Source organism: Bacillus sp. BML-BC051 (assembly GCF_019656175.1).
Taxonomy (GTDB): Bacteria; Bacillota; Bacilli; order Bacillales; family Bacillaceae_G; genus Bacillus_A; species Bacillus_A mobilis.
The window spans coordinates 1-54,988 of sequence record NZ_BPLI01000024.1 but is presented as its reverse complement, the minus strand read 5'-3'; the positions used below and the strand labels follow the sequence as shown (position 1 = coordinate 54,988).

The 54,988-nt window shown below is 32.6% G+C and carries 54 protein-coding genes, 3 pseudogenes and 2 riboswitches; of the genes and pseudogenes, 45 read left to right on the top strand and 12 right to left on the bottom strand.

Annotation, left to right across the window (positions count from 1 at the left end; all coding sequences use genetic code 11):
• Window positions 1–391: 391 nt before the first annotated feature.
• Entirely contained in the window at window positions 392–1,018 is a 627-nt protein-coding gene (locus tag K5S59_RS12625) for a DUF6518 family protein (RefSeq protein WP_087985868.1), read from the bottom strand.
• 366 nt (window positions 1,019–1,384) lie between these two features.
• Here K5S59_RS12625 and K5S59_RS12620 point away from each other — a divergent pair, with 366 nt between their 5' ends.
• Window positions 1,385–2,284 (top strand): LysR family transcriptional regulator, encoded by a 900-nt coding sequence (locus K5S59_RS12620; protein WP_000354649.1) that lies wholly within the window; start codon window positions 1,385–1,387, stop codon window positions 2,282–2,284.
• A gap of 72 nt (window positions 2,285–2,356) precedes the next feature.
• Here the strand turns inward: K5S59_RS12620 and K5S59_RS12615 are convergent, their stop codons facing one another.
• The gene (locus K5S59_RS12615) at window positions 2,357–3,346 is read right to left on the bottom strand and encodes an aldo/keto reductase family protein (protein WP_000395982.1); all 990 of its coding nucleotides are present in this window, start codon (window positions 3,344–3,346) and stop codon (window positions 2,357–2,359) included.
• Window positions 3,347–3,861: 515 nt separating this feature from the next.
• Here K5S59_RS12615 and abc-f point away from each other — a divergent pair.
• From abc-f to K5S59_RS12585, 6 genes are all read left to right on the top strand, one after another.
• On the top strand, window positions 3,862–5,490 hold the full coding sequence (gene abc-f / locus K5S59_RS12610; RefSeq protein ID WP_033656461.1) for a ribosomal protection-like ABC-F family protein: 1,629 nt from the start codon (window positions 3,862–3,864) through the stop codon (window positions 5,488–5,490).
• Between the two features lie 20 nt (window positions 5,491–5,510).
• Window positions 5,511–6,083 carry a GNAT family N-acetyltransferase gene (locus tag K5S59_RS12605; RefSeq protein WP_120450226.1) on the top strand — a complete coding sequence of 191 codons (573 nt, stop codon included), beginning with the start codon at window positions 5,511–5,513 and terminating at the stop codon, window positions 6,081–6,083.
• 424 nt (window positions 6,084–6,507) lie between these two features.
• The gene (locus K5S59_RS12600; RefSeq protein ID WP_120450228.1) at window positions 6,508–7,050 is read left to right on the top strand and encodes a DUF3267 domain-containing protein; all 543 of its coding nucleotides are present in this window, start codon (window positions 6,508–6,510) and stop codon (window positions 7,048–7,050) included.
• Window positions 7,051–7,318: 268 nt separating this feature from the next.
• On the top strand, window positions 7,319–8,089 hold the full coding sequence (locus tag K5S59_RS12595; RefSeq protein WP_000404259.1) for an ABC transporter ATP-binding protein: 771 nt from the start codon (window positions 7,319–7,321) through the stop codon (window positions 8,087–8,089).
• Complete coding sequence (locus K5S59_RS12590; protein WP_098873254.1) at window positions 8,064–9,995, top strand: ABC transporter permease; 1,932 nt, start codon at window positions 8,064–8,066, stop codon at window positions 9,993–9,995. The genes K5S59_RS12595 and K5S59_RS12590 overlap by 26 nt, the downstream gene beginning before the upstream one ends.
• Window positions 9,996–10,058: 63 nt before the next feature.
• Window positions 10,059–10,730: a lipoprotein BA_5634 family protein gene (locus K5S59_RS12585; protein WP_120450231.1), complete on the top strand. Its 672-nt coding sequence runs from the start codon at window positions 10,059–10,061 to the stop codon at window positions 10,728–10,730.
• A gap of 65 nt (window positions 10,731–10,795) precedes the next feature.
• Here K5S59_RS12585 and K5S59_RS12580 read toward each other — a convergent pair whose 3' ends face one another.
• A complete protein-coding gene (locus K5S59_RS12580; protein ID WP_098873256.1) occupies window positions 10,796–11,137 on the bottom strand; it encodes a DUF3914 domain-containing protein in 342 nt (113 codons plus the stop codon).
• Between the two features lie 269 nt (window positions 11,138–11,406).
• Between K5S59_RS12580 and K5S59_RS12575 the strand changes: the two genes are divergently transcribed.
• The 7 genes from K5S59_RS12575 to K5S59_RS12545 all read left to right on the top strand — a co-directional run bounded on the left by K5S59_RS12575 (window position 11,407) and on the right by K5S59_RS12545 (window position 18,894).
• A complete protein-coding gene (locus K5S59_RS12575) occupies window positions 11,407–12,648 on the top strand; it encodes an esterase/lipase family protein (RefSeq protein ID WP_120450233.1) in 1,242 nt (413 codons plus the stop codon).
• An 87-nt stretch (window positions 12,649–12,735) separates the two neighbouring features.
• Window positions 12,736–13,779: a homoserine dehydrogenase gene (locus tag K5S59_RS12570; RefSeq protein ID WP_098257842.1), complete on the top strand. Its 1,044-nt coding sequence runs from the start codon at window positions 12,736–12,738 to the stop codon at window positions 13,777–13,779.
• 123 nt (window positions 13,780–13,902) lie between these two features.
• Window positions 13,903–15,351, top strand: coding sequence for a MocR-like pyridoxine biosynthesis transcription factor PdxR (pdxR, locus tag K5S59_RS12565; protein WP_098257841.1), 1,449 nt, complete (start codon window positions 13,903–13,905; stop codon window positions 15,349–15,351).
• 4 nt (window positions 15,352–15,355) lie between these two features.
• The gene (ddlB, locus tag K5S59_RS12560) at window positions 15,356–16,270 is read left to right on the top strand and encodes a D-alanine--D-alanine ligase (RefSeq protein WP_033656347.1); all 915 of its coding nucleotides are present in this window, start codon (window positions 15,356–15,358) and stop codon (window positions 16,268–16,270) included.
• 72 nt (window positions 16,271–16,342) lie between these two features.
• Window positions 16,343–16,448, top strand: a riboswitch (TPP riboswitch).
• 124 nt (window positions 16,449–16,572) lie between these two features.
• Window positions 16,573–17,262 (top strand): thiaminase II, encoded by a 690-nt coding sequence (gene tenA, locus K5S59_RS12555; protein WP_000144497.1) that lies wholly within the window; start codon window positions 16,573–16,575, stop codon window positions 17,260–17,262.
• Between the two features lie 451 nt (window positions 17,263–17,713).
• Window positions 17,714–18,052 carry a heterocycloanthracin/sonorensin family bacteriocin gene (locus K5S59_RS12550; protein ID WP_001032072.1) on the top strand — a complete coding sequence of 113 codons (339 nt, stop codon included), beginning with the start codon at window positions 17,714–17,716 and terminating at the stop codon, window positions 18,050–18,052.
• Between the two features lie 362 nt (window positions 18,053–18,414).
• Entirely contained in the window at window positions 18,415–18,894 is a 480-nt protein-coding gene (locus K5S59_RS12545) for a hypothetical protein (protein WP_000571449.1), read from the top strand.
• A gap of 263 nt (window positions 18,895–19,157) precedes the next feature.
• On the opposite strand, the gene K5S59_RS12540 is transcribed toward K5S59_RS12545, so the two are convergent.
• The 3 genes from K5S59_RS12540 to K5S59_RS30155 all read right to left on the bottom strand — a co-directional run bounded on the left by K5S59_RS12540 (window position 19,158) and on the right by K5S59_RS30155 (window position 20,935).
• Complete coding sequence (locus K5S59_RS12540; protein WP_033656246.1) at window positions 19,158–19,604, bottom strand: hypothetical protein; 447 nt, start codon at window positions 19,602–19,604, stop codon at window positions 19,158–19,160.
• 404 nt (window positions 19,605–20,008) lie between these two features.
• Window positions 20,009–20,665 carry a collagen-like protein gene (locus K5S59_RS12535; RefSeq protein ID WP_212981830.1) on the bottom strand — a complete coding sequence of 219 codons (657 nt, stop codon included), beginning with the start codon at window positions 20,663–20,665 and terminating at the stop codon, window positions 20,009–20,011.
• 138 nt (window positions 20,666–20,803) lie between these two features.
• Entirely contained in the window at window positions 20,804–20,935 is a 132-nt protein-coding gene (locus K5S59_RS30155; protein WP_001001490.1) for a hypothetical protein, read from the bottom strand.
• Window positions 20,936–21,438: 503 nt separating this feature from the next.
• On the opposite strand from K5S59_RS30155, the gene K5S59_RS12530 reads away from it, so the two are divergent.
• From K5S59_RS12530 to K5S59_RS12500, 8 genes and pseudogenes are all read left to right on the top strand, one after another.
• Window positions 21,439–21,651: a hypothetical protein gene (locus tag K5S59_RS12530; protein WP_162937121.1), complete on the top strand. Its 213-nt coding sequence runs from the start codon at window positions 21,439–21,441 to the stop codon at window positions 21,649–21,651.
• 35 nt (window positions 21,652–21,686) lie between these two features.
• A complete protein-coding gene (locus K5S59_RS30150) occupies window positions 21,687–21,818 on the top strand; it encodes a hypothetical protein (RefSeq protein WP_255258669.1) in 132 nt (43 codons plus the stop codon).
• A 217-nt stretch (window positions 21,819–22,035) separates the two neighbouring features.
• Entirely contained in the window at window positions 22,036–22,632 is a 597-nt protein-coding gene (locus K5S59_RS12525) for a hypothetical protein (protein WP_000122592.1), read from the top strand.
• A gap of 554 nt (window positions 22,633–23,186) precedes the next feature.
• Window positions 23,187–23,339, top strand: coding sequence for a hypothetical protein (locus K5S59_RS12520; protein ID WP_157639288.1), 153 nt, complete (start codon window positions 23,187–23,189; stop codon window positions 23,337–23,339).
• 220 nt (window positions 23,340–23,559) lie between these two features.
• Entirely contained in the window at window positions 23,560–23,754 is a 195-nt protein-coding gene (locus tag K5S59_RS12515; protein WP_080000129.1) for a hypothetical protein, read from the top strand.
• A gap of 879 nt (window positions 23,755–24,633) precedes the next feature.
• Window positions 24,634–24,858, top strand: coding sequence for a hypothetical protein (locus tag K5S59_RS12510; RefSeq protein WP_000390479.1), 225 nt, complete (start codon window positions 24,634–24,636; stop codon window positions 24,856–24,858).
• 74 nt (window positions 24,859–24,932) lie between these two features.
• Window positions 24,933–25,358: a phage holin family protein gene (locus K5S59_RS12505; RefSeq protein ID WP_098259292.1), complete on the top strand. Its 426-nt coding sequence runs from the start codon at window positions 24,933–24,935 to the stop codon at window positions 25,356–25,358.
• A pseudogene (locus K5S59_RS12500) lies at window positions 25,358–25,615 on the top strand (GH25 family lysozyme); the annotation flags it as partial. The gene K5S59_RS12505 and the pseudogene K5S59_RS12500, both read left to right, overlap by 1 nt.
• A gap of 92 nt (window positions 25,616–25,707) precedes the next feature.
• On the opposite strand, the gene K5S59_RS12495 reads toward K5S59_RS12500, so the two are convergent.
• The 3 genes and pseudogenes from K5S59_RS12495 to K5S59_RS12485 form a co-directional block, all read right to left on the bottom strand.
• Window positions 25,708–26,136, bottom strand: coding sequence for an SMI1/KNR4 family protein (locus K5S59_RS12495; RefSeq protein ID WP_001022906.1), 429 nt, complete (start codon window positions 26,134–26,136; stop codon window positions 25,708–25,710).
• Window positions 26,136–26,801 (bottom strand): annotated as a pseudogene (locus K5S59_RS12490) (pre-toxin TG domain-containing protein); the annotation flags it as partial. The gene K5S59_RS12495 and the pseudogene K5S59_RS12490, both read right to left, overlap by 1 nt.
• A 226-nt stretch (window positions 26,802–27,027) precedes the next feature.
• Entirely contained in the window at window positions 27,028–27,528 is a 501-nt protein-coding gene (locus tag K5S59_RS12485) for a YxiF family protein (protein ID WP_120450234.1), read from the bottom strand.
• A 376-nt stretch (window positions 27,529–27,904) separates the two neighbouring features.
• Here K5S59_RS12485 and K5S59_RS12480 point away from each other — a divergent pair.
• The 5 genes and pseudogenes from K5S59_RS12480 to K5S59_RS12460 all read left to right on the top strand — a co-directional run.
• Window positions 27,905–28,123, top strand: a pseudogene (locus K5S59_RS12480) (thiaminase II/PqqC family protein); the annotation flags it as partial.
• Window positions 28,124–28,454: 331 nt separating this feature from the next.
• The gene (locus K5S59_RS12475) at window positions 28,455–30,842 is read left to right on the top strand and encodes an RNaseH domain-containing protein (RefSeq protein WP_120450236.1); all 2,388 of its coding nucleotides are present in this window, start codon (window positions 28,455–28,457) and stop codon (window positions 30,840–30,842) included.
• Window positions 30,843–31,051: 209 nt separating this feature from the next.
• Entirely contained in the window at window positions 31,052–31,825 is a 774-nt protein-coding gene (locus tag K5S59_RS12470; RefSeq protein ID WP_120450238.1) for a DUF3959 family protein, read from the top strand.
• Window positions 31,826–31,952: 127 nt separating this feature from the next.
• Complete coding sequence (locus tag K5S59_RS12465; protein ID WP_098259289.1) at window positions 31,953–32,369, top strand: DUF3995 domain-containing protein; 417 nt, start codon at window positions 31,953–31,955, stop codon at window positions 32,367–32,369.
• A gap of 139 nt (window positions 32,370–32,508) precedes the next feature.
• Complete coding sequence (locus K5S59_RS12460; RefSeq protein WP_000878362.1) at window positions 32,509–32,712, top strand: hypothetical protein; 204 nt, start codon at window positions 32,509–32,511, stop codon at window positions 32,710–32,712.
• Window positions 32,713–32,960: 248 nt separating this feature from the next.
• On the opposite strand, the gene K5S59_RS12455 is transcribed toward K5S59_RS12460, so the two are convergent.
• On the bottom strand, window positions 32,961–33,173 hold the full coding sequence (locus tag K5S59_RS12455) for a hypothetical protein (protein ID WP_000416570.1): 213 nt from the start codon (window positions 33,171–33,173) through the stop codon (window positions 32,961–32,963).
• A 205-nt stretch (window positions 33,174–33,378) separates the two neighbouring features.
• Here K5S59_RS12455 and K5S59_RS12450 point away from each other — a divergent pair, with 205 nt between their 5' ends.
• The 7 genes from K5S59_RS12450 to K5S59_RS12420 all read left to right on the top strand — a co-directional run bounded on the left by K5S59_RS12450 (window position 33,379) and on the right by K5S59_RS12420 (window position 39,184).
• Window positions 33,379–34,380 carry a DUF1835 domain-containing protein gene (locus tag K5S59_RS12450; RefSeq protein ID WP_000565697.1) on the top strand — a complete coding sequence of 334 codons (1,002 nt, stop codon included), beginning with the start codon at window positions 33,379–33,381 and terminating at the stop codon, window positions 34,378–34,380.
• A gap of 146 nt (window positions 34,381–34,526) precedes the next feature.
• Window positions 34,527–34,838, top strand: coding sequence for a hypothetical protein (locus K5S59_RS12445; protein WP_120450239.1), 312 nt, complete (start codon window positions 34,527–34,529; stop codon window positions 34,836–34,838).
• 148 nt (window positions 34,839–34,986) lie between these two features.
• Window positions 34,987–35,391, top strand: coding sequence for a hypothetical protein (locus K5S59_RS12440; protein WP_120450241.1), 405 nt, complete (start codon window positions 34,987–34,989; stop codon window positions 35,389–35,391).
• Between the two features lie 158 nt (window positions 35,392–35,549).
• Complete coding sequence (gene cypA / locus K5S59_RS12435) at window positions 35,550–36,785, top strand: cytochrome P450 (RefSeq protein WP_098259288.1); 1,236 nt, start codon at window positions 35,550–35,552, stop codon at window positions 36,783–36,785.
• A gap of 267 nt (window positions 36,786–37,052) precedes the next feature.
• Window positions 37,053–38,336: an MFS transporter gene (locus tag K5S59_RS12430; RefSeq protein WP_120450243.1), complete on the top strand. Its 1,284-nt coding sequence runs from the start codon at window positions 37,053–37,055 to the stop codon at window positions 38,334–38,336.
• Window positions 38,326–38,958: a Vat family streptogramin A O-acetyltransferase gene (locus K5S59_RS12425; RefSeq protein WP_001069215.1), complete on the top strand. Its 633-nt coding sequence runs from the start codon at window positions 38,326–38,328 to the stop codon at window positions 38,956–38,958. Before K5S59_RS12430 ends, K5S59_RS12425 begins: the two co-directional genes overlap by 11 nt.
• A 70-nt stretch (window positions 38,959–39,028) precedes the next feature.
• Window positions 39,029–39,184, top strand: coding sequence for a DUF1540 domain-containing protein (locus K5S59_RS12420; RefSeq protein ID WP_000046092.1), 156 nt, complete (start codon window positions 39,029–39,031; stop codon window positions 39,182–39,184).
• A 101-nt stretch (window positions 39,185–39,285) separates the two neighbouring features.
• Here K5S59_RS12420 and K5S59_RS12415 read toward each other — a convergent pair whose 3' ends face one another.
• Window positions 39,286–39,783, bottom strand: coding sequence for a PadR family transcriptional regulator (locus K5S59_RS12415; RefSeq protein WP_120450245.1), 498 nt, complete (start codon window positions 39,781–39,783; stop codon window positions 39,286–39,288).
• 140 nt (window positions 39,784–39,923) lie between these two features.
• Here K5S59_RS12415 and K5S59_RS12410 point away from each other — a divergent pair, with 140 nt between their 5' ends.
• The 7 genes from K5S59_RS12410 (at window position 39,924) to K5S59_RS12380 (ending at window position 50,475) form a co-directional block, all read left to right on the top strand.
• Window positions 39,924–41,138, top strand: a complete 1,215-nt coding sequence (locus K5S59_RS12410) for a cytochrome P450 (RefSeq protein ID WP_120450247.1) — start codon at window positions 39,924–39,926, stop codon at window positions 41,136–41,138.
• Between the two features lie 112 nt (window positions 41,139–41,250).
• Window positions 41,251–41,829 carry a cysteine dioxygenase family protein gene (locus K5S59_RS12405; RefSeq protein ID WP_120450248.1) on the top strand — a complete coding sequence of 193 codons (579 nt, stop codon included), beginning with the start codon at window positions 41,251–41,253 and terminating at the stop codon, window positions 41,827–41,829.
• A 412-nt stretch (window positions 41,830–42,241) separates the two neighbouring features.
• Window positions 42,242–43,297, top strand: coding sequence for an RNA-guided endonuclease TnpB family protein (locus K5S59_RS12400; protein WP_120450250.1), 1,056 nt, complete (start codon window positions 42,242–42,244; stop codon window positions 43,295–43,297).
• Between the two features lie 204 nt (window positions 43,298–43,501).
• Window positions 43,502–44,353 (top strand): Cof-type HAD-IIB family hydrolase, encoded by an 852-nt coding sequence (locus K5S59_RS12395; RefSeq protein ID WP_098258463.1) that lies wholly within the window; start codon window positions 43,502–43,504, stop codon window positions 44,351–44,353.
• A gap of 417 nt (window positions 44,354–44,770) precedes the next feature.
• Window positions 44,771–46,558: an ATP-binding protein gene (locus K5S59_RS12390; protein ID WP_000994062.1), complete on the top strand. Its 1,788-nt coding sequence runs from the start codon at window positions 44,771–44,773 to the stop codon at window positions 46,556–46,558.
• 221 nt (window positions 46,559–46,779) lie between these two features.
• Window positions 46,780–48,906, top strand: a complete 2,127-nt coding sequence (locus K5S59_RS12385) for a peptidoglycan D,D-transpeptidase FtsI family protein (RefSeq protein ID WP_098258462.1) — start codon at window positions 46,780–46,782, stop codon at window positions 48,904–48,906.
• 390 nt (window positions 48,907–49,296) lie between these two features.
• Window positions 49,297–50,475 carry a macrolide family glycosyltransferase gene (locus K5S59_RS12380; protein ID WP_120450252.1) on the top strand — a complete coding sequence of 393 codons (1,179 nt, stop codon included), beginning with the start codon at window positions 49,297–49,299 and terminating at the stop codon, window positions 50,473–50,475.
• Between the two features lie 49 nt (window positions 50,476–50,524).
• On the opposite strand, the gene K5S59_RS12375 is transcribed toward K5S59_RS12380, so the two are convergent.
• Window positions 50,525–51,208: an aspartate/glutamate racemase family protein gene (locus K5S59_RS12375; protein ID WP_120450254.1), complete on the bottom strand. Its 684-nt coding sequence runs from the start codon at window positions 51,206–51,208 to the stop codon at window positions 50,525–50,527.
• A 150-nt stretch (window positions 51,209–51,358) separates the two neighbouring features.
• Window positions 51,359–51,474, top strand: a riboswitch (SAM riboswitch).
• Between the two features lie 140 nt (window positions 51,475–51,614).
• Here K5S59_RS12375 and K5S59_RS12370 point away from each other — a divergent pair.
• The 4 genes from K5S59_RS12370 (at window position 51,615) to K5S59_RS12355 (ending at window position 54,910) form a co-directional block, all read left to right on the top strand.
• Entirely contained in the window at window positions 51,615–52,163 is a 549-nt protein-coding gene (locus K5S59_RS12370; RefSeq protein ID WP_001038216.1) for an ECF-type riboflavin transporter substrate-binding protein, read from the top strand.
• Window positions 52,164–52,173: 10 nt separating this feature from the next.
• On the top strand, window positions 52,174–53,874 hold the full coding sequence (locus tag K5S59_RS12365) for an ABC transporter ATP-binding protein (RefSeq protein ID WP_120450255.1): 1,701 nt from the start codon (window positions 52,174–52,176) through the stop codon (window positions 53,872–53,874).
• A complete protein-coding gene (locus tag K5S59_RS12360) occupies window positions 53,867–54,667 on the top strand; it encodes an energy-coupling factor transporter transmembrane component T family protein (protein WP_120450257.1) in 801 nt (266 codons plus the stop codon). Before K5S59_RS12365 ends, K5S59_RS12360 begins: the two co-directional genes overlap by 8 nt.
• A gap of 135 nt (window positions 54,668–54,802) precedes the next feature.
• Window positions 54,803–54,910: a YjcZ family sporulation protein gene (locus K5S59_RS12355; RefSeq protein WP_000120182.1), complete on the top strand. Its 108-nt coding sequence runs from the start codon at window positions 54,803–54,805 to the stop codon at window positions 54,908–54,910.
• Window positions 54,911–54,988 lie beyond the last annotated feature (78 nt).

Here is a 54,988-nt window from a genome sequence, read left to right as displayed (position 1 = left end):
CACCTCATGAATGCAGCGAAAGCAAAGAAGTTAGGTAGAGGTCGGGCTGCCCATTAAAGTCCGATTGGTTCAACTAATAATCAGTGGGGGATGAAGAAAATCCCCATTTATTAAAGTTTCACTTTATAGCAATTATATGAAATGTTGAAAGGTCATCTTAGTATGTATAATGACACGCCAATAAATACGAATGTTAAATTAGAAGTATTTAATAAAAAGCTGATAAATAGTTTTTGTAAGAAAAAAGCCACCCCTTTGAAAGAGATAGCTTCATGAATTCATCCTATGAATAAGTATATCAACATTAATAAGTATAATGTTCGAATTCGTGATATGTTTTGTGGATTATAATAGAATTAGTCTTTTGTTTTTTATTGATACAGTATTGTAATTAAGTAAACAAACTTAATAATGTATATCCAATTAATCCTAAAATAATGATAGGAACCATCATTAAGAAAGAAGAAATTCGATTAGCATTAGAGCGTTCTAATACAAGAATCAAGATAATTCCGACTATCACTTCGGTATATCCAACAGGTAACATGTGACTATAGTCTTCAAAATTTAAAAGAATGTGAAGTCCATCTGTTACAAAAACTCCACTAATAAGCGCACTTCCGAATTTATGAAGTGGATTTGTAGTATCTTTCCATAAAAAACCTGCAATTCCAAAGATAGTTCCTCCTATAAATGCACATACAATCCATACAGATATAAAATAAATAGAGTGAGCTACATTTTTAATAACTATTGCATAACCATAGTAGCCTAATACCATACCGAGTAGTGCAAGGGTGCCAGAAAATATAGCTGTACGCTTAGAATAACTAAAGCTAGCTACAAAAAAGGATGGAACTAACCAAACACTTCCTAGATTAGCTAATGAATTCCAATGTCCTGGAAGTATACCTTGCCCTAATTTAGTTAGTATACCAACAATTATCCCTACTATAATCGGGATGAGAAAAATCCTTAAAAACATATTTAACTTTGTAATTTTTAATGTCCTGTCCATAAAATCAATCCTTAGATTAATATTTTCTACAAACATATAATAGCTTATTATAGGAGAGTAATCAATAAAAATTTATCGAGAAACAATAATTTGTTGTTGGGTAACGAATGGTATTTTGTTTTATAATTGGGTGAATAAAATATCAAGTACTCGTTACTCAACCAAATAGTAAATCAAATAATATATGCAAGTAATGAAACTGCCCAAAACATGTAATTCAACTTAGTATAAATCTCTCGTATTTTCATGAAATGATTTATGATAAAAAAGAAACGAAAAGGGATTGATATAGTTTCCTCCTGTTTTTATTAATAATTTATTAGAAGGAGGGCTTTTTTGCTAGTTGTGAATGTTAGGGGGATTGTAATGGATATTCGTAAAATGAAATATTTCATAACAGTGGCAGAAGAATTAAACTTTAGTCGTGCGGCGGAACGTCTTATGATGGCACAACCTCCTTTAAGCCAAGAAATTCGTAAATTAGAAGATGAATTAGGGGTCCAACTTTTTCATCGAACAAAAAGAATGGTTGAGCTTACCGATGCTGGGAAAATATTTTTAGAAGGTGCGCGACAAACGCTGCTTCAAGTAGAAAGAACTATTAAAGAAACTCTGCTTGTAGAGGAAGGAAAAATCGGGTATTTAATCATCGGTTTTGTCGATTCTACAGAAACGGTTATAAACATATTAAAAACCTTTCGAGAACGGTTTCCTAAAATTCAGCTTATATTACGCGAGATGACAACGGACCAGCAAATAAAAGCACTCTATGAAAAACAAATTCATATTGGATTTATTCGTTCTAAGCAGAATAATGAAATATTGTCTTCCGAAGTTTGTTCTAAAGAACGTTTAAAATTGGTTTTACATGAAGATCACCCATTAGTTTCGTTACCTAATATTCCTATTAAAGAACTAGTAGATGAACCATTTGTTTTATTTCCTCGTCATTTCGGTACTAACTTTTATGATTTGATTATTAGTTACTTTTGGGAACATGGAGTAAGTTTAAATATTGTTCAAGAAGCAATTCAAATGCAGACGATTGTAAATTTAGTTGCAGCAGGAATGGGGATTTCTGTCGTTCCATCATCGGTAGAAAGTTATAAAAAATCGGGAGTTATGTATAAAGACATTCAGGAACATACACCGGAGATAAACTTATACGCTGGATGGAGGCGGGATGAAAAGTCTGTCGTGCTCGAGAACTTCTTAGCAGTTGTTAGAGAGATTTATAAGACTTCACAACTTAAATTTGAAAAATAAAGGCCCATCTTGATTGGATGGGCAGTAGTGAATTTGGAAAGGTACTATATTTATTGTGAAGTCACTGATGATTTAACCTGTTTTACTTGGATCATATTCAATGAAACCTTTTAGCGCACTATCAATTTGGCCCATAATTTCAGGTGACAATGTAACATTAGAAGCAATTACATTTTCTCTTATTTGCTGCGGATTGGAAGCACCAATAATTGCAGAGGAAACAGCTGGATTTTGTAGTACCCAAGCAACTGCGAGTTGAGGTAGGGTGAGATGATTTTCTTGTGCAATAGGATTAAGTTTTTGTATTGCAGTAAGTACGTTATCATTCATCCAGCGTTGTACGAGTTTGTTAAAAAACGGTTTTCCTGCATCTGAATTAGCACGTGATTGGGCAGGGATCGGTTTACCTGGTTGATATTTTCCAGTGAGAATACCTTGTGCGAGGGGAGACCATACAACTTGACCAAGTCCTTCACGTTGACATGTAGGTATTATATCTGTTTCGATCACTCGCCATAACATCGAATATTGAGGCTGGCTAGCAATAAGAGGAATGTTCAATTCTCGGGCCAGTGCTGCACCGCGTGTAATTTGCTCCGATGTCCATTCACTTACACCTAAATAAAGGACTTTACCTTGTCTTACAAGATCTGAGAAAGCTAACATCGTTTCTTCAAGAGGAGTTGTTGTATCGAATCGATGTGCATAATAGACATCAATGTAGTCTGTATGTAGCCGTTGTAACGATGCATTACAATTTTCTATTATATGTTTTCGTGATAATCCACGATCATTTTTTCCAGGTCCGGTCGGATGGCATACTTTTGTACAAAGTTCTATACTTTCTCGGCGTATTCCTTTCAAAGAGCGACCAAGTATCTCCTCAGCAATAGTGTCCGAATAAACATCTGCAGTATCAAACGTTGTAATTCCAACATCTAATGCGGCTTTCACACATTCATTTGCAGTATCTTCATTTACTTTTCCGCCATGGTTTATCCAGTTCCCGTATGCAATCTTACTTACTGTTAACCCACTGTTTCCGAGTTTGCTAAATTCCATTGTAGAATCCCTCCTTAAAAATGATAACTTTATTATAAGAACTGAAATGTAGTATGTATAATATACAATTGATCATACAGTTATATAAAAATTATATAAGAGGGAGTGCTTAGAAAGTTATTATTAGGGAAATCTTAAAGAGTAGTACAATAAATGTAAAGTATGCTTGTTCAATTTGAAGTTAAGAAATGATAAATAGACCTAGAAGAAAGCAATCTTTATAATAGCACATATATTTGCATTTACTCATACAGTACTATCATGGTACAATATGGTTACTAACGACGGAAAGGAATGATGGGTGGACGATGATTAACTAATCTTATTTTTAAATGTTGAAATTCAATAAATTTCAATTTCTAAAAAATAGGATTAGTCTGCCCAATTTCCATACAACGGTATTGCTATTTATGTTACGCAATAGCTTATTTGGGTATAAATATTTTAACGACTAATCCTGCCAAATTTATTTGGGAGGATTTTTTTATTCTCCCTTAATGAAAGGGATCGGTATTATGAAAGAACTATTAAAATTAAATGATGTTTATGTTGAAATTAAGGAAAATATGTTGTTAGAGAAAATGAATGTGACAGTAAGACAAGGGGATGTTATTGGATTAATTGGTAAAAACGGGGCTGGTAAATCAACGTTACTTCAATTAATAAATGGGAAGATTGAACCATCAAAAGGTACTGTTGAATGGATGCAAATGAATATGACAACAGCATATGTTGAACAAGAAATAGAATCATTTGTTAGTAAGGATATAATTGCAAAAGAAGCGGAACTTCTTGCAAAATGGGGCGTGCCCACGAACGATTTTCTAACTTTAAGTGGTGGTGAAAAGCTAAAAGTTCGATTAGCAAAAGGATTTGCTGAAAACCCTAATGTATTAATATTAGACGAACCGACAAATCATCTAGATGAGATGAGTACGGAATTTCTCATAAAACAAATCAAAAATATGAAAGGTACAGTTATCGTCGTATCGCATGACCGATACTTTTTAGATGTTGTCGCAACTAGAATATGGTCAATTGAGGATAAGAAATTAATTGACCATAGCGGGAATTATACGAGCTATATGAAAGCACGTGAGCATAAAAGAATGACGCAGCAGCGTGAATATGAAAAACAACAAAAGAAGATAGAACAAGTAGAAACTCATATAAAAGAATTAAGTTCATGGTCACAAAAGGCACATGCGCAGTCTACAAAACAAGAAGGAGTGAAAGAATTTTATCGTGTAAAGGCGAAGCGAATGGACGCGCAAGTTAAATCGAAACGAAAACGTCTTGAAAAAGAGCTGGAGAAAACGAAAGTAGAACGTGTGAAAGAAGAGTATTCAGTTGAATTTTCTATTCAAGCGAGTAAAAAAGTAGGAAAACGTTTCTTAGAAGTAAAACAATTGCGGAAAGAATTTAATAATCGGATATTATTTGAAAACGTTAATTTTACAATTCAGCACGGTGAAAAGGTTGCAATTATTGGACCAAACGGTAGCGGGAAAACAACGTTACTAAAGATGATTATGGGAACAGAAACTGCTGAAGGAGAAGTATGGATTTCACCATCAGCAAACATTGGATATTTAACACAAGAAGTATTTGATTTACCGCTTGATAAAACACCAGAAGATTTATTTTATAAAGAGACATTTGAGGAGAGAGGAAAAGTCCAAAATTTAATGAGACATTTAGGGTTCCAAGCTTCTCAATGGAAAGAGCCAATTGCGTATATGAGTATGGGGGAAAGAGTGAAATGTAAGCTCATGGCTTATATTTTAGATGAAAAAGATGTACTTATTTTAGACGAACCGACGAATCACCTTGATCTACCTTCACGTGAACAGCTTGAAAATACATTAGCTGAGTATAACGGAACACTCATTATCGTTTCTCACGATCGATATTTTCTAGAGAAAACAACTAACGCGAAGCTCTTGTTTTTAAACAATACGATACAAAAACAGCTCAAAGAACCTACGAAAACTAGAGATGAAATTGAAGAGCTACGTTTAACGTTAGAAACAGAAAGACAAGAAGTATTAGGGAAATTAAGCTTTTTAACTTCTAAAGATAAAGAATATAAAGAACTAGATGAACGGTTTATGGAACTTACGAAGCAGATTAAGGCACTTTAACGTAAGGAAGGGGGAAAAAGATGGGAGAAGGGAGTTTGACTAAGTTATTTAGAATAGATTGTGGTGATATATACCTACAGGAGTTTACGGTTAAAGATGCAGAGAGTATTTATAAAATATCAAATCAACCGGAAATTGAAAAGTTTTTACCAGACTGGAAATCAACGAAAGAACAACGAGTTAATTGGGTTACAAATGATGAAATACCAGAAAACAAAGCGTTTCTTCATGCGGTGAGAACTACGACTAACATAGATGATCATATATTAAGACTAGGAATATTTAAGAAAACCACAAATGAATTTATTGGATGGTGCTGCACTGGTATGAAAGATGAGCTACCTTTACCGAACAGAGAAATTATGTATGCTGTTTCAAGTGAATATCATAATAATGGTTATGCAACGAAAGCGACAAAAGGTTTGATCGATTATTTGTTTGAAAATACAAATGTTGAAGTTCTAAACGCAATTGCTTTAATTAACAACGTACCCTCAAATAAAGTTATTGAAAAATGTGGATTTATTTATTTGGGTCAACAGACGATAGAAAATCAAATTTATAATCATTATGTATTGAGTAAATCCGAATGAATAAAAAATGCTGCTCTTTAAAGGGAGCGAGAATGCAAAAAAAGCTTAGAGCTAAAACTCTAAGCTTTTTTTGCATTCTAAAGTACTAGTTAACCATAGTAAAGTGTAGATTCTGGATGTGCCTTTCACCAAAAACAAAAGCAGCAAGTTGTAAATGCGAGAACTATTTCATAAAACATTATATCAAAAAGGAATTTGGAAAAATTTGTCGAATGTATATATCTATGAAAACACTAATTTCTTACTCAAATCATCTTACACATGAACTACTTTAGGCTTAAATAGAAGAATGTACGGCAAACGTAAAGGCAAGCGATTAGCAGTTGAGTGTTAGTGTATTTCGAATTTTCAGGATATGAAATAGTTTAAATGAGGGAGGGGAGAGCATATTATCATTTGGTTTCGTCATTTACCACAAATAAGTATGGATTTGTCAGAATGGACTCCTTTTATACAAAATAATTGGCATAGGAAACATTATATGAAGTTTGTATATGCACTTCAAATCATTATTTTTCTAATACCGTATTATTTTGGAGCAAGTTTCACCCATATTAATATTTTTTATCTCATCATCATTGGCATTTTTGTTTTCATCGTTCATGAATGTCTACACATTATTGTTATAAATAAAATGGGGGATATTAGTCTAACTTGTAGCGGAATATTTTTTTGGCTAAATACAAATGCACTCCTATCCAAAACGCGGTTTTGGATTTTTATGAGCTTACCTATAATTGTATTATCGGTCGTTCCGGCCATTATATCATCTTTTGTATCAGGAAATATTAAATCAATCTTATTATTTGTATGTTGGATAAACGCAATCATTTCTGCTTCAGATATATATAATTCATTATTAATTGCGATTAAACCGAAGAACTCAATTTTTTGTAGAGGTTATTATAAAGTGGAAGACAATAAAAAAGGGTATCTCAAAAAAATTTCAACTAAAGGCATTAGTTAAAAATATAACTTTGGGAAGGAAAAGACCGATACAGCAATCGGTCTTTTTTCGTTTTTATAATAAAGATTTGATATACAATTGTATTTCCTCCCACTATACAATTATTATAAGATAGTTATGCGTTTATTTTAGTTTGAAAATAGTTTTATTGTCAGTTTTTTTAGAAATCTTACAAGCGTGTAAGATAAATGAAAGATGAATCAATATGAGATAAAAGACAATTCATTTACACTCTATTGTGAGAAGTGCAAATGAAGGGAGAATAGAAATGGAAATTTTACATGCGAAAAATATTAGTAAAGTATATAAAGGGAAAATACCTTTTAAAGCATTAGTGGATATTGATTTATCAATTCAAGAAGGTGAATTTATAGGGATCATGGGGCCATCAGGTAGCGGGAAAACAACGTTATTAAATATGGTATCTACTATCGACTCGCCAACATCAGGTGAAATAGTAATAAATGGTACAAATCCTTTCCAGTTATCATCTGAAGATTTAGCTTTATTCCGTAGAAAACAATTAGGATTTGTATTCCAATCATTTAATTTGCTTAGTACGCTTACAGTGAAGGAAAATATCGTATTGCCGATGACATTAGATGGTGTTTCTGTGCAAGAAATGAACAAACGAGTAGAAAAAATTGCAGCGAAATTAAATATTACAGATATATTGAATAAAAGAACGTTTGAAATATCAGGGGGACAAGCTCAAAGAACAGCAATCGCTCGTGCAATTGTTCATAAGCCGCAATTATTACTTGCAGATGAACCAACCGGGAATTTAGATTCTAAATCTTCAAATGATGTAATGGAGATGTTAGATACTTTAAATAAGGAAGAAAAGGCAACGATGATGTTAGTTACACATGATCCGTATGCAGCGAGTTTTTGTAGCAGAGTTATTTTTATAAAAGATGGTCAATTATATAATGAAATTTATTGTGGTGAAAGCAGGCAAGCATTTTATCAAAAGATTATGGATGTCCTTTCTTTGTTAGGAGGGAAAAGGCATGACTTTTCGTCAATTCGCATTTAATAATATTTTTCGCAATAAGCGTATATATGCTGCTCATTTTTTAAGCAGTGCATTTTCGATTATGATTTTCTTTACGTATGCTCTTTTATTATTCCATCCTGATTTACAAGGGGAGTTAAAATCGACAAGTGCTACAATAAGTTCATTTGGTACATTAGGATTTGAAGTTTCACAAGGCTTGATTTTTGTTTTTTCATTCTTCTTTATTCTATATTCAGTGGGTTCGTTTTTAAAAACACGTAAGAAAGAATTTGGCATTTTAATGATGCAAGGTATGTCAATGAGACAGCTTAAGAAGTTATTGTTAATTGAAAATATGTTAATTGGACTTGGTTCAATTTGTATAGGGGTTCTTATTGGACTTATATTTTCTAAACTAGTTTTATTAATAAGTGCTAGTGTATTAATGATTAGTAACGGCTTACCTTTTTATATACCAGTACAGGCTGTATTATTAACAGTTTTCACGTTTCTTTTCTTATTTTTAATCGTTTCGTTAGTTACATTTAAAACGATTAAAGTAACAGAACTTGTGGAACTTATGCAAGCTGGTGAAAAGCCAAAGCCTGAACCGAAATCATCAATTTTATTATCACTTTTTTCATTATTTAGTATAGGATATGGTTATATTTTAGTATTTCGCTTTATCTCAAATTATAGTTTTATTACGCTTGGAATAGGTGTGCTCCTAGTAATTATAGGAACATACTTTTTATATACACAGTGTAGCGTATATATTTTGCACCTTGCAAAAAGGAGTGAATCTTTCTTTTTAAAGAGAACAAATATATTAACGTTTTCAGAGTTAATATATCGTATGAAGGATAATGCAACGATGTTTTTTATTGTATCTATTATTTCAGCAGTTGCTTTTACAGCAATTGGAACGACAGCTGCTCTTGGCAATAAAGATTTGGTAAGGATGACAAATCCATATACATTTCTATATATAGGGCCTGAAAAAAACAAAATGGTGGACGAACATCTTTCTATTATAAAAAAACACCTTTCAGATGCTAATATTCCCTATCGAATGGCTTCATCTTCATATATATATACAGAAAGTAACGTATATGTAATGAAGTTAAGTGAATATAACGACCTTGCAAGAGCACTCGGTTATCAACAAGAAACGATTGAAAAAGAAGATGAAATTTTACTAATTCCTGGAATGGTATCGCAGAAACAAGAATTTAAAAATGGTGACTATAAAAAGAATATTGAAATCATTCAAGGAGATTGGACAAAGACATTTCGTGTTAAAAAAGCTCTAGAAAATTTAGTTTTACCACATGATTCTAATAGTATTTATATAGCTGTTCAAGATCATATATATGATGGAATTCCTTTTAATGTTAATCAGAATGATATAGTTGTTCGAGATCGTACTTACGGATTTGTTGTAGATGATTGGTTGAAAACGAAAGAAATCTCAAACCAATTAAATAGTATATTTAGTGAAGAGGTTAAAGAAAGAGATTTCCATTTTCAAGCTCTAACATTAGATTTGTTAAGTGCAAAACAAACGAATGGATTATTACTTATGGCAAGTGTTTTAGTTGGAATCGTCTTCTTTACATTTGCTGCTAGTTTTATTTACTTCCGGTTATATACTGATTTGGATCGTGATCAACAGCAATATAAAATGATTTCGAAAATGGGATTAAGTAAACGAGAATTAAAAAAAGTTGTAACGAGACAGTTAGTATTAATGTTTTTCTTACCGATTGTTATTGCAGTGATTCATACTGTAGTTGCTTATACTGCATTACAACAATTAGTTGATTTTTCTATTTTAAATAGCTCTATCGTTATTTTAATTTCATTTATATGTATACAAGTTTTATATTTCTTTATAACACGTTGGCGTTATTTACAAAAGCTGTATAAAACTATGGAGCAATAGAGTATATCAGCTTGTAAGATTATACAAAAGCATATAAAAAAGTGAATTTAGAAAGGAATTGTGATGAAAAGAACATTAACCATTTTTATGTTAATTATAATACTTTTAATAAGCTTTAGTGCTTGCTCTAAAAATGAAAACAGACTTTCAGCCAACGGTGTATTAATTTTTGGAGACGAAAATTATACTTCACCAATTATTAATCGTTATAAGGAGATTACGAAAGAAAATGAAGTGTTTTCTGTGAAAATAGATACATTTGGAATAGGACAAGTAGTAATTTTAAATGAATCTACAGCGCAAGCGTTGATTAAAACAAAGGTTTTTCGAGAAAGAGAGAATGGATCCAAATTTAGACCTTTAGATACGTTACCTAATTTACCAAAAGAAGGATCGCTTTTGTTTGCAAGTGAAGATGAAAAAAAATTGAAAAGTATTGAATTAGAAGGAACGGAGATTGCTGTTACATACAGTAGTGATGCTTGGATAGGTAACACTCGTAAATATCCAACCCAATCGTATGTAATTGTAGCAAAAGATAGTGTGTATAAAGAAATAAAAGCAAATGAAACGAAAATGCAACTTCTCCATCTGAAAAAGTCTTTAGGTGATGAAAAACCTAAAATGTCGACAGATAATACATTGATAAATGAAAAAGTAAAAGTAGAAAAGTTAATTAAAGATCATAAAGGGGAAGTTTCATTTCAGTTTGTAACAGTAGGAGAAAAATATTAAAAAAGAGTTCGAGGTTGATAAAAACTTTATCAACCTCGAACTCTTTTTAATACCATTTAAACAACTTACATTACTTCATTTAATCGTGTCTTGTTCGTTTCTTCAATACCATTTGCATATTGAACCGAACTATCTTGAGTTTCCTTCTCTTTACGGACCTTTTGTAGCATTTCAAGTATCATCCATAAAGGAACACCTTTATCTTTTAACATCTTCCATAAATCTAATTCGTTAAATTTATGCTCAGGTTGTTTCATTTCTTTTTCAGATGAACGAATATCAAACTTGATTGGATCATTTGATTTTTTATCTTCAAGTTTACTAGAAGAGATAATATTACGCTCAAGAGAAGTAGGGGTTAATTTAGTAGGTTGAGATAGTGTATGAGTATTTATTTCAATTTGCATGCCTTTTCCTCCTCCTTAAGTAGTGAAATTGGCTTTCTTATAATTTTTAAAGCTATTTAACTTGAGGAAACTAAATCTAATTATAAATTCAAATAATAAGATTTACAAGTTGTATTGTAAATGGTAAATGCTTACTTGATTTAATATTTATCAACATTTATGTATGTTTTCTATATATACAACGTATATAAAATACTTTACATTATGTTTAAGTTAAGAACTCTTTTTTAATAGAAATATGTAAACGTTTTATTAAGGGGGGAGAAAGAATGGGGAAGTTAATTTTAAAAATATGTTTTTTCGCATTAGTGACTGTTTTTTCGTTCACAGTAAAAACAACATACGCTGAAGAGAAGCAACAAAATAATTATCCTATCATACTAGTGAATGGATTTGCTGGCTGGGGTAGAGAGGAAATGTTAGGGGTTAAATATTGGGGTGGTGTTCATGATATACAAGAAGATTTAAAAAGAAGTGGCTATATAGTACATACTGCTGCTGTTGGACCTGTTTCTAGTAACTGGGATCGCGCATGTGAGTTATATGCGCAAATTAATGGTGGTACAGTAGACTACGGTCCCGCACATTCTGAGAAACACGGACATAATCGTTTTGGCAGAACTTATAGTGGTTTTGCACCGAATTGGAGTGAAACCAATAAAATTCATTTAGTTGGGCATAGCATGGGTGGACAAACGATTAGAACATTAGTACAGCTATTAAAAGAAGGTAGCTTTGAAGAAAAAAATCATGTAAAAAATCACCCGAATACGAATATATCACCACTATTTGAGGGCAAGAAATCATATGTTCATAGTGTGACAACATTAGCAACTCCTCACAATGGCACCACACTTGCGGATGGTAGTCTTCTACTACCGTTCGTTAAAGATTTGCTCATTACAGCTGCAAGTTTTGGAGGGAATAATAATTTATCGTTATATGATTTTAAATTGGATCAATGGGGTATAAAAAAGAATGCTGGAGAGTCTTTTTTCCAATACACTGATCGTGTTGTAAATAGTTCACTTTGGAAAGATACAAAAGATATAAGTCAATGGGATTTAAGTACAGATGGTGCAAAGGAGCTTAATAATTGGGTAAAGACGCAATCAGATGTGTATTACTTATCCTATAGTGGACATGCATCACAAGCAGCACCTATAACAGGTTTACATCTACCTCATATAACGATGAATAAAGTGTTAATGGGCAATGCATTTTTCCTAGGTTCTTATGCGAGATATGAAGAAAATCGTCCATTCATTGATACTTCTTGGTGGCAAAATGACGGTGTAGTAAATACAAATTCTATGATTGCACCTTCTTATAATACTGCTGTAAATAATAATGAGGCTTTACAGATTGGAAAATGGAATCATATTGAAACGAAAGCAAATTGGGACCATCTCGATATGGTAGGACTTAGTGTTTCAGACACGTTAGGTTTTTCTAGTATTCAAGAGTTTTATAGAACAATTGCAGAAAAGCTATCAAGATTACCGAATTAGATAATAATAAAGCGCTCTCGATGGAATTCGAGGGCGCTTTATATTATATTGAAAGAGGGATATGGTAGAAAAATATGGGGGGATAGTATGAAAGTTAAAGTTGTATTATCAGGATATGGAACAGTAGGAAGAGAGTTTATAAAATTACTAAACGAAAAATATTCATATATATATGAAACATATGGGATTCAATTAATTGTAAGTGGCGTGTTAGGTAGAAATGTTGCAATACATAATGAGGATGGATTATCTATTCATCACTTATTAAAGTATGGTGGCGGTAGCTCTGCAATTGAAGAATATATTGAACAACATCCGAAGGAACGAGCAACAGATAACATAAGTGGTACTGTACTGGTGGAATCGACTGTTACAAATCTTAAAGATGGAAATCCAGGAAAGCAATATATAAAACAAGCGATTGAGAAACAGATGGATATCGTAGCAATTTCAAAAGGTGCACTCGTTACAAGCTGGAGAGAAATAAATGAAGCAGCAAAAATCGCAAATGTACGAATTCGATATAGTGGTGCAACTGCTGCCGCATTACCGACACTTGATATTGGCCAATTTAGTTTAGCTGGTTGCCATATTGAAAAAATAGAAGGAATATTAAACGGGACCACAAATTATATTCTTTCGAAAATGAATGAGGAAGGTATTACGTTTGAAGAAGCACTGAAAGAAGCACAAAGTAAAGGAATTGCTGAAACGAACCCAATATTAGATGTAAGTGGTTCTGATAGTGCATGTAAATTGTTACTTTTGACAAACAGTTTAATGGGAACAGAAAATACGCTTACCGATATACATATAAAAGGAATTGAACAGGTTACACAACAACAAATTCGAAATGCTAAGGAACATAATAAATATATTAAATTAATAGCTTCTGCATATAAGGATCAGGTTGGAAATGTGGCTCTTAATGTGGAACCGCGCGAAATAGATAAAGATCATCCGCTAGCAAATGTAAATGGGACAGAAAAAGGGATTACGTTCTTTACAGATACGATGGGGCAAGTTACTACAATTGGTGGCGCTTCTAATCCACGCGGAGCCGCAGCAGCAGCTTTAAAAGATATTATTAACTTATATCGTAATGATTTGTACCGTATTAATGAGGAGTAAAATCCACCATTGATTATTAGCCTTTATTTTATAAGACCGTACCGCCCTTTATAAAAAATACATATGTAGTGGACCTTTTGAGAATGAAATAAATATGCAAAAATAATTGCAGGGGGTAAGGAATTGTTTAAAGATTTTAAAGTTGTCAAAGATCGTCCCGTTTATATTCAATTGAAAGATTATTTGAAAAAGATGATTATGAAAGGGCATTTGCTCGGTGATCAAAAAATTCCTTCAACAAGGGAGCTAAGCGAATTACTAAGTGTGAGTAGAAATACTGTACTCGCTGCTTATGCCGATTTAGAGCAAGAAGGACTCATTTATGCAGTAAAAGGTAAAGGGAATTTTGTAGTGAAGATTGATATATCGAACACTTCGTCTGTTGAAATAGATTGGAAAAATAAACTTAATACAGTTACCTTATTAGCGGATGAATTAGATTTAATGAAACATGGTGTTCGCTGGGAAAAAGGAATGATTGTTTTTAATAGCATTGCTCCGGACGAAAAGCTATTTGATGTGGAAAATTTCAAAAGAGCTTTTCTTACTCGTATGTCCATTGAAGGGGATGTTGTATTAAACTACGGATACGCAAAAGGTTATAGACCTTTAATGAATTATCTACTTCATTATATGGAAATGAAAGGTGTAGATATTTCGAACAAAGATATTTTAATTACAAATGGATTTACAGAAGGATTGGATATTGTACTTTCCTCATTATCGAAGAAATCAGGGCGGGTTATTTGTGAGAATCCAACTCACCATGCTGCATTGAAGCTTTTCCGTTTACATGGACTTGAAGTTCACGGAATTAATATGAATGAAGATGGCATCGATACGAACGAAGTAGAAAAAAGTTTGCGTGAAAAAGAGTTTGATTTCGCATATTTAATTCCTTCCTATCATAATCCAACCGGTATTGTTACGAGTTCGGAGAAAAGAACGGAACTGATGAGATTATTCTCCAAATATAAAGTTCCTATTATAGAAGATGGATTTAATGAAGAGCTACGTTATTCAGGTTCACATTTAGCGCCATTATTAACTTTTGCTGGCGCTGGTAATAATGTAATTTATATTAGTAGCTTTTCAAAGGTACTTTTCCCGGGTTTACGTGTAGGCTGGATCATCGCAGATAAAGAACTGATTCATCATCTAGAAAGTGTAAAAAGAGCAAGAACGATTCACACATCTACGTTAGATCAAGCTGTTCTATTTCAATATTTACATGAAGGATATTTTGAAAAATATTTAAAAAAGGCAAGATCAGTTTATAAGAAAAAATATGAGTTAGCTGTTGGTGCATGTAACAAGTACATTCCGTTTCAAAGAATGACCGGTGATGGTGGCCTCCATTTATTTATAGAGTTAGAAGAAAAAATGCATGCCCGTATGCTTTTGCAAAAGTGTTATGAGCAAGGGGTTACATTTTCTCCAGGAGATGTTTTTTATTCTGATGGAGGAGGATCGAACACTTTTCGATTAGGATTTTCACGTCTGAAAGAAGAAGATATAGTTCGGGGAATCGAAATAATTGGTGATACAATAAAAAATGAAATTTGGAGTTGAGGAAATGAGAATTGGCGTTATTATGGGTGGAGTATCTTCTGAAAAACAAGTATCTATTATGACTGGAAATGAAATGATTGCACATTTAGATAAAAGTAAGTATGAAATAGTTCCAATTACGTTAGATGAAAAAATGGATTTAATCGAAAAAGCGAAGGACATTGATTTCGCACTGCTCGCATTACACGGAAAATACGGAGAAGATGGGACAGTTCAAGGAACACTTGAAAGTTTAGGTATTCCTTATAGCGGAAGCAATATGTTATCTAGCGGTATATGTATGGATAAAAATATTTCGAAAAAGATTTTACGTTATGAAGGTGTAGAAACACCAGATTGGATTGAACTTACAAAAATGGCGGATCTAAATCTTGATGAATTAGATAAGTTAGGATTTCCGTTAGTGGTAAAACCAAACTCTGGTGGATCAAGTGTTGGGGTAAAGATTGTAAATGATAAAGATGAATTAATTTCAATGCTGGAAACTGTGTTTGAATGGGATTCTGAAGTAGTAATAGAGAAGTATATAAAAGGTGATGAGATTACATGTTCAATTTTTGATGGAAAACAGTTACCTATTATTTCAATCCGACATGCAGCTGAGTTCTTTGATTACAATGCAAAATATGATGATGTTAGTACAATTGAAGAAGTTATCGAACTTCCAGCTGAATTGAAGGAACGTGTAAACAAAGCGTCACTGGCTTGTTATAGAGCATTAAAGTGCAGCGTTTATGCAAGGGTAGATATGATGGTGAAGGACGGTATTCCATATGTAATGGAGGTTAATACATTACCAGGGATGACACAAGCAAGTTTACTACCGAAAAGTGCAGATGCAGCTGGTATTCAATATAGTAAACTATTAGATATGATTATTGAAACTTCATTAAAAATAAGAAAAGAAGAAGGATTTTAAGTAGCAGTATCATGAATACTTTTGACAGTAACATGAAGTATGTTATGATGAATACAATACGAAAATTAAATATTTATCCACTAGGGGGGCCTATTATAGGCTGAGATCAAATGAGAATTTGAGACTCTTAGTACCTGATCTGGTTAATGCCAGCGTAGGGAAGTGGGAAAGACATTACTATTTCATCAATAAATACTGTCAATTTCACTTTCTTTACGTCTGTAAAGAAAGTTTTTTTATTTTAAAGCGTTAATAACTGTGGATAAATACGTATAATAAATAAATTACTTGGAGGGATTTAAATGACTTTTTCACAATCATTACGTAAAGAAGTAGATTCAATTTGGGAAGCTAGTTTTCATCATCCTTTTGTAAAAAAACTTGGCGAGGGAACGTTAGATTTAGCTAGTTTTCGCTATTACGTGCTTCAAGATTCATATTATTTAAGTCATTTCGCTAGAGTACAAACTTTAGGAGCTGCAAAGGCTCTAGAATTAGAAACGACAGCTCGTATGGCACACCATGCTCAAAATACATATGAAGCAGAATTATCTTTACATGAGAATTTTGCGAAGAAACTAGGGATCACACAAGAAGAAAAAGATAATTTTATCCCTGCTCCAACTGCATATGCGTACACGTCACATATGTATCGTGCTGCGTATGAAGGACATTTAGGTGATATCATTGCAGCAATTTTACCTTGCTATTGGTTGTATTATGAAATTGGTGAACGTTTAAAAGAGTGTCAGCCAGAAGAGCCAATTTATAACGAATGGATTTCTGCTTATGGATCTGATTGGTTCCGTACATTAGTTGAAGAGCAAATTACACGATTAGATGCAATAGCTGAAAAAGTAACAGAGGCAGACCGAAATCGAATGAAACAGCATTTTATTATTAGCAGTCAATATGAATATTCATTTTGGGAAATGGCCTATACTTTAGAAAAGTGGCCAGTGAATTCAGAAATAAAAGATGTAATTGGATAATGAGTAGAGGTATTGCTATTCACGGGTATGAATAAAACTTATGTATATAATTCCACAAAAGAAGTATCGAAAAAAGACGCATCAATCTAAGTGCGTCTTTTTTCAATTTATAAAAATGAGCCCATGGAAAAAATAATATAAAAATAAGTATATGAACAAGGTGCATCATATAGTAATAGGTCATATTTTGTAGGTGTACGTATTGAACTTAGTTTATCCCGCGTTAACGGACAGTAAAACTCCCACCTCAAAATTCAGTTGGAGCAAAGAAGTTAGGTGGGAGATCAACTGTCCGTAAACGTCCGATTGGTTCAACTAATAATCAGTGGGGGATGAACAACCCCCCACTGATTAAAGTTTCACTTTATAGCGCTATTTCTACTTAGATTTAACGAACAGAAAGATAGGAAAGCATTGAAAAGGTTGAAGTTTATAAACGGAGGTCATGAAAATGAATAAGTTTCAACAAGAACTACAAGCATTAAGCCTTAATGATTACCAGCCTGGAAATATCGTGTATTGGGACCAACAAAACCAATATCCATATTACTATATTGAAGATGCTGTTCGTCGCTGTGGAGGTTGTGGTGGTCGTTGTGGAGGTTGTGCAGGTCGCTGTGGTGGATTTCGTTGTGGTGGATTCCGTTGTATTGGTTGCTTCGGCTGTTTTGGTTGTGGCGGCTGCGGAGGTTGTGGTGGCTGTGGTGGCTGTGGTAGTTGTTCAAATTGTTTTAGTGGTTTTAATGGTACTACTGATACAACTGGTACTATTGTAACATATGAATATTGATAAGAGAAAAAAGGAATCCATTAGTGAAGCATTATGTAATTTTTATAAAAGAATTTGATAAAAACTGATGTAGCACTCAAGTGAAAGAATGATATTTAGGTGTAAATCAAGATAAGATAGAAAAAGCAATGATTAGATTTAAAGTCTAATTATTGCTTTTTTTGTATTTTTTACCATAAAATAAGAAGTCTGTTGCTTCTAGTTAGTGGATAGCAAAAGAAATTATTACAACTATGTAAGGTTAATGTAATGTTAATCGATAGCAAAAAAAGATACTTGAGTGTATTTTAAATGAGATTTAAAAGTACTGTTTATTTTTAAAATATTAGGGTAAGCAAAATTTTATTAGGAAGTGTATTAAAATGATTGAACTTAAATCTACGATCCAAGCCTACAAACTAAAGAGAAAAATAGCAAGGGATTTATACGGAAACAGAGATGAATTAACACTGTTATTAAATGAATGTAATAAAATGAAACACACAGTAACATGTGAAAAAAAGAAAAATAATATATTATCTCGTTTACAATTAATTTATCAGAATATGAAATTAGATAAACGGTATCCTCTTCCAATTACTTTTAATAGTAAATTATTGGATCGATTAGAAAAAGAATCTCTTCATTCTATTGAGGAAGGTATAGCATGTCTACAAATAATGTTAGATATAAATTATGAGAAAATAAAACAATATGGATCGAGTACAAGTAGGTCATTTGTTCCATTATCACAGTCTTCCATTTGTCTTGCTGATTGTATTTGCATAACTGGATTTGTATTAGGATTACTAGGTGCAATTACATTTGGGGGATTAGTTTTATCTGTATGTTCAATTACATAAAGGTTGATATTTGCAAGAAGGGCACCGACTTAAGGTATTCTTTTTTAGTTTTAATGTAAAGTTATTGTATTAAAATAAAGATTTTAGGGGTGCTGTATAAGCGATTAAATGTCATTCTTGATGAAAAAGATGCTCTTCGAAAAGAGTTAAGTGAAGTATCAAAAAAATGAACAAAATAGTTATTTTAATAAAATAAGGGGAGATCAGGGGAGTGAAAAGAAAAGAACCCTCTATTTAAAGAGTTCTTCTGGTGATTTAATCTATTACTTGCACTCATGGTAATATTCATCGTACGAATCATTCTTATCATTGCAACAGATGCAAAAAGTTTTTTGGACCAAAATATCAATAAAATCAAGGATTTCAGTATTATTAGTGAGGGTAAGACTTTGGAAATCTTCTACTTGAAATACTCTTGTTTCATCTGGGACAAGGGTGGCGATAATTGGTGTGGGGGACCTTCTTGTTCGAATAGTTACTTCAATCGAGCTAACATCACTGGCAACAGATATTTGAATTAATGTTTTATTGTGGTTATTGGTGAAATCTTCAAAAGCAGTTCTTGTAGTGTTAGCTGGTACGTTGAAATTTAAAGCTGTATTCGAACCAGTTATTGTATGGGTTTTGATAAAACAGTTATCTTTTTGATGGTGAGAATACGATTGTTTTTTATAATACTTTTTACCACCTTTATAAAAATAATCAGCCATATGAATTTATAGCTCCCTTCTTTTTGATGTTTATATAGTCTATTTAATAAAGCGAAGTAGTGCTTGTACAAAATTATAAAATTCGCTCTCGTAATTACTTGAAAATGTTATTTGAAAATTAAAGAGCGCCATCCAAGGCGCACTCGGATAAAACCTAATATTGAAAAAGAATACCACATGATATCGTATGTATGCTTCTAAGGGGTGTGCGGATTTAATATAAAATAGATATTTGAATGAAATGAAGAGTAACCCATGTTTATTAATGAATATATATAGTGAGCAGGCTCATGGTTGAGGAACGGGATTTTAGTGATTTCTAATGTGAAAAGAGAGCCAGGGGGCCCTCTTAAATAGTTATTGGATTCGCTAGAAAAACGAAAAGCTTCAGATATATTAATGTATTAAAAATTTTGTGAACATGAAGTGCAAGGTCCACCAGTAGGTTGGAATACAACATTATCAACAAAAGCTGTTGCGCCTTCTCCCCCCGTAGCTAAGTTTTGGAAACTAATACATGCTGTAGTTACATCAGCATGTATACACACAACAAGGGTATAATGTTGGAAGGCAGCTTGTTGTTGAGGTGCAACAGGTACAATGTGCGGAATGTTTAATGGTCCAAATGTTGTAGGGTTAGGAGGACATCCTTGACCAAGTTCTGGAAACGATACAGAAGCAACAAGGAGTGCTCCGTCTCTTATATCCCCAGCAAAAGAAAGGGTAAAGCAACAACCTTCGCCCACATCAACAGATTGGGTCATAATTCCTCCAGGTCCAATAGAAACAGCTAAAGCACTCAAGGTTCCATTTGGAAGAAAACGACCGCTGTGCGCATTTGGAAATCCTACTTCTGAAACATTTCCCGTTACAATCCATCCTGGAACTGGAGTACCTGGTGTTGCAGGTTCATCAAATCCAGGGTTATCAAGAACATTCGTACATGGGCAACATGCCGTAGCAGCTGGTCCTGTAGCCCCGGTTGGTCCAACTTGAGGTGGGGGTACAGGGGGGAGAAAACAATCACATGGAATATGAAATTTCTTTTTAAATTCACTCATTTTTACACCATCCTTATCACTCATTCACCCACTTACACACTACAACTTATGAATTGGTTAACACACAAGTATAAGAAAAAGGAACATGGGTTCACTCCAAAAATCTTTTAATATATATATGAAGATTGGATTCCTGAATCAATACAGTTGAACCTGTTTCTCCTGTTGCTTCTGTTGGTAAAGTGAATGACGAAAAATAGATAGAAGTGTTGAATCGATTAAACTTGATTTAATAGCAGTTCCATGTAAAACAATATTTTCTTCATTCATTCCTTTACCTCTTATGATTGCTCGTCATAGGAGGTAAAGGTAGCAAAAAGCAAATCATGAAGTTGGAATGCAATTATCTAGAAGTGTAAGGATTGTTAAGAGGAATTAAAGAATGTATCGAAGTGAATGGAAAATGCAAGAAGAATTATACGATCATAGTGGTTAGATAATATATGATGGTGAATGGGTTGAAATGGACAAGCAGTTTTATTTTATAAATTAAACAAAAATTTCAATTGATAAGTATTCAAAAATCAAAAAAGAGCACTTAATAAAGTGCTCTCGTGACGAGATTCATTTTGTAACGGCTATTTTATAAAAAAAGGAACGCAGAATATTATATGTGCGTACAGTCCAATTGAGTTCTTTTTTTACAAACAAAGTGCAGCTAGCAAAAGCTAACTGCTCGTTCTAAAGGTGACAATCTAGATATGTAAATATAGTCTGGCCAAAAAAGGAGAACCATTCAAGTAAGTAGATCGAACGGAGGGGAACCGTATCGTATGAATCAATTGTCATTTTTTAAAGACATCGATGAAAAGGAGATGCATAGACTTGTGGTGAAGGAGCTGAAAAACTACAAAGCATTGTGCGTCCGGATGAAAAATCAAGAAGAACAGGCTCGAGCGGGGGGGGGCATCGTTCTTTTTCCTAAAATGAAAGGTGACGAAAAGAATCATGAGATACGTGTTAAACAAATTGAACGGACGTTGTAACATCTCTTGATGAAGAGGAACGTAGGATAATTGAAATGAAGTACTTAGGGAATCGAAAGGTTAAAGATTCGTTTGTGTACAACGAATTAATGATAAAGCGTGATCCGTTTTATCAGAAGGAAAAAAGTGATATTCAGTTGATAGCTACAGCTGTGGGGATTATATAAACTTAGTTTTGAGGTATCGGAAATGGGATTCTAATATTTTGTAATGTTGTATAGATTGGTTAAGATGAGGTTGTTCCGCTTTACATGTTATATTATTTCCCTGCCCTGCCAATTGGTAGGGTTTTTTAATTCTATTAAAAATAATAATAGCTCGTCCAAACCTTTTAAATCTATCTTACATAGTATGTAGTAATAAATTTAAAAGGGGGAAACTAGTATGTCTTATTCCTACTATGATCATTGTAAGGATAACAAAAAGAAATATCATGATTGTCATAAAAGTAGTAAGAGTTATGACAAATGTGATAAAAAACATGATGAAAAGCCTTGGGTTAATGTAAAAGTGAATTGTTGTTCTGATGATAACCAATACAATCTTGTAAGAGCATCTGCTTTTAGAGCTGTGAGCACAGTTAATCAGATTGTGCCAGCAAATACTTTTGTAAAAGTCTTATTCCAAAATGAACAATTTGATTTAGCAAATGAATATAACCCTGCAACATCCATTTTTATACCAAAGACAAGAGGTGTTTATTCTGTTATTGGAACAATTGCGTTCATTCCCAATAATTTAAACGTAAACTATAGAGCGCGGGTAGAAATTCGAGTTAATGGAAATCCAGCAATTGCAATAGATAATGATTTTTTTGGTCCAATAAACTTTGCTAATGTTGTTGCCGTTTCATCAATAATTCAATTGAATGCTGGGGATGTAGTCGAGGTTTTTGCACAAAGTAGCGTAGCTGGAGTTATCTCTACTGTAGAAAATAGTACGCATTTTGAAGCTGCAAGATTTCCGTCTCCAACAGAATAAGTGATATGAAATCCATCAGTAATCTTATCTAAGTAAAGTCACTAATTTATATTTGACCTGCATAAATGCAGGGCTTTTTTTCGATAAAAAGGGAACGTTTCCGGGGATTTCTCAAAACAGAATCAATATTACTCTATATCTATACAGTTCTTTGAAAGAAGAATAGTGTGGGGATAGCGTAGCCCCTTTTTCAAAACGTTACCGGAGAACGGGCAAGGGCGGTAAGAATCCGCAAGAAGGACGAAAAGATCAATTGAATTTATATAGTCAGCCACGATGTGTGAGTGTCGTGGCTTTTGTGTTTCTTATTGAGCCTGGTATATTTGCTGGGTTGATTGGTGATATAAACGTTTGATATACAGGTGCTTTAATTATATATAGGGGATTGCTCTTTTTCGTTTGCCCCTTTACATATATTGAAGAGTGTAGGACAGGCTCACTCGCTTGTATCTACCTTATTTCAATACTCATAAGAAACTCTTTATCACATTAAGAGCATCTACTGGCGCAGGTGCTTTCTTTTTATTGAACAAAATGGGGGAGGGTTGTTATAAATGATAGGGCTTAATCCACTCCATGAATGGTGGAAGATGAGTAGTTACACAAAATGGTATCACTACTTCTGGTTGACGCCAATAATTGCAGTGTTTCTCGGAATAGCTTGGGTAGTTTTAACAATCGTTGATTCTGTTTTATTTAAGAAATAGGAATGATGCCGAATGATAAGACCTATATCAATTATCGTAGACGCTGCCATGATCTGGTTGGTGTCTTGTTTGTTGTTAAGGAAAGATAAGGGGCGAGGCAGACTTGCAAATTGGAATATTATTAGTGTAAAACAAAAAACATAGGCTAGTAAACAAGCTGTTTTCAACTTTTATTCATAGAATATGATGAATTCTATTTTTAGAGGAGGGAATCATATCTATGGGATGCAACAATAATTTTGGACATTCTCGAGATTGCAATAGATTTTGGGATGATTTAGTATTTTGCGGATGCGGTCGTAGACGCAGAAGAAACGATTTTAACGACTGTCATTGTAGACGTGACTGCGATTGTGATGAGTGTCGTCGCAGACGTAATCATGACCGTGATCGTGATGATCGTCGAGATTGGTAAAGCCTTTTAAAAGAGTGCATATCTTTATAGCACTCTTTTTTATTAAGATTTTTAATACTTAATAATTTGAAAGGCGCAGTCTCAATTGGATTTAGCGTTTAACAAAACAAACGAACGAAAAAGAAAAGTAAGAATCAAATGATTCCTGCTAAGTGGAGATATAAGATGGATAATCCGATAGTGCTAATAAATTCTGGTGAAATGTAAAAATCTGATTTAAATCCGTTTGGTGTTTTGATTTTAAGGTTCATGTCCCGACTCCCTTAGCTCTTTTTTATCTTACATTGCTATATACAAACCAAAAGGAAGTTCGTAACAAATAAACGAGAAATATTTTTAAATAAAATTTATTTAGCAATCAGCATAAGTAGTGAACTCATGAAAATATAAAAACTTGAACGTGAGGTGACATGTGAAATGTAGATGGCGAGACAGCGTAGTCCAGACCGTGATAAAGTATTTAGCTTAGTTACATAAAATAGAAGATATGAGTAAGTGAAGAAACGGCATAAAAAGAAGCGTAATTCGTCAAAGGAACATAATGATCCATTACCATCAAGTTAAGAAATTTATTGTTTCCGATTAATAGTAACGTTTTTATGTGATTGTTATTGATTTTAAAAAATAAAAAATCGCCTTATTTAAAGGCGATTCATAATTTATTTATAAGAGATTACATTTATAAACAACAAGATAGCAACGTTAGAAGAGTTAGTTCGAAAATTAATAAATGAGAAATCAGAGCAGCCGTAAGCTGTTTTTATTTTGCACAAAATACGGATTTTGTATGGGATTTCCTGCGATAAATTCACCATGAATAAGGTTGTCTCATATCATGTAAAGATTGCTTTATTAAGATGATAAAAGGATGTGAATGTATTGGAAGATGTTTATGTGAAAATTGATAGTTTAAAAGCAGAACAAAAAGAAATCATGCGAGATATTCGTAATTTAGAAACCCGCACAACAATTAATGAGAAAGACATAGCAACAATTAATAAGCAATTAGAAAAGATTAGCATGAATACAACTTGGATTTTGCGAATTATTATTAGCGCAATCACTATGTCAGTTTTGGGTTTAATATTAAAAGGGATGATTTAAAATATAAAAATAAAAGTACTTATTAAGAGAGGGACAAGCGTCTCTCTTTTTTATTATAAATAAGGAGTGAAAAGATGGATCGTATGGATGTATTACTGAAAGCATTTATAGTTTTATTCGGTGGCTTCTGCGGATACTTTTTGGGAGGACGGGATACAACGTTGAAAGTTCTTGTTATTTTGGCAGCAATTGACTATATTACCGGTGTATTCGCAGCAGGAATTAATGGAGAGCTAAAAAGTAAAGTTGGTTTTAAAGGCATCGCCAAAAAGGTGGTGCTTTTTCTTTTGGTCGCAGCAGCCACACAAGCTGATGCAGTTATGGGAACAAACAGTGCAATTCGTGAAGCGACGATTTTCTTCTTCATTGGGAATGAATTACTTTCACTTTTAGAAAATGCAGGTCGTATCGGAATCCCTTTACCATCAGCTTTAACTAATACGGTTGAAATTTTAGATGGGAAACAAAAACAAACGGAGAAAAAAGGAGTGGATCAATAATGGGACAAATCGTAGACATTTCAAAATGGAACGGAGATATTAATTGGCCAGTCGCAAAACAGTATTTAGATTTTGTAATTGCTCGTGTACAGGAGGGCTCAAATTACGTAGATCCATTGTATAAAGGAAATGTACAAGCGATGAAGCAACACAACATTCCTTTTGGTAACTATGCATTTTGTCGCTTTGTTTCCATTGCTGATCCAACTTCAGATGCTCAATTAAATGCGATGAAGGATTATCTTGATCGTAGAGATTGATGGTATGAGTATTTGAAATAAAACAAAAGGATAGCTTAATCAAAAATAACAGCCGACTCGATATAAATGAGTCGGCTGTTATCTTTTAACTATGACAACAATTCCTCAACTCCGACACCATCTATTAACAATGCTTTTAATGAAGGAGCTATTTTAATTGTTTCTTCAATATCTAAATCTCCAAAATCCACTGTATATAATCCGAATCCTTCTTTTCCTTCTACATATAATAATGCTTTTCCGCCTTCGTCATCACCAATTGCCAGTGAATTTGGTATATATTTTTGAATATCATGTGCTTCATTCATCTCTATGCAATCAGTAGGACCCAAAATACGTATGTAAAGTTCATTTTGTACATTAATCTCTGCATTTGTACAATTTTGGATTACTTCTAAATAATCTACTGGTACATCTATTGATGAGAACTTTTGTAATTCTTGAATGGCCTCTTTACTCGCTGGTGATTCCTGAGCTTCTAATTTGAAGGAATCATTTAATTTTTCTAGAATATTCATTAATAATCAATCCTTTCATACTTTACCTTTAATTTATCAAGCATTTTATATTGCTGTTCTAAGGTTTTTGAAATGTTTTCTTTAGAGAATCCTGCGCGTTCAAAGTCAGATATTAGATTTTTTAATTCATCTTGTAAAGTAGAGCCCCATTTTCCATTGCCTGAACTTAAACGCTCATCAAGCCTTAGATTCTGTGTATTAGAAATAATGGTGTGAGGTAATCCTTTTCCGGTTTCAATAGTTACTGTTGGTGCGAGCTTTGGATCATATCCATACTTACCTAAATTTTCTTTTGCTTATTGATGCTGTAAGCCATGATGAGATTGTAAATCACCGCTATTTGGCCCTCGGTCCTTAGGCATTGAATCACGATGTATTTTATTAAATAATACAAAATTTGGTTTTGTACTGGTTACAGCTTTAGTAGCCTCAACAGCCTCAGTGGTCATTTTTACCCCTTTACCCACTTTAGCGAGTTTCCAGACTGGTGTAATACTAGCTACGACTATTCCGCCTGCAAAAATTCTATCCCAGGTTGACAGTTTTTCTTCAGTAGAAGGGTCAACTCCATCCCAAACTCTTTTAATATCATACTCGCCAGTTAATTCAACAGAGATATTTCGAGCTAGTTTACCGCTATTAAATCCTTTTTCTCCAGTAGAAGGTCACACATTGCACCTTCTACTGGAGAAAGCTATGTATATATGAAGTGAAAAAGGTTCTCTTAACTGAGAACCTTTTTATCTATCTTCAACGCTATTCTATTTCATTTGAATTAAAGTAGCAGTAGGTATACCAATTCCTTCTAAATGATGATTTTTAGATACAAGCCAATTGTTTTCATCCAATAGGATTGGATTTACATCGTCTGAAGGTGGATTGTTTTATAATTTAGATTTTTGTTATTCCCCACATACTGAATTCATAATGATATTCCGTTCTTTCGATACATACGCCGTATTCTAAATCATCACCAACTAATATAAAATCAGCATACCCAGTTAGAAATCTTGATATGGTTGATAATTCTTCTAAATTATCAAATACTTCAGCAACGTTTAGCTTAACTGCTTCAAATTTACCACCCTTAGAGAAAAAGAGTCTTCCTTGATTAACTGGAAATTGAATAGTTTTAGCTGTTTCTTTTAACAGCGCTATTGATAGTCTTCTGTTTTCTTCATAATCAGTGCTACCAAAATTTTTTATGTTTGAATTTTGTTCTAGCGTATTAAATAATTCTTTACAAAATAAATCATTAGATTCTGCATCCATAAATGAGTCCATAGAAATCGTAACAATATTAGTAAGTTCGTCTATCAGTTCTTTTCTACTAGCGTTTCTTTTTGCTTTCATTTTTAGAATTTCGATTCGGCTTTTATTCATATTACTCAAAATTTTTCACACCTTTAGTTTCTTAATGTTTTCCTTTTTTCCATTGGTCTTCCTTTTTCATCATCTGCAGTATGGAAATGGGAACCCCTTCCCATTTTATCTTCTCTATACACAATTATATATACTTTTTCATTCTTAATATTAGAGCCCACCTATGTTCACTAGTTCCATCAAAGATTTGTGTAGGTTTGTGGTATGAAGTAGAGTTTGGGATTCCAGCGTTTCGTCTAGCTTTACGATAGCCATTACTAGTTAATAATTTTTCCTGTCTCTCAAGATGAGCTTTATAATTTTCAGTAGCTCTAGCTGTGAAGTGAAAAATAAAGCCATTCTATGGATGGATTTTCTAATGTATACTTACTAATTTGATAAATGTTTAAAAAAGTGTCAGCCAGAAGAGCCAATTTAAAATGATTGGCTTTCTATTTACGGATCTGATTGATTCCGTACATTAGTTGAAGAGCAAATTACATGGTTAGATATTATCGCTGAAAAAGTGACAGAGTCTGACCGCAAGCGAATGAAACAGCATTTTATTATTAGTAGTCAATATGAATATTCATTTTGGGAGATGGTTTATGCCTTAGAAAAATGACCAGTGGATACAGAAGTAAAAGATATAATAGGTTAAAGAAAAGAGGTATTGCTATACTTATGTATGGTCAATACCTCTTTTTATACTCTTTTGTAAAATTATTGTAAATCATAAATACAATACTTAATATATATTGTATAATTCTAATGTAATACATTTATGATTTATAAGGGGGCTATGTATGATAATTTCTTTTAACTTTTATAAGAGTCATTTCATTAATACGTTAATCGAATAAGTAGTATTTGTTGTTCTTTTAAATAAATAGATTATGTGATAATACTTTAGTTTTTTGTGATCAAGAAAAATGAAGAAAGGAAGTAATCATTTTATGGAAAAATTAAAGTTGTTAACATTTGAAAATATAGTAGAACCTCTTTTAAGCGAAAGCGTATCATTTATATATTTTCCTATTGAATGGCTCGATATTGTAGAGATACATTATAAGACATTTTTATTAACGAGTAAGTTGAAACGATTGAATGAAAGATTATATGATATGTTTTCTGATATATTGTTTATTCAGCATAATCCATATGTATTAAATGAAAATACACCATGGATTGTATCCAAAGAACCTATTAGAAAAGAACAACTTGATTATATTTTCCGAAGTTGGTATGAGGTGATTCATGATTGGAAACCTAATAAATTAATAGAATTGCCAAAATATGAATGGCATTACGATTTAATTTCTAACTTAACAGTACTACATGATAATGAAATATATTCTAAGTGGGTGCCTGCTTTAATTTCTCATATTTTTTGTGAACAACCTGTACGAATAGAGAATATCAATGAAGAAGATATATATTTTTCTCCTCTTAGATCACAAAATATTTGTGAGGCAATGTCAGAGCCTATTAAAGATGAAAAAACTCAAGATTATTTCGCCTATGTATATCGTTTCGAATGTATCACGCGCGGGGGCGAAAATATTCCATTATTAAATGTTTCAATAGGAATTCGGAGGTTTTATCAAGAATATAACCATCCAGATATTCCTTTGCTATTAAGACGAAAACGGGGCATGATATTGGTTTCTACTCCAGAATTTGCATTGAATAAAAAGAAATTACGGTTTGTAAAACTAAAAGTTCAACAGGCTACAACCGGTATAAAATGGATTAAGATATTTAGAAATTTAAAAGATGATTTTCGTATAGGTGGAGAGGTTGAATTAGAGCATATTCTTCAATATCCGAAAGATTATATGCTAGGAACAAATATTAGGGTGTTGCTTCCATACAATGAGAGAATATATAAAGTTCAAGGTACTAAAATAAAACCTGGTATAAAAGTAAAAGAAAGAGAGTATCTATTTAAAGGGTTCCAGCAAAAATTCTCTTATTTCACATTACTACCAGAATGTAAAAAGGTAGCAACAAATAATGAAAATGAATTATTCCCTTTAATTGCACCAAAAGGATTAGAGACTATAACGTTAGAAATATGGTCTGAAAAAATATCGTTGGAAGTAGAACAAGCGTTACTTGAAAGTGAAATGGTGTTAGCTCAAATTGGTGAGTCATTATATGTATTAAATGCAGATTCTCCAGTATTGTTAAAAATAGTAAGATATAGTATTGAAAAAGTATTGCAAAATCCATACAAAATGCAATATTGTCAGAAATACAAAACAAATTTGATAGAGGATGTTATGAAAGCGGTTTATGCTACTGCAGGTGAGCGCAATGATGCGACATTGGCGTTAATCGCAATGGAAAATTGTGATGGGCGTGAAAAAATTGATCCAAAGCAAATCGTTAGAGAAGGGTTTGCACGAACAAACCGTATTTCAGCATTTATTAATTTATTTATAGGCCAAAGTGTAACCCATAAAACAATAATAAATTGTATTCTTAGTTTATTAGAACAAAAAGGATTTTTGAAACGTAGTTGGCATAAAATAAATTTACCTTGTGCATATGTTAATTTATCAATTGAACGAATCTCGAAATTTGATTTCTTACCTATTATCTCACAAATAAAAGGAAAAGAAATTTCATATAAATTATATGGGAATACAGAGTGGCAAACGATTGATTGCTTATTATTAAATGTAAATAAACATAATACCTTTTTACCGCAGCCTTCAAAAAGAAATGATATGGGAATTCAATTTAAACAATTTGTTTTTGAAACATTAAAGGGAATTTTACAACGTGCAAAAGAGAAAAATGAACAAGTATATTTCATTATAGATGCGAATTTAAGAAAACATTGGATAAAAGAGTTACAAAATAAAAATATTGATATAGATATTTTACCGGAGATTGTTCCTGATGTGCTAAAGGTTCCTAATTTAAACGTTATAAGAATAAATACATCTTTTGATACACCAAAATACGGTGTGATAGAACGTAATGATGTTCCGGTTGGCACAAGTTTATATACAGATCAAAAAGGGATGTATTATAGCACTGGTGAGTATTCGTTTAATGGTAGTGAAACATTGCAGCGATACATACTCGAAATTTTACCGCTGGGTGTAAAAGCTGTAGAAAGGAATTATATTGCCAAAATGGTACATTACATGTGCTGTAATTCAAGTATGCTTTTGGAAAAGAATGTACACATGCCGTATTCCATGCATATGGCGAAAGTAATAAAAAGCTATGTGACTGATATAGATGCAAGAGAGTTTAAAGAGTTTGATGATGAATTGGATGTAGATATAATGAAAATAGAAAAGAAAGATTCAATTATTTTGCTTTAAATAATAGTAGACAAATCCTGCTCGTTATATTGATCAGGATTTGTCATTTTTTCATGTAAATAAGGATATCCTTTGTCATGTATCTTTTCTTTTATGTATTTACTTTATTTACATACAGGATTAAGATATTTTTTAGAAATACAAAATCTACATCATATGGAAAAGCAATATGAATTGATTCAAAAGAAATTTGAAAGGAATGAGGAATTGTGAAGAAATTAGATGTGTTATTAATGCTATTAAGCGGCCTCTTTCCAGTTGCAGGAATTATGAAGCAAATCCCACTAGAACAATCTTTATATATCGGAGGCCTTTTATTTTTTACTAGTTTCGGTAGCTATTTTGCGAAAAAAATATATTCACGTATATGTAGTTGGATAGCGTATGCGCCATTTATAACACTGCTGTTAGTCATTTGGCATCAAGATATTTCAACAAGTTCAATAATAGGGAATGCGAAAATCGCCGCTTGTATCGCTTTAATTCCATGTTTATTCCGTTTTCGTACATATGGACTTACTTTCGGTTTATTCTCATTATGGGCCGCTTTACTTTGGGATATTAAAGAAGTACAGTCGTTAGTCATACTTGAACGTATGTCGAGTTTAATGACAAGTCATTACTTATATCTTCTACTGTTAGTTGGAGGACTTATATTAGGTGGATTACTTGCGATGTTATTACATCGTAAAGAGCAGGATGATAATAAAGAAAATATAAATCTATTTCAACAAAAAAAGAAGCGCAAAAAATTATCATTTAAGATTCCACTTCCAAAATTACCGAAAATTAAGATGAAATTATTTAAATTTGGTGGGAAAGGATCAAAACGAAAAACGCCAGAAAACATACGTGAGCATAATTACGAAGAACCAGCTTCAGCTGCAACATATGAAATGACAGAGCAAATACAACAATATAAAGAAGATACTGCTCAAGGACAAACGAGGATGGAACGTCGTAGGAATAGGTATAATGTATAAAATATTTTAGTAAACCCTTTAATGATTTATCATTAAAGGGTTTTTTTATGTAATTTATAGATTGCTAATGTGGAAATTGTAGCATACTCTAAAGTTGAGGACTTAAATAAAATAATGGGAGGACAAAATGCTTATTATTACATACATTTCGGTCTGTATATTATTTTTAGTTAGTTTTTTACATGTTTACTGGGCTTTCGGAGGTAAGTGGGCGACAAATAGTGTCATTCCAACAAAATCTGGAGAAAAGGCGTTTATACCAGGTACAGGAATGACATTGTTCATTGCGTTATTATTAAGTATGGCAGCAATAATTTTATTACAACAAACAAATGTTGTTCATTTCGAAGTTCCTAATATTATCGTTCAATTGGGCTCCTGGATTTGTATGATTGTTTTTTTTATAAGAGTAATTGGTGAGTTTCATTATTTTGGAATCTTTAAGCGAAAAAAAGATACGTATTTTGCTAAAATGGATACTGTTTTATATATACCACTTTGTGCATTTTTATCTTTATCGTTCTTACTAGCAATTATAACGTGAACATAAAATAGTAACTGCTTTTTCTAAAATAAATAAACGTGAATTAGCAAGGAGTAAAAGTGAGAAATCTAGTAGTAAATAAAAAGGATGTAAGCGTCTCCTTATCGAAATGTAGATTATTATGAAAGGCGGTGACACTATGAAGTATGTAAAAGTATGTATGAATGGCGGAAGCGAACACAAATTCTCGATGACTTTAGATCGTTTTGAAGAACTTATTACTACAGAGAATGGACTATTAGAAAATAAATTAGTTAGTATTGAAAATGTAATGATTAATCCTACTAATATATCTTCTGTAGTTGAAAAAATTGGTGTGCCGGCTAAGTTTATGGAAGCTTAAAAATCGGTAAATAAAAAAACATCCATATGGATGTTTTTTTATTTATAAATATGATAATTGTACAATGAATATATGAGCGGGATTTTTAGCAATACGTATACATTTAATGTGTAATAGGTGCACAATAAAATAAGTACAAGCATATATTATCTAGTAGAGCAAAACCTGTGTGTCCTACTTAATACTCAGAAAAAACCTCTATCACATGAGAGCATCCAATTGCAGGGTGCTCTTTTTTATTCAGCGCTTTAACTTTCAATTTTAAACATATCTTTGATGTTAATAAATATTAAAAATAATATAATAGCAAAAATTAAGTTAGATAAATAGAAATTTTGATGAAATAGTAATTCGAAGATGACATCAAAAACATATAATAAGGCGATGGTAGGTAATATACAAATAAATAAAAATCTCCAATTTTTTAGATAATGTTTATAATTAGTAAATACTTTTTCCATAAACATAGCTCCTATATTTTTTGTTTTCTATATAATTATACATTTAAATAAAAGGATTTACAAAAAGTTATTTAGCTATTAAGAATTTTATTTAGCTGTAGCAATCTAAATAATAAATGCTTTTGCTTAAAAAAGCTTTTAAAGAACGATAATAAAATGATAAACTATAATCTACTTTAGTTTTGAAATGAATAGAGGGATTTACATGATAGATAAAATTAAAAATGCTGTAGAGGATATGTACGAAGATGAAGCAAAACATTTACTTCAAAGTATTCTAATACAATTAGATGTATTAGACGGGAATTATAACGAAGATATGATAAAAAATTTAACGAGTATTCCTAAGCAATTGACAAGTCATGCGACTCAGGAAAAGAACGTAAGAGAAAGTATACACATTCATATCGCCTTTGATGATTCAACAGCTGGTTGTTTAAAATATATGTTGAAACAGGAAGGATTACTTGAGGAGAGTGTAGTTTCATTCTCTGAATTCTTTTCAATTGGGCCGGTTCATCAATTACATACAAATGAAGGTCAATTAACAAGAAAAGAGTGGTTATTAAATAACTTAACTTCTTATGATTGCTATTTTGAAGAAGAGTATTTACCAAGATTTAAGGAAACTTTAGAAGTTCTACATTCAATTCCAAATGAAACACCAATTACCATTTGGAAGGCAGATAACGCACATGAACATGTAGGCTTAAGTTTTGTAATTGCACAATTAAAAGATAAGAAAAACATTCGAGTTATGAATACGTCTGAAGCAAGTAAAGAAATATTAAAACAAGAATATGATATTCGTGGAACTGGAGAGTTAGCACCTGAAAGTTTAGCTCTAATTCAAAAAAGTTTTGTAGAATTGCCATATTTATCTGTAGAGAAACGTATGCAGTTTGAACATGAGTGGGATAGTCTATCGAAAAGTACGGAGTTTTTAAGAGTTTGGAAAGAAAATGAAGTGCGTTCGGTACAAGAAGATTATTTTGATCAATTTATTATTAAATGCGCGAAAAGTATAGGTGCTGATCGAGAGTTCTTAAAAGCTCCTAGAGTAATTGGTGAAGCACTTGGTCTTGTAGAGCAATTAGTTGGCGATACATTTTTAGAATATCGCTTAAAAGAACTAATAAAAAAAGAAGTATTTGAATTTGAAGGTTCATTAGAAGAAATGCGCTTTTATAGTGTGAAGTTGAAATAGCAATTAAACAAAAATCCTCTTCTAATAAAGAATTAGAAGGGGATTTTTGTTTGGATAATAGAGAGTTTTTCCTAAATGGAAGTTTCATATAAAAAGAAAGTTCATATACTATATAGAGTTTACTAATAATTAGGAGGAATAGTTCATTGAACAATCAGTTTTGTTCATGTCAATCAGATGATGCACCAAAGTTACTACCTCCATCTAACCCTCCCGATTTACCTTCTACATTTGCTACTCCTATACCGACAGGCCAAATGAGATCACGGATGTGCAATTGTTTAGGAAGATGGGGATTTTTAAGGTTAAATATACCTGGTACTTTTGGGAGAGATTTATGGTTTTTTCCAACAGAAGTTCGGCGGTGTGATGTATCAGGATATACTTGGCAAGATGGCCATCGTTTTAAAGTAAATTACCAATATAAACAAATTAGTAATTATATGTGCTTTACTTAATTCAAATAGGAGAGATTTATTATAGATCTCTTCTATTTTTATTTTGTAACACTTTTATATGAATTTGGGCTATACATAAGCTTCCTATAGAGCGCTTTTCACATATGAATGTTAAAGGTACTGAATGAAAAGTAGGTGATTTATTAATATGTATAACCAGAAAAATTATCCATATGATCAAGGGATGTATTATAATCCACAAAACTACGGGTATGAACCTGTAAATGAAGTGAGAGATATGGAACAAGAAGATTATAGACCAGATGATGCGGAGGATGCTCCAACGTCACCACCACCATCTCAAGCTCCATCGTTACCATCCACATTTGCTTCGCCAGCACAACCAGGAAATATGAAATCATGGATGTGTAACTGTCTAGGAAGATGGGGATTTTTACGTTTACATCGTCCAGGACCTTTCGGGAGAGACTTATGGTTCTTTCCGACTGAAGTGAGGAGAAATGGGGTTTCAGGTTACACTTGGCAAGGTGGTCGCCGCCGTAAAGTAAGTTATCGCTATCAACAAATTAGTAATTTCATGTGTTTTGCGTAAATAAGAGTGAGAGGGTAGAAGTATTTTACTCTCTCACTTTTTATTTTTCAATATACAAAGTAAGATTTGGAGTGAAAATTTACAATTTTCATGTTTTTATTAGAGTATAATGCATATGTTGGTTCGTTTTCAAAAACAAATGAGAGTGAGGGAATACAATGTCAATGAAAAATAAAGTTGGCCGAAGAATAGAAGATGGCATTAATTTAGCTTCAGCGCAGTTTAAAGAAGATGCATATGAAATTTATAAAGAATCTCGAAAAATGCAACCTATCTTATTTGTGAATAAAACGGAATTAGGTGCAGAGTGGCTGATTACGAGATATGAAGATGCTCTGCCACTTTTAAAAGATAATCGCTTAAAAAAAGATCCGGCCAATGTATTTTCTCAAGATGCATTGAATGTTTTTCTTACTGTTGACAATAGTGATTATTTAACGACGCACATGCTAAATTCAGATCCACCTAACCATAATCGTTTACGATCACTCGTACAAAAAGCTTTTACGCCGAAGATGATCACACAATTGGAAGGAAGAATACAGGATATTGCAGATGATTTGTTAAATGAAGTCGAGCACAAAGGTTCATTAAATCTTGTTGATGATTACTCGTTCCCTTTACCGATTATTGTAATAAGTGAAATGCTCGGCATTCCGAAAGAAGATCAAGCGAAATTTAGAATTTGGTCTCATGCTGTTATTGCTTATCCAGAAACGCCAGAAGAAATAAAAGAAACCGAAAAGCAACTATCAGAGTTTATTACATATCTCCAATATTTAGTTGATGTCAAAAGACAAGAACCAAAAGAGGACTTGGTGAGTGCTTTAATACTTGCAGAAAGTGAAGGGCATAAACTTAGCGCTCGGGAACTATATTCAATGATAATGTTACTAATTGTGGCGGGACACGAAACAACTGTAAATTTAATTACAAATACAGTATTAGCGCTTCTTGAAAATCCGAGTCAATTACAGTTATTAAAAGAAAATCCAAAATTAATTGATGCAGCTATTGAAGAAGGATTACGGTATTATTCTCCGGTTGAGGTTACAACTTCAAGGTGGGCAGATAAATCTTTTCAAATCCATGACCAAACAATCCAAAAAGGAGATATGGTTGTCATTGCATTAGCTTCGGCAAACCGTGATGAAACAGTATTTGAAAACCCAGAAGTATTCGATATTACTCGGGAGAATAATCGTCATATTGCCTTTGGACATGGTAGCCATTTCTGCTTAGGCGCTCCACTTGCTAGGTTGGAAGCAAAGATTGCTATTACTACGTTGTTTAAACGAATGCCTGAACTACAAATAAAAGGGAATCGTGAAGATATTAAATGGCAAGGTAATTATTTAATGCGTTCTTTAGAGGAATTACCATTAACATTCTAGAATATTTATTTTTAGACATGCATACATCGAAAATGATTTACATAGAGTATGTATGTGTTATTTAAATTCGAAACGGAAGGGTGAAAACATCCCAATGATCAACTAATTCTATTTGTAAGAGATCTTCGTTAAAAAACGAAATATTCTTCTGAATAGGATTAGTCTGTGCATTTATAGAAAAGGGATGTATTTCGCTCTGCGAATATATAGTCTTTTTATATGATTTGTGCTGCCTCCTATTCAGAACATGAAATAGGGGGTTTTTTTATGTCGACAAATGTAGTAACGAAACAAAACAATGGGGTATCACAAGTATTGAAAAATCGTTTTGTGCAAGGTATTTTAGCATCAGCATTATTTTTACAAATTGGAATATGGGTTCGGAACTTTGCGGTATTACTATATGTAATGGAAATGACGAAAGGTGATGCTTTTGCTATTTCAATGATTTCGGTTGCTGAGTTTGCTCCAATTTTCATCTTTTCCTTTATTGGTGGAACCTTTGCTGATAGGTGGAAGCCGAAGAAGACAATGATATGGTGTGAAACGTTAAGTTCTATTTCAGTATTTGCTGTATTAATTACACTTATGTTTGGTACGTGGAAAATTGTGTTTTTTGTCACGCTTATTTCTGCAATCCTTTCACAGTTTTCTCAGCCATCTGGCATGAAATTGTTTAAACAGCATTTATCAACGGAACAAATCCAATTAGCGATGTCTATATATCAAACAATATTTGCGATTTTTATGGTGCTAGGACCGATTCTTGGAACATTTATTTTTCATAGTTTTGGAATTTATATTTCAATCATCATAACAGGTATTGCGTTTTTACTGGCAGCTGCTGTGCTGTTATTTCTTCCGAAAGATCTTGAGAATGATAATGAGAAGAAAGAAATCACACTATTACAGGAGATGCTGGATGGTATTAAATATGTGAAAAAGAAAAAAGCATTAACTTTGTTAGGACTTTGTTTTATGGCAGCAGGACTAGGTATCGGTTTAATTCAGCCGCTAGGTATATTTATTGTAACTGAACAGTTAGGGCTATCAAAAGAGAGCTTACAATGGTTACTAACAGTAAATGGCGCGGGTATGATTGTTGGCGGAGCTTTAGCGATGATATTTGCGAAAAACGTAGCTCCACAAAAGATGTTAATTGTAGGGATGCTCGGTCAGGCAATTGGCATTGGTATTATAGGTTATTCCACAAATTTATGGGTAACACTCACAGCACAACTTTTTAGTGGGTTAGCTCTTCCATGTATCCAAATAGGTATTAATACGCTCATTATTCAAAATAGTGATACTGATTTTATTGGTCGTGTAAATGGCATTTTAAGTCCACTATTCACCGGTTCAATGGTAGTAACAATGAGTATTGCTGGTTCATTAAAAGAAATGTTCTCATTAAGTACGATGTATGAAGGCACAGCATTACTATTTATAATTGGATTATTATTTATTTTACCTATATACAATTTAAAGCCAGTAATAGCTGTAGAAAGTGAAATGAACGGTAAAGGAAGTGCTGTACAACATGAATCCTAATCCAAATGTTAAGTACCCTATTGAAGGAAATGAAAATGTCCAATTTATAAAAAATACAATAACAAAAGCTAATATACTCGTTGGAGACTATTCATATTATGATGCGAAAGATGGAGAAACATTTGAAGATCGTGTATTACATCATTATGAATTTCTTGGAGATCGCCTTATCATTGGAAAGTTTTGCAGTATTGCAAATGGAGTTACCTTTATTATGAACGGAGCGAATCATCGGATGGATGGATTTTCGGCATATCCATTTAATATATTTGGAAATGGGTGGGAGAAGTATACACCTAATTTGTCTGATTTACCCTACAAAGGTGATACAGTTATAGGAAATGACGTTTGGATAGGTATGGATACAACGATTATGCCCGGAATAAAAATAGGGGATGGTGCAATCATTGCAGCTAAATCTGTTCTGACTAGAAACGTCGCACCATATACAATTGTCGGTGGTAACCCTGCAAATAAAATAAAGGAACGATTTATAAATACAATAATAGAAGAATTGTTGCAAATTCAATGGTGGCATTTTGACATTGAAAAAATAACTGAAAATATAGATGCGATTGTACAAGGAGATATTGAATCATTAAGAAAGCTAAAAAGGGAATAAAAAATGCAGCCTAAAGAGTATCATACCTCCGAATTTTGTTAATGATAATAGAACAAGGAGGTGTGATACTATGGCACAAGACGTTTTATGTGAAGTAAACAACTGTAAATTCTGGGCTAACGGCAATAAATGTAGTGCAGATGCAATTTATGTAGTAAGTAATAAAGGGAAACATGCATCAACTACTGAAGAAACGGATTGCAAAACTTTCGATCCAGAAATATAAAATTTTGAAGGGTAGCCAAATCGTGGTTGCCCTTTTATTAATTATAGTATTGATAATAAATCTCATTTTCATTCATTGTTTTTAACTTTTCTTTTATTTTTTCATATTTTCTTCATAAGTGATGTAATCCAGAGCAATTCATGTTCAATACGCGATTTACTAAATTCAATGACTTCTGTAATAAAAGATGAGCTAACATGTAAAGATTGAATAGCAGTAAGCTGTTTATGTAGTACGTCTTGGCGTATTGTTAAAATTTCTTTTCTAGCTTCGTAATCAAGTTTTTTAAATAGTGCGATACGCACAAGGAATTCAGCGTTATTTGTCGCAATCTTTTCGGGAAACTCTCTTAACATTTCATAAAAAATTTCTTCTCCTGTTTCAGTTATGTCGTACATATTTCGATTCGGCTTTCCGACTTGTTTATGTATTTGTTTAATTATAGCCCCCATATTTTCGAAGCGCCGAAGAGCGGGATACAGTGTATTATGATTTAATTCGAAATTCTCACCTAACCGATTTTGAACATTTTTCTTTATTTCATATCCATGTTTTGGTCCAGTCGTTAATTCTGCTAGTAATAAAATGTCAACATACATAAAAATCCCCCTTATATATTTCTCAAGTTCTCCAATGAAAAATCCGCTTTATCATATGTTAAAATAACATATGTTAGATTATACAACTTTGAACTACCGACCTATCACTTTTATTGTAAAAGAAAAGGGAGGAAAGAACTATGGCTTCGCCTGAAAATGTGATTTTAGTTCATGAAATTTCAAAGCTGAAAACAAAGGAAGAATTGTGGAATCCGTATGTGTGGTATCAATTTATGAGGGACAATCATCCGGTTCATTATGATGAGGAGCAGGATGTATGGAATGTTTTTTTATACGATGATGTAAATCGAGTTTTATCGGATTATCGCTTATTTTCAAGTAGAAGGGAACGAAGACCATTCGCAATCCCACCTTTAGAAACTAGAATAAATATAAACTCTACTGATCCACCAGAACATCGCAATGTACGTTCTATCGTTTCTAAAGCATTTACTCCAAGAAGTTTAGAACAATGGAAACCTCGTATACAGTCTATCGCAAATGAACTTGTACAACATATCGGGAAATATAGTGAGGTTAATATCGTTGAAGAGTTTGCTGCACCTTTACCTGTTACCGTCATATCTGATTTATTAGGAGTGCCAACAACTGACCGTAAAAAAATTAAAGAATGGTCTGATATTTTATTTATGCCGTATAGTAAAGAAAAATTTAATGATCTGGATGCGGAAAAGGGGATAGCACTAAATGAATTTAAAGCATATCTTCTACCAATCGTTCAAGAAAAGAGATACCATTTAACCGACGATATTATTTCAGATTTAATACGAGCTGAATATGAAGGCGAAAGATTAACCGATGAAGAAATAGTTACTTTTTCTTTAGGCTTATTAGCGGCAGGTAATGAAACAACTACAAATTTAATTATTAATAGCTTTTATTGTTTTTTAGTGGATTCACCTGGAACATATGAAGAGTTAAGAAAAGAACCTACATTAATTTCAAAAGCGATTGAGGAAGTTTTACGCTATCGCTTTCCTGTTACTTTGGCTAGAAGAATTACAGAGGATACAAATATATTTGGACCTTTTATGAAAAAGGATCAAATGATTGTTGCATGGGTAAGTGCAGCAAATTTAGATGAGGAAAAGTTTTCACAAGCTTCTAAATTTAATTTACACCGAATTGGAAATGAAAAGCATTTAACCTTTGGTAAAGGTCCTCACTTTTGCTTAGGGGCACCACTTGCACGACTAGAAGCTGAGATTGCATTAAGAACTTTTATTAATGCTTTTAAACAAATAGAGTTATCTTCATCTTTCAATTTAGAAAAATGTATATTGGAAAATGAACAAACTTTGAAATTCTTACCTATTCGCTTGACAACTCAATAACCTAATCAGCAAGGTGCAAAATTATTGTATCTTGCTTTTTTATTTCTCAATTGTAAATTTTCAGCTGGCTATTTAGTATGGAAGTGTGTGAAAAGAGTAGAGGAGGATGCTTATGTTAACGTGTAATGGAAGTAAAGTTTTTCAAACATTTATTAAAGCTGTAACGGATTTAATTGATAGTAATTTATTAGAAGATCAAATTGTTTGTGCGATTGAAAAATTACTAGAAGAACTTTTAGAAAAGAAAACATGGCTTCCACTAGAAAAACAGAAGGCGAATTCGGCTCAATATGCACGGCACTTATTATATGAAGATCCTTTAAAGCGATTTGAAGTATTAGCTCTTATATGGAAAGATGGACAATCTACACCTTTACATGATCATGATGGTACATGGGGAGTAGAAGGTGTTTTTACAGGAAGGATAATGGTGCAGAATTTTATACAAACTAAGCAGCTTGAAAATTCACTTGTTTATTTAACGCATACAGGAAATCTTTATTTGGGAGAAGGAGAAACAGATACAGTTATTCCACCAGCAGATTGTCATATTCTTGAAATAGCTGAAAACGAAAGCGTTGTCACGATTCATATTTACGGAAAACGTTTAGAAAAGTTTAAAGTATATGTCCCAACTGAAGAAAAAAATGTGTACATGTGTGAGACAAAATATATTAGTTATAATTCATAGTTTAAAATCCAAAGCAAAAGCTTTGGATTTTATTTATCATTTCCCGTCAGAAAACTTCCACCTCAAGGAATGGCAAGGACATGGTCCAATGAGTAGGTGGGAGCTGAATGACGGTTAGGGAAAAGCCTAAAGGTTCTTTTTGGTGAAGAATCAGTATGAGGTACCGGTATTCTAATCAGTTCGTTCCTATAGAAAGAAAATGTTATAGCTCCGAGGCATTTTTACATCTACGAAATGGTTTCATTGTAAAAGTTCTTTCATTTGTATATTTTTTTGAAAGGGACAGAGGACTTTCGACAAAAAAGAAGAAATGATACGTGATTAGTATTTTTTTGCTATATTATGATATCGTTCTCATGCATATCGTGAAAAAGATTGTAAACAAATAAAAAAGGGGGTGAGGTGAAAAGCGGTGCTTATCCATAAAGCGTATCAGTTTCGGATCTATCCTAGTTTAGAACAAAAAATAGCTATTACGAAAACAATTGGTTGTTCACGATTTGTATTTAACTACTTTTTGGAAAAGTGGAATGATAGATATAAAGAAACAGGAAAAGGGTTATCCTATGGCACTTGTTCTTCGCAATTACCTACTCTCAAAAAAGAATTTGTATGGCTAAAAGAAGTGGACAGTATCGCTCTTCAATCTTCTCTTCACAACCTAGCTGACTCGTATGCAAGATTCTTCAAAAAACAAAACAAAGCACCTCGGTTTAAATCGAAGAACAATAAAATCCAATCCTATACAACGAAACATACAAATGGAAACATTGCGATTATAGATAATAAATTGAAGTTACCGAAACTTGGTCTTGTCAAATTTGTCAAAAGTCGTGAGATAGAAGGACGAATTTTGAGTGCTACTGTCAGAAGGAATCCAAGTGGAAAATATTTTGTCTCGATTCTTGCTGAAGCAGAAGTACAAGAATTGCCGAAGACCGATTCCGCTGTCGGTATAGATGTTGGTGTGAAAAACTTTGCTATTCTTTCAACGGGTGAGGTATTCGGTAATCCAAAATGGTCTCGGGTATTAGAAAAGAAACTCGCTCGTATTCATGAACGAATCAAAAATGCAAGAACGGATTACTTGCAAAAACTCTCTACAAGGATCATCAAAAACCACGATGTGATTGGGATAGAAGATTTGCAAGTATCGAATATGTTACAGAATCACAAACTAGCGAAAGCGATTCAAGAAGTATCATGGTCACAATTCAAAGCGATGTTGTTGTATAAGGCATGCTGGTATGGGAAACAAGTGATTGTGGTGTCAAAAACATTCGCTAGTTCCCAAACTTGTTCGCATTGCGACTACAAAAATAAAGATGTGAAAAACCTGAACCTGCGCGAATGGAAGTGTCCTTCTTGTGGTATGTATCATGATAGAGATGTGAATGCAGCGGAGAATCTGAGAAAAGAGGCCTTAAGGCTCCTAACCGTAGGGATTACGGGGATTGCCTACTCATAAAACTGAGGGATACCTTGGTGTTCGTAGGAATCCCCCACTTCAAACAGCTCGTTAGAGTGTTAAGTGGGGGTAGTTCAAAATTATTTCTTGACCTGAAACGCTTTTCATAAATTATAAATAAGGAGTACTTCACGAGATCAGTATGAAAACGATACCTTTTGTTTAATTTGAACTCGTGTATTTAAAGAAAGTGGTGAAGAAATAATGAAATTAATAGCAATTGATTTAGATGGAACTCTTCTTTCGGGGAATAAAATGATTAGTAAAGAGAATGCAGATGCAATTCGAAAATGCCAGGAAGCTGGCCATGTTGTCACAATTTGTACAGGGCGTTCTATCGTTGATATTGAAAGATTGTTGTTAGAAGTTAATTTAGAATGTCCAATTATTGCGGAAAATGGTGCGCTTATATATAAAGATAAAAAAATGATGAAGAGATATCCAATTGAAAATATGCAGGCACTTGAGATTGTAGACTATCTTGAAGAGAATGGCTTATATTATCAGCTTTATACTAATAAAGGTGTATATGTACCAGATTATGGCGTAGAGAGTGTGCGTAATGAGATCGAATATGTGAAGAATTCAAAAGAAAATTTTGATTTGAAAGAGTTAGAAACGATTGCAGCATTGTATCTTGAACATACAGCATTTCATGGTGCAGAAAGTTGTAAACCAATTGTAGAAACTGATATACATGTGCATAAGCTGCTACCATTTTCTTATGACATAGAAAAATTAAAAAAGTTAAAAGCAGCGTTTCTGCATAATACTGATTTAGCAATTACATCTTCATATTGGCATAATTTAGAGATTAATCATCGAGATGCCCAAAAAGGAAATGGATTATATACTTTAGCAGAACACCTGAATATTCCAGTCGAAAATACTGTAGCGATTGGTGATGGGCTAAACGATGTTTCCATGATGGAAAAAGCGAACATATCAATTGCAATGGGGAATGCGGTGGAAGAAATAAAAGCGATGTGTCAATACGAAACCTTATCAAATGAAGAGCACGGTGTTGCACATGCCTTATATAAATATGTAATGTAATATAATATAAAAAGAAAAAAAGAATCCAAATAGATTCTTTTTTTCTTTTTATTAGGGGTAAGGTATTCTATGTGATTCATAGAAGCCTTATTACTTTTATTATATAGAATATATTGGAATAAATGTTTATATTTTTCATGTTAATTGTGAAAATTTTATGAACTTTATATTTTTTGTATTTTTATACTACTAAAGGTGATGTGTATTACTCTCATATCAAAATCATGTATGAGGTGAGTAAATACAAATGGATTAAAAGTTCATTTTTCATGCGAATTCTTTTCTGTTTTTAATTGAAAAATAAAATTTGTTCGAATAATTATTCTACAGCTATATACCTAAAGGCACATTCTTCGTATAATGGAGAAGTATAAATTTTGAATTTGTATTAATTTTACATATTGAGGTGAAAAAGGAATGAATGCGCGGCTAATGGAACTTATTGATGTGAGTACAATAGAAACCATGGCAGAACAGTTTTATAAATTAACTAACATATCACATCAACTTCTTGATGCTGAAAAAGAATGTATATTTTCTTTTGGAATAAATGAGACGAAAATATGTAAACTTCCCAAAATTGAAATCCCCATTTTTTTATACAATCAACATTTAGGATCTTTTGTAGTATGGTCCAACAAAAGCGAAATTTACAATTGTCAAAAATACTTTGAAATGCTTTCAAATCTAATTATTGATGGAGCAACAAAAGTATTTCAAAGTAAAAATACAATGTTGTTTTCTCGAAAAGAGGAGGAACTACATACGATTTTACAAAACATGCCTGTTATGGTTGATGCGCTTGATTATAATGGAGATTTTGTTTTGTGGAATCGGGAGTGTGAAATTGTAACAGGTTATACGGCCGAAGAAATAATCGGAAATCCAAATGCCCTTCAATTATTGTACCCAGATCGTAATTATCGTCACCAAATACAAACGAAATTTTTAACTTGTGGAAAAAATTTCAGGGATTGGGAAATGCACTTAACATGTAAAAATGGTGAAATCAAAACAATTATGTGGTCCAATATATCAGAACAGTTTCCTGTAACAGGGTATAGCTACTGGGCTGTCGGTGTAGATATTACACATTTAAAAGCGATAGAAGAGCAGTTAAAACAACAAACGTCTGAATTGGAATTAATTTTTAAGGCTTTACCAGATTTATGTTTTTTAACAGAAGATGATGGCACAATTATAGATTATAAAGCAGGATCCCCTTCGAAATTTTACGTACCGGCAGAAGCTTTTATGGGAAAAAAGTTTTTCGAAGTATTACCATCTCCAGTAGCACAGCAGTTTCAGGAAGCAATTCATCAAGTGAAGGAAAAAGGAACGAATGTAATTGTTGAGTATCCACTTACAATTAATGGGAGTGTTGATTTCTTTGAAGCTAGATGCTTACCATTATTACATGATAAAATAATGATCATTGTACGTGATATTACAGAGCGGAAAAAGACAGAAGAATTACTAAATAAATCAGACACACTTGCAGCGATCGGTCAATTAGCAGCGGGTGTAGCTCATGAAGTGAGGAATCCATTAACTGTCATTAAAGGGTTTATACAGTTATTCCAAATTAATAAAGAGGATCAAGAAAAATATTTTGATCTTATGCTTTCGGAAATTGAAAGAATAGAAGCAATTCTCCAAGAATTTTTGTCAATTGCTAAAACAGATGAAATGAATACAGAACAAAAAAATATTTATCAAATTTATAAAAATGTCGTATCGTTAATGAATACAAAAGCAATTATGACAAATATTCAAGTCGAATTATATGCAGAATCCAACGATATAAGTATTGAATGCTCAGAAAATCAATTGAAACAAGTATTTATTAATATTTTGCAAAATTCTATCGAAGCTATGCCAAATGGTGGGAAGATTACAATTCACATAAAAGAAATAAACGATGATGGTGTCATTATTCATGTAATTGATGAAGGAATAGGAATACCTGAAGAAAGAATTAAGAGGTTAGGTGAGCCTTTTTATAGTACGAAAGAAAAAGGTACCGGTATTGGATTAATGTTAAGTTATAAAATTATCGAGAGTCATCAAGGAAATATAAGTATTATGAGTGAGGTTGGTGTCGGGACAACAGTAACGATTTACTTGCCGAAAGTTCAAAGTAAAGAATCTTTATCACATTGTGATGATAGATGTATACCGATACGTTCTAGCATTCATTCTTAAATAAATGATTAAATACCCAATGAAAAAAGCTAAATTTTTTTCATTGGGTATTTTTATATTTAATTTAATAAACTTTACCTTTTCTTTACCTTTGTTTTAATTTCTATTAAGTTTTTATCGATATATTAATATTTGTATAAAGTACTGTATAGAAAACGTGCATTACTTTTAATATATAGATTCTATTATTAGTAATACTGTAAGGAGGAGATTATAACAAAGTGAAAAAGCAAGAGAAAAAAAGTGTTAGAGCAATACCGACGCGGTTAAATATTTTATTTCTTTGTGTATTTTTATTATTTTCTGCAATGATTATACAGTTAGGGAAAGTGCAAATTCTCGATGGAGAGACTTATAAAAATGAAGTAGAAAAGAGAGAAAATGCAACTGTGAGTCTTTCCGTCCCACGCGGGAAAATATTTGATCGAGAAGGGAATCCGGTTGTTGATAATAAATCTTTACGAACGATCACGTACACAAAGATGAAAGGTGTAAAATCAGAAGATATATTAAAAACTGCAAGACAACTTGCAGATATAATTGAAATGCCGCAAGAAGATATTGCTAAGTTAACTGAGACAGATAAGAAAGATTTTTGGATGCAATTAAATCCAAAACTGGCTGAAAATCTAGTGTCAAAAAAAGAAATAGATACATTTAGAGAGAAGGATATAAGCGGTAAGAAGCTAGATAAAAAAATAGAAGAGTTAAAAAGAAAACGGGTTACAGATAAAAATCTTCAGGAATTAACAGAGAAAGATATAAAAGTGTTAGCTATTAAAAGTAAGATGACTTCTGGTTATCAAATGGCTCCTCAAATTATTAAAAAAGATGTTAGTGAAAAGGAATTTACTATCATTAGTGAAGGTTTAGCGAATCTCCCAGGTGTAGACGTATCGGTTGATTGGGAGAGGGTGTATGTAAATGATGGATTATTCCGATCTGTTCTTGGAAATGTTTCTAATTCCGATGAAGGATTACCGAGTGAACGATTAGATTACTACTTGGTACGTGATTATAGCCGAAATGATAGGGTTGGGAAAAGTTATATCGAGCAGCAATACGAAGATGTACTACATGGAACAAAAAAAGAAGTAAGAAGCATTGCTGATAAGCAAGGTAATACAATTAGAACAGAAACAGTTTCTGAGGGGAAAAGCGGTAAGAACTTAGCTTTAACAATAGATATGGAGCTGCAGAAAAAAGTAGAAGATAGTATTGAAAAAATATTAAAAGCATATAAAGGTTCAGAATCTATGTTGGACCGTGCTTTCGTTGTAATGATGAATCCGAAAAACGGACAAGTATTATCCATGGCTGGGAAAAGACTTGTAGAAAAAGATGGGAAAACAGAAGTTGAAGACTATGCATTAGGCACAATGACTAGTTCATACGAGCTTGGATCAACAGTGAAAGGTGCGACAGTTTTAACTGGATTTGAAACGAAAGCTATAACACCAGGTACTTATTTTTATGATGCACCTATGAAATTTAAAGGAACTAAGGAAAAAAAGTCTTGGAAAGAGTTCGGAAATATTGATGATTTAAGAGCGTTACAAGTTTCTTCAAACGTTTATATGTTTCATACAGCATTAAAAATTGCAGGTGTGGATTATGTGAAAAATAGCTCATTAAATATTAAACAGGAGTACTTTGATAAAATGAGGTATTATTTTAGGCAATTTGGATTAGGTGTTCCAACAGGCATCGATTTACCAAATGAAACAGCTGGACAAATTGGTAAAAAAGATAACCAACCAGGTTTTTTATTAGACTACTCAATTGGTCAGTATGACACGTATACACCGCTTCAACTTGTACAGTATATTTCAACAATCGCAAACGGTGGATATCGAATGAAGCCGCAAATTGTTCAAGAGGTTAGAGAGCAAACGTCGCAAAAAGATGAAATTGGTAAAGTGGTGCATGCAGTAGAGCCAATTGTTTTAAATAAAATAGATATGAAAGAGGAATATATAAATCAAGTAAAAGAAGGATTTAGAAGGGTATTTCAAGAAGGTGATGGCACTGGGGTAAGGGCGTTCCAAAAAGCACCGTATAAACCAGCAGGTAAAACAGGGACAGCACAGACAGTTTACGGTGGTGAAAGTGATATTGGAAGAAATGAAAAAGGTGAGCGAATAAAATGTTATAATTTAACGTTAGCAGGATATGCGCCATATGATAATCCTGAAGTAGCATTCTCTGTAGTGGTACCGTGGGTTATTAATGATAAATCTGGTATTAACTCTGATATTGGAAAAGAAGTTTTAGATGCTTATTTTGAATTGAAAAACAAGCGTTTAAGTGGAGAAGCGCCAAAAATAGATGATCCTAAAGAGAATTAAAATGTACGAGGCGTCTCTAGCAATCATGTGAACTAGGGGCGTTTTTTCATAGGAATAAATTAAAAACGAGGTATAATAGGTGAAGTAGAAATAGTATATTATCTATTTAATTGAATAAAATGGGTAAAATAATTCTATTAATTATTCACGTTTTATAAAATAAATCATATATTGATAGCATAGGACAAGCTGAAAAGCTTATTCTAACCTCACAGAACACTCCTTATCACTGTTAGGCATCTACTTATGTAGATGCTTTTTTCATGTTAATAACTGACAATTATTTATCAATCTTAAGTAGCAAGCATATTAGGACTATTAGGTGAAGATTGACGGTAATATTTACAGTATGATTAATAAGAGCATTGAAATGTAAGGAGTGAGAAATAAGTGCTAAATATTTTAGTGGTTAATTTTCCAGCAGAAGGACATGTAAACCCTACATTAAGTTTAGTCAAAGCCTTTACTGAACGGGGTGATCACGTACATTATATTACAACAGAACATTTTAGAGGAAGAATTGAAGATTTGGGGGCGACTGTATATACCCATCCGGATTTATTAAAGGAGATTTCTATTGATAATGAAACTTCATCTGGGATGAATTCTTTCTTTCATGTACATGTTCAAACTTCTTTGTATATATTAAAAATTACAAAACAATTATGTGAAAGAATAAATTTTGATTTCGTAATTTATGATATATTTGGTGCTGGAGAGTTAGTAAAGGAGTATTTACAAATTCCAGGCGTAGTTTCTTCTCCTATATTTTTAATTCCTCCAGAATTTTTAGAAACTTTACCTTTTCATCCAAATGCAGAAATACAATTTCAACCTGATGAACTTTCTGAAAAGTTATTATATCAAATAGAACACGAATTTGGAGTAAAGCCCAAAAATAATCTTCAATTTATGCATAATAAGGGTGATATTTCGCTCGTGTACACAAGTCGTTATTTTCAACCTAATAGCGATGCGTTCGGAGAAAATAACATTTTTATTGGGCCAAGTATTTCAAAGCGTAAAACAAATGTAGAGTTTCCACTAGAATTACTTAAAGATAAGAAAGTTATTTATATTTCAATGGGAACACTGCTTGAAGGACTCGAACCATTCTTTAATACTTGCATTGATACTTTTTCAGATTTTGATGGAATAGTTGTAATGGCAATTGGTGATAGAAATGATCGTTCTAAAATTAAGAAAGCGCCAGACAATTTTATTATTGCTTCATACGTACCCCAATCAGAAATATTAAGTGAAGCAGATGTTTTTATTACACATGGCGGCATGAATAGTGTGCACGATGCTATTTATTTTAATGTCCCATTTGTCATAATTCCACATGATAAAGACCAACCAATGATAGCACAAAGATTAACTGAGCTGGAAGCAGCACATAGATTATTGAAAGAGCATGTTAATGTGCAAACTCTAAATGAAGCGGTAATAGACGTTCTTTCAAATGAAAAGTATAAACATGGTATACGAAAACTGAATGATAGTTTTTTAGAATGCGGTGGTTCAAAAGAAGCAATCGAAGTTATTAAAGCTCTTTTAAATAAATAGTTTGGACAATATAAAAGCATAGAGATGCTACCTTTATGCTTTTATATTATTATCCCGCAAACTGCACAGCAGTATTTGCATGTATTAAAGCAGTATCAAAAACAGGTACAGTAAGGTCGTTTTGAGAAATAAGTAAAGGAATTTCAGTACATCCAAGTAATATACCCTCTGCACCATTTTGAATTAATGATTTTGCAATTTGTAATAGCTTTTCTTTTGATGATTCTGAAATAATTCCTTTACTTAATTCATTTAAAATAACATGATGTATAAAATCTCTATCTTCTTTAATTGGGATAATTGTCTCAATGTTATAATTCGCTAGACGAGATTTATAAAAGTCTTGTTCCATCGTTTGTCTCGTTCCTAATAGTCCGATACGTTTTATATTCTGTTCTACCATTTCCTTTGCACTTACATCACCGATGTGAAGGAGCGGTATTGATATTGCCTGTTCTACTTCTTCAGCAAATAAATGTACTGTATTGGAACACATTAATAAACATTCTGCCCCGGAATTTTCAACCTTTTTTGCAACGGTGACCAATTCGTTTTTCACTTCTTCATATTGATGATTTTGTAGTAAGGTAGTTACCTCACCAAAATCCATGCTATATAAAACAAGCTTTGCATTTTGATCGTATTGAGAGAGTGTAAGTGTATTAATATGTTTATAGTATAACGATGTAGATTCCCAACTTAGTCCACCAATTAAACCAATTACTTTCATCATATATACCTCCTGAAACAATTTTGAGTTCATTATTTCATAATTCCGATAAGAATACAATGATTTAAGTGTGACATTTAACAAAAAATAAAAATAATTAGAAAAGTGTTGATATTTATTCTTCTTAGTGCCATAATACGAATTACAAATTAATACTTATCCAGAGAGGTGGAGGGAACGGCCCTATGAAACCTCAGCAACCCCTATGTACATTTATAGGAAGGTGCTAATTCCGCAGAGGACACGATGTGTTTTTTGGAAGATAAGAGGATTCTTGAACGTGAAAGAAAATGACCTCTTATATAAGGGGTCATTTTTTTGTTGTATAGAAAGGGAGTGTCGATGCATAATTCATTTTCAAAATAAATATAGAGTAATAAAAGTTGACTAATACGGGAGGGGAATTGTAATGAACAAATTATCAACAAAGTTAGTAGTAGCAATCGGAATTGGAGCAGCATTATACGGGATATTAGGACTTTGGGGATTTTCTATTGCACCAAATACATTTATTAAACCTGCATTAGCTATTTTAACTGTTTTTGGAGCGTTATTTGGCCCAGTGGCAGGACTGTTAATAGGAGTTATCGGTCATACCGTAACGGATACAATCGCTGGTTGGGGTATTTGGTGGGGATGGGTTATTAGTTCAGGCATTATCGGATTTGCAATGGGACTCATACAAAAAAGAGTTGGCTTTAGTGTGAAAAACGGGACGTATAATAAGGGGCATATTTCTTATTTAGCTATCGCTGGATTACTTGGTATTGTCTTTGCTATTATATTTGCTGGTGCATTCGATATTATTGTGATGGGAGAACCGTTTGACAAAATTGTTATACAAGTATTAGGAGCAACAATTGCGGATGTTATTGTATTTTTAGTACTTGGGTTACCAATTACAATAGGTCTAGCTAAGTCTAATAAGAAACATACACATTTAAAAATTGAAAAGTAGGGATGTTAACATGCAACCAATTATATCTTTTGAACAATTTAGCTTTCAATATGAGCATGCGGCGCAGACTACTGTAAAAGACATTACTTTTCATATATATCCTGGGGAAAAAGTATTAATCGCTGGACGTAGTGGCTCAGGGAAGTCAACGTTAGCTCATTGTATCAATGGGCTAATCCCGTTTTCTTATGGGGGGATTAGCACTGGTAATATTTTAATTGCCGGAAAAGACCCGAGGAAAGGGAGTATTTTTGAACAGAGTAAACAGGTAGGAACAATTTTGCAAGATCAAGATGCTCAATTTATTGGTCTTACAGTAGAAGAAGATGTAGCTTTTTATTTAGAAAATGAATGTGTAAATCAAAACACTATGAAAAAAATTGTTTCAGATTCATTAAAAAAGGTAAAGATGCATTCTTTTCATAAACAAAGTCCACATCAATTATCAGGGGGACAAAAACAAACTGTTTCTCTAGCAGGGTTGTTAACAACGAATGCCGATATATTATTATTTGATGAACCTTTAGCGAATCTAGATCCTGTAAGTAGCTTACATACAATAGAACTTATTAAAGGTATACATAAACAATATAATAAAACAATTGTAATTATTGAACATCGAATAGAAGAAATATTAAATCTAGATTTAGATAAAATCATTTTAATGGATGACGGGGAAATTGTTGCGATAGGCACTCCAGAAGAGATTTTAACGTCAAATATATTACCATCTATCGGCTTAAGAGAACCTATGTACATAGAAGGATTAAAGAGATTACCTTTTGGTGGTAATAATTCAATAATATATCCACTTGAAAATCTTCAAAGAGAAAATGTAAGTAACGCAATAACTGAGTGGATGGAGAAGCAAGTTTTTTGTAAAAGCACTCCTACAAACAAAGAATTATTGAAAGTAGAAAATTTGTCTTTCTCCTATCCTAATAAACAAAAAGTATTAGAAAATGTAAATTTCTCAATAAAAGAAGGGGAAATTGTAGCACTTTTAGGTCATAATGGAGCTGGAAAATCAACACTAGCTCATAGTCTTATAGGCATAAACAAAACAAAAAATGATAGGATTTTATTTGATGGAGTAAATATTAATTCTTGGTCTATTCGTAAACGTGGAGAGATTATATCTTATGTGATGCAAAATCCAAATCATATGATTACGCAACCCACTGTTATAGAAGAGGTTTCATTTTCATTAAAAATAAAAAAGGTTTCAAAGGAAGAAATTAAGCTTAGAGCGGAAGACACATTAAAAATTTGTGGTTTGTATCCATTTCGTAATTGGCCAATTCAGGCATTAAGTTATGGACAAAAAAAGAGAGTAACGATTGCATCTGTACTAACAACAAATCCGAAACTGATCATTTTAGATGAACCGACAGCGGGACAAGATTATTATCATTATAAACAGTTTATGTCGTTTGTTAAAAAACTAGCTGCAAAGGGAATATCTTTTATTTTTATCACACACGATATGAATCTCGCATTAGAATACGCAGATAGAGCAATCGTTTTACATGAAGGGGAAATTATTGCAAATAATACTGCGTCTATCGTATTAGGTCATTCAAAAACGTTACAAAGAGCGAACCTAAGGGAAAGTTCTTTATTCAAGCTAGTTAATTTTAGTGGAATTCCCTATCCTGAAAGGTTTATAGAACTTTATTTTGAGGTTACTAGGAGGGAGGAAGGTGTATAATACATATTTTCATCGTATGGACGGGGCAGTGAAATTGTTGTTATTTATTTTTTGTATGACGCTTACTTTTTTGTTTTTTGATTTTCGCGTATTGCTATTTGTATTTATAATAGGATGTATTGGACTCTTAGTTGCTAAAATTGCATTTCGTAAAACTTTTATTGTTTTTACTGTTATATTTACATTTAGTTTATTAAATTCTGTCATGATCTTATTTATTACACCAACCCATGGATCTGAATTAACCGAATCATATACTTCATTTCTACATATTGGATATGCAACAATTACTTATGAAACATTATTTTATGCAGCTACACTTTCATTAAAGTATTTTACGTTATTACCATTTACACTTATTTTTATTTATACGACTGATCCAAGTGAATTTGTGAGTAGCTTAAGTAAATTTCGAATTCATTATAAGATAACCTATGCAATAAAAATTGCGTTACGTTACATACCTGATATTCAGTCCGAATATAAAGTTATTAAACATGCACAAGAGGCAAGAGGAGTAGCTTTTGAAAAAGGAGAAGCAAGTTTATGGACTCGTATGAAAAACCGTGTCTTAATTTTCTGGCCTTTAATTATTCATTCACTAGAGAGAATCGATACAGTTTCAAATGCAATGGATTTAAGAGGATTTGGAAAGAAGGATAAACGTACGTGGTTTTATACAAATAAAGCAAAAAGAGGGGATTTCATTGCTTTATTTGTAGGTGTTTTTATTTTGATTGTAGCAGTATATTTAAAGTTACATGTATTTCAAAACTTTTGGTATCCATTTTAAAGCACTCTCAAATGAGTGCTTTTACTTATTTTTTTGTAGACATGCTCAAAAAAGGGATATTCACATAATGTATAATACGAACCAGTTAAAATGATCAACTACCTATTAGTTTTCAAACCAAAAGGAGGAGAAATTATGAGTTACGGTGGTTCTTGTGGTTTTGGTGGAGGTTTCGCTTTATTAGTTGTGTTATTTATTTTATTAATTATCGTTGGATGCAGCTGCTGGGGCGGAGGGTACTAATTTCTAATTAGTCTCCACAAATGTAAACTAAAAAAACATAGAAGATACTTATGTATCGAAACAAATAAAAAAGGAGCA

Bases quoted from the DNA above. Each gene is read 5' to 3' on its own strand.
- K5S59_RS12625 (WP_087985868.1), bottom strand. From the start codon at position 1,018: ATGGACAGGACATTAAAAATTACAAAGTTAAATATGTTTTTAAGGATT.
- K5S59_RS12520 (WP_157639288.1), top strand. From the start codon at position 23,187: ATGATAGGGCTTAATCCACTCCATGAATGGTGGAAGATGAGTAGTTAC.
- K5S59_RS12600 (WP_120450228.1), top strand. From the start codon at position 6,508: ATGGATTTGTCAGAATGGACTCCTTTTATACAAAATAATTGGCATAGG.
- K5S59_RS12405 (WP_120450248.1), top strand. From the start codon at position 41,251: ATGTTAACGTGTAATGGAAGTAAAGTTTTTCAAACATTTATTAAAGCT.
- K5S59_RS12525 (WP_000122592.1), top strand. From the start codon at position 22,036: ATGTCTTATTCCTACTATGATCATTGTAAGGATAACAAAAAGAAATAT.
- ddlB (WP_033656347.1), top strand. From the start codon at position 15,356: ATGAGAATTGGCGTTATTATGGGTGGAGTATCTTCTGAAAAACAAGTA.
- K5S59_RS12410 (WP_120450247.1), top strand. From the start codon at position 39,924: ATGGCTTCGCCTGAAAATGTGATTTTAGTTCATGAAATTTCAAAGCTG.
- abc-f (WP_033656461.1), top strand. From the start codon at position 3,862: ATGAAAGAACTATTAAAATTAAATGATGTTTATGTTGAAATTAAGGAA.
- K5S59_RS12515 (WP_080000129.1), top strand. From the start codon at position 23,560: ATGGGATGCAACAATAATTTTGGACATTCTCGAGATTGCAATAGATTT.
- K5S59_RS12440 (WP_120450241.1), top strand. From the start codon at position 34,987: ATGTATAACCAGAAAAATTATCCATATGATCAAGGGATGTATTATAAT.
- K5S59_RS12455 (WP_000416570.1), bottom strand. From the start codon at position 33,173: ATGGAAAAAGTATTTACTAATTATAAACATTATCTAAAAAATTGGAGA.
- K5S59_RS12605 (WP_120450226.1), top strand. From the start codon at position 5,511: ATGGGAGAAGGGAGTTTGACTAAGTTATTTAGAATAGATTGTGGTGAT.
- K5S59_RS12420 (WP_000046092.1), top strand. From the start codon at position 39,029: ATGGCACAAGACGTTTTATGTGAAGTAAACAACTGTAAATTCTGGGCT.
- K5S59_RS12570 (WP_098257842.1), top strand. From the start codon at position 12,736: ATGAAAGTTAAAGTTGTATTATCAGGATATGGAACAGTAGGAAGAGAG.
- K5S59_RS12460 (WP_000878362.1), top strand. From the start codon at position 32,509: ATGAAGTATGTAAAAGTATGTATGAATGGCGGAAGCGAACACAAATTC.
- K5S59_RS12495 (WP_001022906.1), bottom strand. From the start codon at position 26,136: ATGAATATTCTAGAAAAATTAAATGATTCCTTCAAATTAGAAGCTCAG.
- K5S59_RS12415 (WP_120450245.1), bottom strand. From the start codon at position 39,783: ATGTATGTTGACATTTTATTACTAGCAGAATTAACGACTGGACCAAAA.
- K5S59_RS12595 (WP_000404259.1), top strand. From the start codon at position 7,319: ATGGAAATTTTACATGCGAAAAATATTAGTAAAGTATATAAAGGGAAA.
- K5S59_RS12580 (WP_098873256.1), bottom strand. From the start codon at position 11,137: ATGCAAATTGAAATAAATACTCATACACTATCTCAACCTACTAAATTA.
- K5S59_RS12390 (WP_000994062.1), top strand. From the start codon at position 44,771: ATGAATGCGCGGCTAATGGAACTTATTGATGTGAGTACAATAGAAACC.
- K5S59_RS12465 (WP_098259289.1), top strand. From the start codon at position 31,953: ATGCTTATTATTACATACATTTCGGTCTGTATATTATTTTTAGTTAGT.
- K5S59_RS12575 (WP_120450233.1), top strand. From the start codon at position 11,407: ATGGGGAAGTTAATTTTAAAAATATGTTTTTTCGCATTAGTGACTGTT.
- K5S59_RS12505 (WP_098259292.1), top strand. From the start codon at position 24,933: ATGGATCGTATGGATGTATTACTGAAAGCATTTATAGTTTTATTCGGT.
- K5S59_RS12395 (WP_098258463.1), top strand. From the start codon at position 43,502: ATGAAATTAATAGCAATTGATTTAGATGGAACTCTTCTTTCGGGGAAT.
- K5S59_RS12535 (WP_212981830.1), bottom strand. From the start codon at position 20,665: ATGAGTGAATTTAAAAAGAAATTTCATATTCCATGTGATTGTTTTCTC.
- K5S59_RS12425 (WP_001069215.1), top strand. From the start codon at position 38,326: ATGAATCCTAATCCAAATGTTAAGTACCCTATTGAAGGAAATGAAAAT.
- K5S59_RS12590 (WP_098873254.1), top strand. From the start codon at position 8,064: ATGACTTTTCGTCAATTCGCATTTAATAATATTTTTCGCAATAAGCGT.
- K5S59_RS12585 (WP_120450231.1), top strand. From the start codon at position 10,059: ATGAAAAGAACATTAACCATTTTTATGTTAATTATAATACTTTTAATA.
- K5S59_RS12430 (WP_120450243.1), top strand. From the start codon at position 37,053: ATGTCGACAAATGTAGTAACGAAACAAAACAATGGGGTATCACAAGTA.
- K5S59_RS12530 (WP_162937121.1), top strand. From the start codon at position 21,439: ATGAATCAATTGTCATTTTTTAAAGACATCGATGAAAAGGAGATGCAT.
- K5S59_RS12475 (WP_120450236.1), top strand. From the start codon at position 28,455: ATGGAAAAATTAAAGTTGTTAACATTTGAAAATATAGTAGAACCTCTT.
- tenA (WP_000144497.1), top strand. From the start codon at position 16,573: ATGACTTTTTCACAATCATTACGTAAAGAAGTAGATTCAATTTGGGAA.
- K5S59_RS12545 (WP_000571449.1), top strand. From the start codon at position 18,415: ATGATTGAACTTAAATCTACGATCCAAGCCTACAAACTAAAGAGAAAA.
- K5S59_RS30155 (WP_001001490.1), bottom strand. From the start codon at position 20,935: ATGAATGAAGAAAATATTGTTTTACATGGAACTGCTATTAAATCAAGT.
- K5S59_RS12550 (WP_001032072.1), top strand. From the start codon at position 17,714: ATGAATAAGTTTCAACAAGAACTACAAGCATTAAGCCTTAATGATTAC.
- K5S59_RS12355 (WP_000120182.1), top strand. From the start codon at position 54,803: ATGAGTTACGGTGGTTCTTGTGGTTTTGGTGGAGGTTTCGCTTTATTA.
- cypA (WP_098259288.1), top strand. From the start codon at position 35,550: ATGTCAATGAAAAATAAAGTTGGCCGAAGAATAGAAGATGGCATTAAT.
- K5S59_RS12450 (WP_000565697.1), top strand. From the start codon at position 33,379: ATGATAGATAAAATTAAAAATGCTGTAGAGGATATGTACGAAGATGAA.
- K5S59_RS12365 (WP_120450255.1), top strand. From the start codon at position 52,174: ATGCAACCAATTATATCTTTTGAACAATTTAGCTTTCAATATGAGCAT.
- K5S59_RS12620 (WP_000354649.1), top strand. From the start codon at position 1,385: ATGGATATTCGTAAAATGAAATATTTCATAACAGTGGCAGAAGAATTA.
- K5S59_RS12375 (WP_120450254.1), bottom strand. From the start codon at position 51,208: ATGATGAAAGTAATTGGTTTAATTGGTGGACTAAGTTGGGAATCTACA.
- K5S59_RS12540 (WP_033656246.1), bottom strand. From the start codon at position 19,604: ATGGCTGATTATTTTTATAAAGGTGGTAAAAAGTATTATAAAAAACAA.
- K5S59_RS30150 (WP_255258669.1), top strand. From the start codon at position 21,687: ATGAAGTACTTAGGGAATCGAAAGGTTAAAGATTCGTTTGTGTACAAC.
- K5S59_RS12615 (WP_000395982.1), bottom strand. From the start codon at position 3,346: ATGGAATTTAGCAAACTCGGAAACAGTGGGTTAACAGTAAGTAAGATT.
- K5S59_RS12370 (WP_001038216.1), top strand. From the start codon at position 51,615: ATGAACAAATTATCAACAAAGTTAGTAGTAGCAATCGGAATTGGAGCA.